At 68.2% G+C, this 56,916-nt stretch carries 49 protein-coding genes, 2 tRNA genes, 1 other RNA gene and 1 pseudogene (1 of these 53 only partly in view); 34 read left to right on the top strand and 19 right to left on the bottom strand.

The window, feature by feature from the left end:
- From VNO22_04880 to VNO22_04865, 4 genes are all read left to right on the top strand, one after another.
- Positions 1-274, top strand: partial view of a glycosyltransferase gene (locus VNO22_04880; protein HXG60680.1) — the 3' end only. Its footprint begins 962 nt before the window's first position; 274 of the gene's 1,236 nt are visible here — the last part of the coding sequence; the start codon falls outside the window, past its left edge; it ends in the stop codon at positions 272-274.
- A complete protein-coding gene (locus VNO22_04875; protein ID HXG60679.1) occupies positions 271-1,137 on the top strand; it encodes an HAD-IIB family hydrolase in 867 nt (288 codons plus the stop codon). Before VNO22_04880 ends, VNO22_04875 begins: the two co-directional genes overlap by 4 nt.
- 30 nt (positions 1,138-1,167) lie before the next feature.
- On the top strand, positions 1,168-2,520 hold the full coding sequence (locus tag VNO22_04870; GenBank protein ID HXG60678.1) for a DUF4832 domain-containing protein: 1,353 nt from the start codon (positions 1,168-1,170) through the stop codon (positions 2,518-2,520).
- A 61-nt stretch (positions 2,521-2,581) separates the two neighbouring features.
- Positions 2,582-3,703: a hypothetical protein gene (locus VNO22_04865; GenBank protein HXG60677.1), complete on the top strand. Its 1,122-nt coding sequence runs from the start codon at positions 2,582-2,584 to the stop codon at positions 3,701-3,703.
- A gap of 7 nt (positions 3,704-3,710) precedes the next feature.
- Here VNO22_04865 and fdhE read toward each other — a convergent pair whose 3' ends face one another.
- The 3 genes from fdhE to fdnG are packed head-to-tail and all read right to left on the bottom strand — an operon-like array spanning position 3,711 to position 8,969.
- Entirely contained in the window at positions 3,711-4,439 is a 729-nt protein-coding gene (gene fdhE, locus VNO22_04860; GenBank protein HXG60676.1) for a formate dehydrogenase accessory protein FdhE, read from the bottom strand.
- Positions 4,440-4,446: 7 nt separating this feature from the next.
- Positions 4,447-5,988 carry a formate dehydrogenase subunit beta gene (gene fdxH / locus VNO22_04855; GenBank protein ID HXG60675.1) on the bottom strand — a complete coding sequence of 514 codons (1,542 nt, stop codon included), beginning with the start codon at positions 5,986-5,988 and terminating at the stop codon, positions 4,447-4,449.
- A complete protein-coding gene (gene fdnG, locus VNO22_04850; protein HXG60674.1) occupies positions 5,985-8,969 on the bottom strand; it encodes a formate dehydrogenase-N subunit alpha in 2,985 nt (994 codons plus the stop codon). Before fdnG ends, fdxH begins: the two co-directional genes overlap by 4 nt.
- A 208-nt stretch (positions 8,970-9,177) precedes the next feature.
- Between fdnG and VNO22_04845 the strand changes: the two genes are divergently transcribed.
- The 4 genes from VNO22_04845 to VNO22_04830 all read left to right on the top strand — a co-directional run bounded on the left by VNO22_04845 (position 9,178) and on the right by VNO22_04830 (position 14,112).
- Positions 9,178-10,593 carry a PQQ-dependent sugar dehydrogenase gene (locus VNO22_04845; GenBank protein ID HXG60673.1) on the top strand — a complete coding sequence of 472 codons (1,416 nt, stop codon included), beginning with the start codon at positions 9,178-9,180 and terminating at the stop codon, positions 10,591-10,593.
- Positions 10,594-10,607: 14 nt separating this feature from the next.
- Positions 10,608-11,375 carry a hypothetical protein gene (locus VNO22_04840; GenBank protein HXG60672.1) on the top strand — a complete coding sequence of 256 codons (768 nt, stop codon included), beginning with the start codon at positions 10,608-10,610 and terminating at the stop codon, positions 11,373-11,375.
- A gap of 141 nt (positions 11,376-11,516) precedes the next feature.
- Positions 11,517-12,677 (top strand): LamG-like jellyroll fold domain-containing protein, encoded by a 1,161-nt coding sequence (locus VNO22_04835; protein HXG60671.1) that lies wholly within the window; start codon positions 11,517-11,519, stop codon positions 12,675-12,677.
- 16 nt (positions 12,678-12,693) lie between these two features.
- Entirely contained in the window at positions 12,694-14,112 is a 1,419-nt protein-coding gene (locus tag VNO22_04830; protein ID HXG60670.1) for a LamG-like jellyroll fold domain-containing protein, read from the top strand.
- Between the two features lie 23 nt (positions 14,113-14,135).
- Here the strand turns inward: VNO22_04830 and VNO22_04825 are convergent.
- Positions 14,136-14,212: transfer RNA gene (locus tag VNO22_04825), tRNA-Arg, on the bottom strand.
- A gap of 166 nt (positions 14,213-14,378) precedes the next feature.
- Between VNO22_04825 and VNO22_04820 the strand changes: the two genes are divergently transcribed.
- From VNO22_04820 to rmuC, 4 genes are all read left to right on the top strand, one after another.
- Positions 14,379-14,600 (top strand): hypothetical protein, encoded by a 222-nt coding sequence (locus VNO22_04820; protein ID HXG60669.1) that lies wholly within the window; start codon positions 14,379-14,381, stop codon positions 14,598-14,600.
- 82 nt (positions 14,601-14,682) lie between these two features.
- Positions 14,683-17,562, top strand: coding sequence for a PD-(D/E)XK nuclease family protein (locus VNO22_04815; GenBank protein HXG60668.1), 2,880 nt, complete (start codon positions 14,683-14,685; stop codon positions 17,560-17,562).
- A 42-nt stretch (positions 17,563-17,604) separates the two neighbouring features.
- The gene (locus VNO22_04810) at positions 17,605-20,451 is read left to right on the top strand and encodes a UvrD-helicase domain-containing protein (protein ID HXG60667.1); all 2,847 of its coding nucleotides are present in this window, start codon (positions 17,605-17,607) and stop codon (positions 20,449-20,451) included.
- A complete protein-coding gene (gene rmuC / locus VNO22_04805) occupies positions 20,448-21,710 on the top strand; it encodes a DNA recombination protein RmuC (protein HXG60666.1) in 1,263 nt (420 codons plus the stop codon). The genes VNO22_04810 and rmuC overlap by 4 nt, the downstream gene beginning before the upstream one ends.
- An 8-nt stretch (positions 21,711-21,718) precedes the next feature.
- Here rmuC and ffs read toward each other — a convergent pair.
- Together ffs and VNO22_04795 are read right to left on the bottom strand one after the other, a co-directional pair.
- An RNA gene (ffs, locus tag VNO22_04800) (signal recognition particle sRNA large type) lies at positions 21,719-21,996 on the bottom strand.
- 50 nt (positions 21,997-22,046) lie between these two features.
- Entirely contained in the window at positions 22,047-23,048 is a 1,002-nt protein-coding gene (locus VNO22_04795; GenBank protein HXG60665.1) for a glycosyltransferase, read from the bottom strand.
- A gap of 71 nt (positions 23,049-23,119) precedes the next feature.
- Between VNO22_04795 and VNO22_04790 the strand changes: the two genes are divergently transcribed.
- The 4 genes and pseudogenes from VNO22_04790 to VNO22_04775 all read left to right on the top strand — a co-directional run bounded on the left by VNO22_04790 (position 23,120) and on the right by VNO22_04775 (position 25,338).
- Positions 23,120-23,497 (top strand): hypothetical protein, encoded by a 378-nt coding sequence (locus tag VNO22_04790; protein ID HXG60664.1) that lies wholly within the window; start codon positions 23,120-23,122, stop codon positions 23,495-23,497.
- An 8-nt stretch (positions 23,498-23,505) separates the two neighbouring features.
- Positions 23,506-23,562, top strand: a pseudogene (locus VNO22_04785) (hypothetical protein).
- Entirely contained in the window at positions 23,558-24,085 is a 528-nt protein-coding gene (locus VNO22_04780; protein ID HXG60663.1) for a hypothetical protein, read from the top strand. The pseudogene VNO22_04785 and the gene VNO22_04780 overlap by 5 nt, the downstream one beginning before the upstream one ends.
- Positions 24,082-25,338 carry a PDZ domain-containing protein gene (locus VNO22_04775; GenBank protein ID HXG60662.1) on the top strand — a complete coding sequence of 419 codons (1,257 nt, stop codon included), beginning with the start codon at positions 24,082-24,084 and terminating at the stop codon, positions 25,336-25,338. Before VNO22_04780 ends, VNO22_04775 begins: the two co-directional genes overlap by 4 nt.
- On the opposite strand, the gene VNO22_04770 is transcribed toward VNO22_04775, so the two are convergent.
- Positions 25,301-26,158 (bottom strand): DNA glycosylase, encoded by an 858-nt coding sequence (locus VNO22_04770; GenBank protein ID HXG60661.1) that lies wholly within the window; start codon positions 26,156-26,158, stop codon positions 25,301-25,303. The genes VNO22_04775 and VNO22_04770 overlap by 38 nt on opposite strands.
- A 97-nt stretch (positions 26,159-26,255) precedes the next feature.
- Between VNO22_04770 and VNO22_04765 the strand changes: the two genes are divergently transcribed.
- The 9 genes from VNO22_04765 to VNO22_04725 all read left to right on the top strand — a co-directional run bounded on the left by VNO22_04765 (position 26,256) and on the right by VNO22_04725 (position 32,803).
- Positions 26,256-27,344, top strand: a complete 1,089-nt coding sequence (locus VNO22_04765) for an AAA family ATPase (protein HXG60660.1) — start codon at positions 26,256-26,258, stop codon at positions 27,342-27,344.
- Positions 27,341-28,027, top strand: a complete 687-nt coding sequence (dapB, locus tag VNO22_04760) for a 4-hydroxy-tetrahydrodipicolinate reductase (protein HXG60659.1) — start codon at positions 27,341-27,343, stop codon at positions 28,025-28,027. The genes VNO22_04765 and dapB overlap by 4 nt, the downstream gene beginning before the upstream one ends.
- Positions 28,028-28,087: 60 nt before the next feature.
- The gene (locus VNO22_04755) at positions 28,088-28,468 is read left to right on the top strand and encodes an HU family DNA-binding protein (protein HXG60658.1); all 381 of its coding nucleotides are present in this window, start codon (positions 28,088-28,090) and stop codon (positions 28,466-28,468) included.
- A complete protein-coding gene (gene sucC / locus VNO22_04750) occupies positions 28,428-29,642 on the top strand; it encodes an ADP-forming succinate--CoA ligase subunit beta (protein ID HXG60657.1) in 1,215 nt (404 codons plus the stop codon). The genes VNO22_04755 and sucC overlap by 41 nt, the downstream gene beginning before the upstream one ends.
- Positions 29,639-30,535, top strand: coding sequence for a succinate--CoA ligase subunit alpha (gene sucD, locus VNO22_04745; GenBank protein HXG60656.1), 897 nt, complete (start codon positions 29,639-29,641; stop codon positions 30,533-30,535). Before sucC ends, sucD begins: the two co-directional genes overlap by 4 nt.
- Positions 30,532-31,353 (top strand): carboxylating nicotinate-nucleotide diphosphorylase, encoded by an 822-nt coding sequence (nadC, locus tag VNO22_04740; protein ID HXG60655.1) that lies wholly within the window; start codon positions 30,532-30,534, stop codon positions 31,351-31,353. The genes sucD and nadC overlap by 4 nt, the downstream gene beginning before the upstream one ends.
- The gene (locus VNO22_04735; GenBank protein ID HXG60654.1) at positions 31,344-32,093 is read left to right on the top strand and encodes a biotin--[acetyl-CoA-carboxylase] ligase; all 750 of its coding nucleotides are present in this window, start codon (positions 31,344-31,346) and stop codon (positions 32,091-32,093) included. The genes nadC and VNO22_04735 overlap by 10 nt, the downstream gene beginning before the upstream one ends.
- Before the next feature lie 64 nt (positions 32,094-32,157).
- A tRNA-Val gene (locus VNO22_04730) sits at positions 32,158-32,230 on the top strand.
- A 138-nt stretch (positions 32,231-32,368) separates the two neighbouring features.
- Positions 32,369-32,803: a hypothetical protein gene (locus VNO22_04725; GenBank protein HXG60653.1), complete on the top strand. Its 435-nt coding sequence runs from the start codon at positions 32,369-32,371 to the stop codon at positions 32,801-32,803.
- A gap of 31 nt (positions 32,804-32,834) precedes the next feature.
- On the opposite strand, the gene VNO22_04720 is transcribed toward VNO22_04725, so the two are convergent.
- The 4 genes from VNO22_04720 to VNO22_04705 are packed head-to-tail and all read right to left on the bottom strand — an operon-like array spanning position 32,835 to position 36,751.
- Complete coding sequence (locus tag VNO22_04720; GenBank protein HXG60652.1) at positions 32,835-33,860, bottom strand: hypothetical protein; 1,026 nt, start codon at positions 33,858-33,860, stop codon at positions 32,835-32,837.
- Positions 33,861-33,869: 9 nt separating this feature from the next.
- A complete protein-coding gene (locus tag VNO22_04715) occupies positions 33,870-34,844 on the bottom strand; it encodes a ThuA domain-containing protein (protein ID HXG60651.1) in 975 nt (324 codons plus the stop codon).
- Positions 34,845-34,904: 60 nt separating this feature from the next.
- Positions 34,905-35,867, bottom strand: a complete 963-nt coding sequence (locus VNO22_04710; GenBank protein HXG60650.1) for a cysteine synthase family protein — start codon at positions 35,865-35,867, stop codon at positions 34,905-34,907.
- Positions 35,864-36,751 (bottom strand): alpha/beta hydrolase, encoded by an 888-nt coding sequence (locus VNO22_04705; protein ID HXG60649.1) that lies wholly within the window; start codon positions 36,749-36,751, stop codon positions 35,864-35,866. Before VNO22_04705 ends, VNO22_04710 begins: the two co-directional genes overlap by 4 nt.
- 118 nt (positions 36,752-36,869) lie before the next feature.
- Between VNO22_04705 and VNO22_04700 the strand changes: the two genes are divergently transcribed.
- Positions 36,870-39,116, top strand: coding sequence for a hypothetical protein (locus tag VNO22_04700; GenBank protein ID HXG60648.1), 2,247 nt, complete (start codon positions 36,870-36,872; stop codon positions 39,114-39,116).
- Here VNO22_04700 and VNO22_04695 read toward each other — a convergent pair.
- Both VNO22_04695 and VNO22_04690 read right to left on the bottom strand, forming a co-directional pair.
- Positions 39,037-41,904, bottom strand: a complete 2,868-nt coding sequence (locus tag VNO22_04695; protein ID HXG60647.1) for a PQQ-dependent sugar dehydrogenase — start codon at positions 41,902-41,904, stop codon at positions 39,037-39,039. The two genes, VNO22_04700 and VNO22_04695, sit on opposite strands and share 80 nt — an antisense overlap.
- A gap of 49 nt (positions 41,905-41,953) precedes the next feature.
- Entirely contained in the window at positions 41,954-43,930 is a 1,977-nt protein-coding gene (locus VNO22_04690; GenBank protein ID HXG60646.1) for an MBL fold metallo-hydrolase, read from the bottom strand.
- Between the two features lie 104 nt (positions 43,931-44,034).
- Here VNO22_04690 and proC point away from each other — a divergent pair, with 104 nt between their 5' ends.
- Positions 44,035-44,850 carry a pyrroline-5-carboxylate reductase gene (gene proC / locus VNO22_04685; protein HXG60645.1) on the top strand — a complete coding sequence of 272 codons (816 nt, stop codon included), beginning with the start codon at positions 44,035-44,037 and terminating at the stop codon, positions 44,848-44,850.
- On the opposite strand, the gene VNO22_04680 is transcribed toward proC, so the two are convergent.
- The gene (locus VNO22_04680) at positions 44,851-45,246 is read right to left on the bottom strand and encodes a hypothetical protein (GenBank protein ID HXG60644.1); all 396 of its coding nucleotides are present in this window, start codon (positions 45,244-45,246) and stop codon (positions 44,851-44,853) included.
- Between the two features lie 277 nt (positions 45,247-45,523).
- Here VNO22_04680 and VNO22_04675 point away from each other — a divergent pair, with 277 nt between their 5' ends.
- The 3 genes from VNO22_04675 to VNO22_04665 all read left to right on the top strand — a co-directional run bounded on the left by VNO22_04675 (position 45,524) and on the right by VNO22_04665 (position 48,811).
- Positions 45,524-47,176, top strand: coding sequence for a hypothetical protein (locus VNO22_04675; protein ID HXG60643.1), 1,653 nt, complete (start codon positions 45,524-45,526; stop codon positions 47,174-47,176).
- Positions 47,177-47,379: 203 nt separating this feature from the next.
- Complete coding sequence (locus VNO22_04670) at positions 47,380-47,997, top strand: hypothetical protein (protein ID HXG60642.1); 618 nt, start codon at positions 47,380-47,382, stop codon at positions 47,995-47,997.
- A gap of 4 nt (positions 47,998-48,001) precedes the next feature.
- Positions 48,002-48,811 carry a CPBP family glutamic-type intramembrane protease gene (locus tag VNO22_04665; GenBank protein HXG60641.1) on the top strand — a complete coding sequence of 270 codons (810 nt, stop codon included), beginning with the start codon at positions 48,002-48,004 and terminating at the stop codon, positions 48,809-48,811.
- Positions 48,812-48,982: 171 nt separating this feature from the next.
- Here VNO22_04665 and VNO22_04660 read toward each other — a convergent pair whose 3' ends face one another.
- Positions 48,983-49,228, bottom strand: a complete 246-nt coding sequence (locus VNO22_04660) for a transcriptional regulator (GenBank protein ID HXG60640.1) — start codon at positions 49,226-49,228, stop codon at positions 48,983-48,985.
- Between the two features lie 65 nt (positions 49,229-49,293).
- Between VNO22_04660 and VNO22_04655 the strand changes: the two genes are divergently transcribed.
- Complete coding sequence (locus VNO22_04655) at positions 49,294-49,812, top strand: hypothetical protein (protein HXG60639.1); 519 nt, start codon at positions 49,294-49,296, stop codon at positions 49,810-49,812.
- Between the two features lie 807 nt (positions 49,813-50,619).
- Here the strand turns inward: VNO22_04655 and VNO22_04650 are convergent.
- A complete protein-coding gene (locus VNO22_04650; protein ID HXG60638.1) occupies positions 50,620-51,246 on the bottom strand; it encodes an ImmA/IrrE family metallo-endopeptidase in 627 nt (208 codons plus the stop codon).
- Positions 51,247-51,275: 29 nt separating this feature from the next.
- Positions 51,276-51,650: a helix-turn-helix transcriptional regulator gene (locus VNO22_04645; GenBank protein HXG60637.1), complete on the bottom strand. Its 375-nt coding sequence runs from the start codon at positions 51,648-51,650 to the stop codon at positions 51,276-51,278.
- Positions 51,651-51,846: 196 nt separating this feature from the next.
- On the opposite strand from VNO22_04645, the gene VNO22_04640 reads away from it, so the two are divergent.
- A complete protein-coding gene (locus VNO22_04640; GenBank protein HXG60636.1) occupies positions 51,847-52,104 on the top strand; it encodes a hypothetical protein in 258 nt (85 codons plus the stop codon).
- 361 nt (positions 52,105-52,465) lie between these two features.
- Positions 52,466-53,941, top strand: a complete 1,476-nt coding sequence (locus tag VNO22_04635; GenBank protein ID HXG60635.1) for a ThiF family adenylyltransferase — start codon at positions 52,466-52,468, stop codon at positions 53,939-53,941.
- An 844-nt stretch (positions 53,942-54,785) separates the two neighbouring features.
- Here the strand turns inward: VNO22_04635 and VNO22_04630 are convergent.
- Complete coding sequence (locus tag VNO22_04630; GenBank protein HXG60634.1) at positions 54,786-55,649, bottom strand: IS3 family transposase; 864 nt, start codon at positions 55,647-55,649, stop codon at positions 54,786-54,788.
- A 29-nt stretch (positions 55,650-55,678) separates the two neighbouring features.
- Complete coding sequence (locus VNO22_04625; protein ID HXG60633.1) at positions 55,679-55,948, bottom strand: transposase; 270 nt, start codon at positions 55,946-55,948, stop codon at positions 55,679-55,681.
- Between VNO22_04625 and VNO22_04620 the strand changes: the two genes are divergently transcribed.
- Positions 55,853-56,794, top strand: a complete 942-nt coding sequence (locus VNO22_04620; GenBank protein HXG60632.1) for a phospholipid carrier-dependent glycosyltransferase — start codon at positions 55,853-55,855, stop codon at positions 56,792-56,794. The genes VNO22_04625 and VNO22_04620 overlap by 96 nt on opposite strands.
- Positions 56,795-56,916 lie beyond the last annotated feature (122 nt).

Genomic DNA, 56,916 nt, shown 5'->3' with positions numbered 1-56,916 from the left:
GATCGCCCGGCAGGAACCGGAACAGTGGAGCTTTCCGCCCGAGCTCTGGGTCCACGTCGTCTACGACTTCGCCACCGCCTTCCAGCGCTGGTCCGGCGACCGCCCGCAGCTCGTCGAGATGCTCGTGCCGCTCTACTTCGGACGCGTGGCGGGATTCGTCCAGGAAACCCGGGACATGACGACCGCCCAGGCCGACCGGCTGGTGGACGAGCAGGCCCGGCTTTTCGAGGAGCTCAAGCCCACGCTTCTGGAGCGCTGGGAGCGCGCGGGATGAGCGCCCGCTGGGTCGTCTTCACGGATCTCGACGCCACCCTTCTGGAGGCGCGCACCTATTCGTTCGAGGCGGCCCGGCCGGCGCTGGCCGAGCTCCGGCGGCGCGGGATCCCCCTCGTGCCGTGCAGCTCCAAAACCGCCGCCGAGATCCTCCATGTCCAGGCGCTTCTCGGATTCCCGGATCCCTTCGTTCCCGAAGACGGCGCGGCCGTCGGGGCGCCCCGCGGGTACTTCGACGAACGGGCGGCCCCCTGGGAGGATCGCGGAACGTACGCGCTGCTGCCCCTGTCCTGCGGCCGGGAACGGATCCTCGAGGCCTTCGCCGAGCTCAAGCGTCGAACCGGCGGAGCGGTCCGAGGCTTCAGCGACATGACCCCCGAGGAGGTGGCCCGCGAAACGAATCTTCCGCTGGAACTGGCGCGGCTGGCCGCCCGGCGCGAATTCGACGAGCCCTTCCGTTTCCTGGCCGACGAGGAGCGGCATGCGGCGGGTCTGGCCGCGTGGGCCGCGTCGCGGGGGCTCCGCATCACCCGGGGCGGGCGCTACTGGCACCTTCACGGCGCCACGGACAAGGGCCGCGCGGTCCGCCTCCTCCGGGAACTCTTCGAGCGCAAGCTCGGGCCGATCCGCACCCTCGGACTCGGAGACAGCCCGAACGATCTCCCGCTTCTTTCGGCCGTGGACGTGCCCGTGGCGGTTCGGAAACCGGACGGGAGCTTCGATTCCGAGCTGGCGGCGCAGGTGCCCGGCTTGCGGCGGGCGGACGGCGCCGGTCCCGAGGGATGGAACCGGGCGGTGCTGGAGGTGCTTGGCGAGGAGAGACGGGGTCCGGTCTCTCGGGATGCGTCGGGGCCGCGGGCTTGAAACCGAGAGGACGGTCCTTAAAATGAGAGCGTGCCGCCCGCCGCGGTATTCTGTCTTGCGGCCGCGATTCTGACGGCCCCCGTTTCCGGCGACGAGATAACCCGCACGTTCGCTCCTTCGGAAGAAGACTTTCCCAATCCCGAGCGGGGCATGATTTACTTCATCGATCTGCTCAAGCCCCGGCCCTGGGAATTCCTGAGAACCCGGGGAATCGCGCTCGCTTATGCGGGGGTGTGTCTGGCGGACTGGCGCGGCGGACCGATTCCGGAGGAGTTTCTGGCGCGGCTCGGGGAAGGGTTCCGGTCGGTCCGGGCCGCCGGAATCAAAGTGGTCCTCCGGTTTTATTACAGCGAGAACCTGGGACGGCCGGACGCGCCGAAGGCGGTCGTTCTGGCCCATCTTTCGCAGCTCAAGCCCGTCCTGGAAACCCACCAGGACGTCATCGCCGTGCTCCAGGCCGGCTTCATCGGCGCCTGGGGCGAATGGCACGGTTCGACCCACGGGCTGGACGCTCCGGAGCACCGGCGGGATATCCTGAAGGCGATCCTGGCGGCGCTGCCGGCGTCGCGTTCGGTCCAGGTCCGCACTCCTCGCTTCAAGCAGGAAAGCGTCGGCGGGCCCCTGACTCCGGGGGAGGCGTTTCAACCCACCCCCCGCGCCCGCGTCGGACACCACAACGACGCCTTCTTTTCCGGCCCCAACGACATGGGGACGTACGAGGAGCCGGTGCGGACCTGGAAGGAATGGCTGGCGCAGGACGCGCGGTTCGTTCCCGTGGGATTCGAGACCACCGACGGGCCGCCGCGCGGAACCGGAGCCGAGTTCGTGACCGAGCTTGAACTTTTGCGCGGATCGTTTCTGCACTGGCGGTATTCGGACGACGTCCGCCGCGCCTGGCGGGAGCAGGGGTATGACGGCGCCGTCCGAAAGCGCCTGGGGTACCGGCTGGTCCTGCGGGAGGCGACCTGGACCGGGAAGGCGCCCCCGGGCGGGGAACTCCGGCTTTCGGCCCGGATCCGCAACGTCGGCTTCGCCGCGCCGTTCAACCGGCGGCCGGTCGAGGCGGTTCTGATCGGCGGAGGAAGCCGCCGGGCGGCCCGGCTGGCTTCGGTCGATCCCCGCCGGTGGGAACCGGGGGCCGAGATCGCGCTGGCGGCGCGCCTGGCGCTGCCGCGGACGCTGGCTCCCGGGGTCTACCGGCTGGCGCTGCGTTTGCCGGACGAGGCGCCCTCCCTGGCCGAACGCGCCGAGTACGCGATCCGGCTGGCCAACGAGGGCGTCTGGGATCCGTCGCACGGAGGGGCCAACGTGCTCGGAGACGTGCGCGTGGAAGGCGAACCTCCCGCCTCGGGGGGATCGGCCGAGTTCGTCGAACGGCGCTGAACCCCGGCCGTAACTCCCGGGCGCCCCGCGGGCTCACTCAGGGGGCGGCCGGCCCCTCGGCATGCGTCCTGTAGACGTTTTCATCCCGGACGGATTTCCCGCGCAGACCTACGTCGCTCCGCAGGGAGGCAAGTTCGAGCGCCAGCTCGACGAGGCGCTCGCGCAGCCCGGCAAGATCGTCTCGATCGTGGGGGCCTCCAAGACCGGAAAGACCACGCTCTGCGAGCGCCGCTTCGGGCGCGACCAGGTCGTGATTCCCGGCGGCCGCATCCGGGGGCCCGAGGATCTCTGGATGCAGGCCTTCGACCAGGCGGGGGGGCGCCTGACGCAGAGCGTGCGCGTCAATCCGATGGAGTACGCGCTTCAGGCGCTCCGGCGGCGCCGTCTGCCGCTGGTGCTGGACGACTTCCACTACGTGGATCGGGAGGTTCAGCGCGAGATCTGCCGCCAGATCAAGCGCGCCGCCTACGAAGGCGTCACGGTCGTGATCCTGAGCCTGCCCCACCGGGAGGACGATCCCGTCCGTTCCAATCCGGATCTGAGCGGTCGCGTCTACTCGATCGACCTCGGGTTCTGGACGGCGCAGGATCTCATGAAGATCGGCCATCTGGGCTTCCCGAAGGTCGGACTGCGGCCGAGCGGCGAAGTGCTCGCCTGGCTCGCGGAGGAAGCGCTGACGTCGCCGCAGATCATGCACACGCTGTGCCTGGAAACGTGCCGCGTTCTGGGAGTTTCGGGAGAGGGGCCGCCGCGGGCGTTCGGGCTTGGAGAGATCGACCGGCGGGCCGTCCTGGATCGGGCGGCGCGCTCCTACGTCAACGACACGGTTCTCGCCAAGCTCCGGCAGGGGCCGCGGCGGCGCGGCCCGGAGCGCAAGGTCTACGGGTTCTCCGACGAGGATCGCGGCGACGTGTACGAAGTGCTGACGCGGGCGATCGCTCTGGACCCGCCGCGGATGAAGTTCGGCTACGAGGAGCTGCGGGAGCGCGCGGCCCGTCTGGTGCAGGGCGAGAAACCCGATCTGCTCGGCGCGCTCAACCAGTGGAACGAGATCTTCGAAAATCCCGAGCACCGCCCCGTGGAGTGGGACGCCGAATCGCGGGAGCTCGACATTCTCGATCCCCACGTCTACTTCTGGATCCGGTACGCGATGCGGCGTCCGCCGGCGACGCGGGCCGCCTGACGCCGGGTCACAGCCCGGCCAGGTTGGGGGCGATCTTCTCGTATCCGCGCTCGCGGGCCGCCAGATCGAGCGGCGTCGATCCGAGCTCGTCCACCAGGGGGTCGGCTCCGGGATTCCGGGAGAGATCGATGGCCTTGAGGTACCGGCGGCACGAGTCGCACGCTTCGATCCGCACCCAGGGGATTTCGTCGGCCGCGTAGCGCGGGAGCCTCTCCGGTCGCTCCTCGCGGCAGCGCGGGCACAGAATCCGCGGAAAGGCCCACTCGCTCGCGCATCGGGAACAAAGCAGCGACCGCCGCAGGGCCCCGGCTTCGGGGTCCTCGCGCAGAACGGCCGCTCCGGGCGGCGCGCCGCAGCAGGGGGATTCTCCGCGGGGTTCGGAGGCCGCCGGAGCGCCGGCGGCGAACGCCTGGCCGAGCGCCGCGCGCAGAAAGTGATAAAGAGGCGAGGCGCAATCCCGGCAGGAACCGTCCCGGGCGTGGGGGCGCGACTCCTCTTCCCGCCAGCGGCCTTCGGGATCGTTCTCCCAGAGCCGCGCCTCGGCCGCGGCCGCCGCGGGCGCGCGCCCGGCCGTCCAGGCGATCAGGCGGCGCAGGGCGACGGCCCGATCCTGCCGCGCGATTTCCCGCTGGAGGGCGGCCAGTTCGCGGTAGAAGCGCAGGAGGTCCGCGGCGAAGGGCCACTCCCGTTCGAGCTCGGCAGCGCGCCGGATCCGGCGGTCCCACACGTCGCTCACCGGAGGGCTATCCCCGGGGAGGTTCCGGAGGGCCGAGCTTCTCCTCGGCCCACGCGGCATGGTGGTGCCGGGCCCAGTCCTCCGTGACCTTCCCCTCGGTCATGGCGCGCAGCGCGCCGCGGGTGACGAAAACGGACATGTGCACGTGGACGACGAGGGAGAGGATCGCCGCGACGGCGCCGGCGGAGTGAATCCCGAGCGACCAAAGCCGCAGGCCGCGGGAAAATTCCTCCGGGAACCAGATCGGCACTCCGCTGGCCAGGAGGACGGCGGCCAGGAAGACCTGCGCCCGGAAAAGGAGCTTTTGTCCCGCGTTGAAGCGTCCGGACGGCGGGACCTTCTCGTCGCGGCCGGCCACGTAGTCGCGGATCTTCCGAAGCCAGGCGACGTCCTGCCCGGTCAGGCGAAGGTCGCGGAACCACAGGGCGAACTGTCCGAGCACCGCCGCGACGAAGACCATTCCCACGATCGGGTGCCACGCGCGCGCGGTCTGGCCGCCGCCCAGAAGGTCGAGCAACCACGCCAGCTTGGGGGTGAAGAGCCCCAGGCCCGTCAGAGCGAGATAGAGAAACGTCGCCGCCACGGTCCAATGGAGCGCGCGCTCGAAGGCGGTGTACCGGACGATTTCGCGGGCCGGCGCCGCCGCGGCCGGGCGCGTGCGGCGGGGTCCGGCCACGAGGTAATGGACCGCCGCCGCGGCCAGCGACGCCCCGAGCGAAAGGCCGCCGAGCCACTTGAGCGGACCCTTCCAGAAGGCGACCTGAGGGTCGATTCGCGGATTCGCCGGAAGGGCTCCATAGAGCTCCGGCCGATCGGCGTGGTGGAGGACGTATACGACGCCCGTGCCGCCCACTCCGGCGGGATCGTAGACGCCCGCGTTCGGAAAGCCCTCGGTCCGGACCTGTTCGGCCCGCCGGGCGGCCCGCCGGAGCATCTCGCGCTTGGTCCCGAACTCCAGGCAGCCCGTGGGGCAGGCTTTCACGCACGCGGGGCCCAGCCCGTGAGCCACGCGGTCGCTGCACATCGTGCACTTGTAGACGCGGCGCGATTCGCCGTCGAATTTCGGGATGTTGAACGGGCATCCGGTCATGCAATACCCGCACCCGATGCAGTGGTCCTGGCGGAAGTCCACGATGCCGTTGGTGTACTGAACGATCGCGCCTTCGGCGGGGCAGGCGATCAGGCACCCCGGCTCGGCGCAGTGCATGCACATGTCCTTGCGCATGAGCATCATGACGCCCGCGTCGCCGGCGGCCTCCGCGGCGGCCGGGAGAAGCGGCCGGCGGTCCCGGTCCACCGCGATTTCGTCGAACCGGATGAGGTTCCAGAAGGCCGGGGTCATGTCCGGCATCGTCTGATAGGAATGGAGGATCCGCTCGCCGTATTCGGGCTCGAGCTTGAGGTCGTTCCACTCCACGCAGGCCACCTCGCACGCCTTGCAGCCGATGCAGGTGGTGGTGTCGATGAGCATGCAGAGCTGCTCGTCCGCGCGCACCGCCGCCCGCGGCTCGGCCGCGGAGATCCGGGCGATCTCGAGGGCGCCGCTCACGGCAGCTTCTCCAGCTTGACGAGGAAGGTCTTGTACTCGGGGGTGAACGAGTTCGGATCCACCACCGACGGAGTCAGGAGGTTGACGAGGGGTCCGCGGTCGCGTCCCTTGTCCGTCCGGCCGGTGAAGCCCCAGTGGATGGGAAGCGCCACCTGCCAGACCGTCTTGCCGGCGACCTTCAGGGGGCGGATCCGGCGGGTCACCAGCGCCCGGCCCTCGACGGATCCGCGGGGGGTCGAGACGCGGACGCGGTCGCCGTTGCGCCACCCGCGCGCGGCGGCCAGTTCTTCGGGGATCTCGACGAAGAACTCGGGCTGAAGGAGCGCCGTCGGGGCCACGTGCTTGGTCCAGTAATGGAAATGCTCCGTGAGCCGGAAGGTCGTGGCCACGAGATCGTACTCGCGGGAGCTTCCAAGCCTGTCGAGGTCGCTCGTGAGGATCGGGGCGACCGGGTTCGTCGTGCGTTTCGGGTGGAGGGGATTATCAACCGGATGTTCGGCCGGCTCGTAATGTTCCGGGAAGGGACCGTCGGCGAAGTCGGGCGCCCAGAGCTTGGCGACTCCCTCCGGAAGCATGATGAAGGCGTCGAGCGTCCCGGGGGGGGCGTCGGGGCGCAGGTCCGGCACGTCGCCGATCCAGCGGGAGCCGTCCCAGACGATGCCCGGCCGCGAGGGATCCCAGGGACGTCCCTGGGCGTCGGCGGAGGCGCGGTTGTAGAGGACGCGGCGGTTCATGGGCCAGTTCCAGGCCCAGCCCTCGTAGCGGCCCAGCCCGGAAGGGTCGCGGGGATCGCGCCGCGCCATGAGATTGCCGGCTTCCGTGAAGCTTCCGCAGTAGAGCCAGTTGCCGCACGCGGTGGTCCCGTCCGCCTTGAGCTCGGCGAATCCCGAAAGCTGCCGGCCCGTCGCCAGGTCCCGTCCGTTGATCTCGCGGGCGATTTCCTCGAGCGAGGGCTCGAAGGGATTCTTGTACGACCAGTCCAGCCCCAGGATCGGATCGGGGAAAGCGCCTCCCTCGGCCGCGTAGAGCTGGCGGAGGCGCAGGAAGATCCGCGCGAGGATTTCCTGGTCGGTCTTGGCCAGCCCCGGCGGGTCGGCCGCCTTGTACTTCCACTGAGCCCAGCGGGAGGAGTTCGTGAACGAGCCGTCCTTTTCCGCGAAGATGGCTGCCGGGAGGAGGAAGACTTCGGTCCGGGGGTTGTCTCCGGCGACCTTCCAGAAGGCGGCGGTTTCCGTTTCGAAGGCCTCGGCCACGACCATCCATTCCAGCTTCGAGAGGGCCGCGAGGATCTTTTCGGAGTTGGGCCCGTTGGCCACGGGGTTCATGCCGAAGACGAGAAACCCACGGATCTGGCCGCGATACATGCGGTCGAAGATGTAGACCCACGAGTAGTTGCCGTCGACTTTGGGGAGCCAGTCGTAGGCCCAGTCGTTTTCCGCCGTGGCGGCCTTGCCGTACAGGGCCTTCATGAGGGAGACGAAGAAGCGGTCGGCGTGGGCCCAGTAGTTCATGGAGGTCGGAGACAGGGCGGGCGGGATCAGGCGACGCAGGTAGTCCGCCGCCGTTCGGTCGTCCGGTTCGGGCATCCGAAGATATCCGGGCAGCGCGTGATAGGCCACGCCGTGGTCGGTGCCGCCCTGGATGTTGGCGTGGCCGCGCAGGGCGTTCACGCCCCCGCCCGGGCGGCCCACGTTGCCGAGCAGGAGCTGCAGGATCGCCGCGGACCGGATGATCTGGACGGCCGTCGAGTGCTGGGTCCAGCCGAGGGCGTACAGGATCGTGCCCACGCGGTCCGGGGTGCCGGTCGACGTGACGATGTCGGCGGCCCTGAGGAAGTCTTCACGGGAGCAGCCGCAGATGTCCGCGACGACTTCGGGCGTGTAGCGCGAGAAGTGGCGCCGCAGATGCTGGAAGACGCAGTCCGGATCGTCGAGCGACGCCGCCCGGCGGGCGAAGCCCTTGTCGTCGAGGCGGTATCTCCAGCGGGAGCGGTCGTAGCGGGTCCCGTCGAAGCCTCCGAAGACGCCTTCCCGGGGGTCGAACTCCGAGCCGGGTTCGAGCAGGAAGAGCGCATTCGTGTGGAGCCGGACGTACTCCTCATGGAAGCGGCGGTTTTCCAGCGCGTGGCGGATGAGGCCGCCCAGGAAGGCGATATCGGTGCCGGAGCGGATCGGGACGAAGGCGTCGCTGACGGCGGCGGTGCGGTTGTAACGCGGGTCCACGCAGACGAGCCGGGCGCCGCGCTTCTTCTTGGCCTCGATCGCCCACTTGAAGCCGCAGGGGTGATTCTCGGCGGGGTTGCCGCCCATGGCCAGGATGACGTCGGCGTTGCGGATGTCGGTCCATCCGTTGGTCATCGCGCCGCGGCCGAACGTGGGGGCGAGACTCGCCACCGTGGGGCCGTGTCAGATCCGCGATTGCTGTTCCAGGTGGACGATGCCGAGGGCGCGGGCGGTTTTCTGGAAGAGCCAGTTGAATTCGTTGGTGTCCGTGCATCCGCCGATCGCGGCGATCGACTCCAGGCGGTGGACGCGCCGGCCGCGCGCGTCCTGGGCCACGAAGGTCGCGTCCCGCGTGGCCTTGATCCGGCGGGCGATGCGGTCGACGGCCTCGTCCCAGGAGATCGGGGTCCACTCCCGCGCCCCGGGGGCGCGATGGAGGGGGCGCACGAGGCGGCGGTCGTTGTCCACGTAGTGTTTGAGGGTGGCGCCTTTGGGGCAGAGCGTGCCCTGGTTGATCGGGTGGTCCGGGTCGCCTTCCACGTGGACGATCTGTCGCTGGGTGTTCTTGCCGTCGCCGCGCGTGTGGACGATGACGCCGCAGGAGACGGAGCAGTAGGGGCAGATCGAGCGGGTTTCGGTCGTGCGGGCGATCTTGAACCGGCGGGCCTCGGCCAGGGCGGGGGAGAGATCGAAGCCGAGGGGCGTGACGAGGGCGCCCGCGGCGGAAACCTTGAGGAACGACCGGCGCGTCACCTCCACGGCAGTCCCAGTGGTACCATGATCGCCCGCGCGTTGCAAGGATCGTCCCTCCTGCGCTTATTACCCGTGGGGACGCGGCCGCGGTAAGTTCGGACCAATTTCTTGACGCCCTTCGCGAGGCGCGGATACCTTGGCGTGCGTTTCGGCTACCGGAACGGCCCGGTTCGGGGAACTACATCACGTAGGGAACTCGGGGGAGGAACGTCTTATGAAGCAGACCGTCGCCTTCGCGGCGAGCGTCGTGGCGTTTCTGGGGGGATGCGCGTCGGGGGCCGCGCCCGCCGCGGCGCCGAAGTCCGCCCCGCGGAAGTCTCTGATGGTCGAGTCCGCCGAGCCGGTCCGGATCGAGGTGGCGCGCCCCGGGGGCAGGCTGCCGGGAGCCAAGTCGGGCGTGAAGGTGGAACTCGTGGAGGTGGCCGGGGGCTTCGTGGATCCCGTTCACGTGGCCAGCCCGCGCGACGGCACGGGCCGGCTGTTCGTGTGCGAGCGTCCCGGCACCATCCGCATCATCGACCGTTCGGGAAAGGTCCTCCCGGAGCCCTTCTATGACAACCGGGCCAACACGTTCTTCCAGTTCCTGGAATGCGGTCTCTACGCCATCGAGTTTCATCCCCGGTTCAAGGAGAACGGCCTCTTCTACGTGAGCTACGCGGATCTCTGGTTCAACGGGGCCACCTTCGTCGTCGAGTACAAGGTCTCCGCCGGCGATCCGAACAAGGCCGACATGACCACCGCCCGTCCCGTGATCCGGATCGATTATCCGTACGTCAACCATCACGGGGGCAAGATCGCCTTCGGGCCGGACGGGTATCTGTACATCGGCGTGGGCGACGGCGGATGGGAGGGGGACGTCCTGGATGTGGGTCCGAATCTCGGCACCTGGCTGGGAAAAATGCTGCGGATCGACGTCCGTCCCACGGGGCATCTGACCTACGGGGTTCCTCAGGACAACCCTTTCGTCAAGGCCGCGCAGCCCAAGCTGATGGTGCTCTTCGGGGTCAGCGAGCTGGAGTTTTCGCGGATCAAACAGCACGCCAAGCCCGAGATCTGGGCCTACGGGCTGCGCAACCCGTGGACGTTCTCGTTCGACCGCAAGACGGGCGATCTTTACATCGCCGACATCGGGCAGAACCACTGGGAGGAGGTGAATTTCCAGCCGGCTTCCTCCAAGGGAGGCGAAGACTACGGGTGGAACCGGATGTGCGGGGTGCATCCGTTTCCGCTGGAGCTGGAGCAGCAGGGGGTGAAGACTCCCGTGGTCGGCGTGCTGCCGGTGGCCGAATACAACCACGCGACGGACGGGATTTGCGTGATCGGGATGGGGGTATATCGGGGCAAGGCGGCCCCGGAGCTCGAGGGGATTTATTTCCTGGGCGACTGGGGGACGGGGAGGCTGTGGGGCCTGGCGCGGGACGAGGCCGGCAAGTGGCACCTCCAGGAGCTGCTGGACACCCGGTTGAATTTCACGGCCGGGGGCGAGGACGAGGAGGGCGAGATTCTGGTGACGAGCGCCCCGAGCCAGTACGGCACATGGAATCCGTATGAGAGCGAACGGGGATCGGTCTGGAGAATCGTGCCCGCCGGCCGGGTGGCCGAGGGCGCCAAGCGAGCCCCTCGGGATTGAGCCGGAGAAGATCCATGACACGATGGGCGGCGATTCTGGCGGCGGGGGTGGGACTCTGCGGGTCGGCGGGCGCGCAGGAGGCGGCTGCTCCGGCGGCGGGCCAGGGGACGGCGACCGTGACCGGCATCGTCAAGTGGAAGGGCCGGAAACCCGAAACGCCGCCTTTGACCCAGGTGCTGGGCCACGCCTTCTGCAAGGAGGCCTGCGGCGGGAAGGCGCCGCCCGACGAGCGCTGGGTATTCGGCAGGAACGGCGCCGACGAGACGCTCCAGAACGTCCTCGTGTACGTCAGCAAGGGACTCGAGGGCCGAACGTTCGATCCCCCGAAGGAGCCGGCGGTTCTCGATCAGGTGGCGTGCGTCTACACGCCCCACGTGGTCGCCGTCATGGCGGGCCAGACGCTCGAGATCCGCAACAGCGACGCAACGCTGCATAACGTGATGTGTTCGCCCCGCAACAACCGGGCGTTCAACGACGGCATGCCGGTCAAGGGGATGAAGCTCCACAAGGTCTTTAAGAGTCCCGAGTTCAAGATCGACCTTCGGTGTTTCCTTCATCCCTGGATGGTGGCGTACGTGCACGTCCTGGAGCATCCGTTCCATGCCGTAACGGGACCGGACGGGACGTTCGCGATCCGGGGGCTTCCTCCCGGGGAGTACGAGATTTCCGTGCTGCACGAGACAAGCACGGTGAAGGCGGAGCCGGCGACGGCGCGGGTCAAGGTCGCGGCGGGCGAGACGCAAACGGTGGAGTTCGTCTACCGGCTGGCCGGAGGGGAATGAGCGTTCTCCCACCCCGGCCGTTCTCATAAGGCATTGCCCTCATCCCGTCCTCCCTCGAATTCACATGGAATCATAATTTCTTACCCGGTTTCCCCGGGATGGAAGAATAAAGAGGAGAATAGAACATCCGGGGGTGCGGGTATGGCGAGACCGGGGAGGGCGGCGCCGTTCTGGCCGGCCATTGTCGCGTCGATGTTGGCGGCCTGGACCGCCGAAGCGCAGCAGGGGCCTGTGGCCTATTGGAAGGGAGACGAGGCGGATCCGCCGCCGGGAAACGTCGCGGACGACTCCGCGGGGACCTATGACGGCGCCTACCAGAACGGCGCCACGACCGTGGGGCCGCTCCCGGGCACACCGGCGGCCTTCGCGTTTCCGAACGGCCGCTGCATGACCTTCGCGGGGGGTGCGCAGCCGGCGGCCCACGTGTCGGTTCCCGACGCGCCGGCCCTCCGTGTGACCGGCGATTTCACGGTCGCCTTCTGGATGCGCAAGACCGGGGACGTGTCGGACTGGGCGCGGATGGTCGGCAAAGGAAACTCCACTCAGCGCAACTTCGGGGTTTGGGAATGGGCCGGGAGCGACGGGCGGATCCTTTTTCAACAATACGATGCGTCCGGTAATGCGATCCTCAATCTGTCGAGCACGCTTCAGACGGGGGCAAACAGCTGGTACCACATCGCCTGTCAGATCCAGGGCGGCACGGCGCGGATGTACATCAACGGAGCGCTTCACGTGACGGGAACGCGGACCGGTACGCCGGGGACCTCGTCCGACCCGCTCACGATCGGCGCGGCGGCGTTTCATCAGGGCTTCCAGGGACAGATCGACGACGTCCGGCTCTATGCGCGCGCGTTGAGCGCCGGCGAGGTCGACGCCCTCTACCGGGGCTATACGGAACCCGCGGCTCCGTCGCTGACGGGCTCGGCGGGGATCATGCGGGTGGATCTGTCGTGGACGCCGGCCCCGGACCCCAATATCCCCGGCTACACGATCCAGCGGGCCCTCGCCTCGGGGGGACCGTGGGCCGATGTGGCGACATCGTACACGTCCAACAGCTACACGGATACCAACGTGAACCCATTGGAGGTCTATTACTACCGGGTCCTGGCGGTCAATGGGCTGGGATCGGCGGTCTCGAACACGGTGGGTCCCCTGCAGGTTCAGCCGTACCCGCCCCGGACCAACGACCACGAAGAAGGTCTTGTCGATGGCCGCTGCGGGTGCGGAACGTCGGGTCCGGCGCCGGCGGGGCCGGCCCTGGCGGCGGCGCTTCTGGGGGTTGCGGTCCTCCGACGGCGATGAGGCGAGCGCACGCGCCATGGGCTTGATCGGAGGCATTCTCGCGGGCTGGGCGGCCGTCGCGGCGGGCTCGTGGGCGACGTCCGTGCGACAGGACCTCGTGGGGTACTGGAGGGGGGACGAGGCGGATCCCCCGCCGGACGGCGTGGCCGCCGACGTGACGGGCGCCCATCCCGGAACGTATCGCAACGGCGCCACGACCGTGGGTCCTCTCCCCGGCACTCGACCGACCTTCAAGTTTCCGAACGACCGGTGCATGACGTTTCCCGGGGGAAACGCGCAGGTTGTTGTTCCCGACGCTCCGGCACTGCGGCTGATCGGTGACTTTACGGTTTCCTTTTGGGTTCGGGCTACGGCGGCGCCTTCCGACTGGGTACGCTTTGTAGGAAAGGGGAACTTGCAACTGCGGCAGTTCGGCGTCTGGTTGGAGCCCGGCACCCGCCGCATCCTCTTCCAACAATACAATGGAGCGGGGGAATCCATCGTCAACCTCCTGAGCTCCGCGCCCATCGGTCTGGATGCCTGGCACCATGTCGCCTGTGCGGTTCGGGGCCAGACGGCCCTGGTCTACGTCAACGGATCCCTCGGCGCCTCCGCGGCAAGGTCTGGAACGCCGGCCGTTTCGGCGGATCCGCTGACGTTCGGATACGGGGGAATGCACGGCGGCTTTCAGGGCCAGCTGGATGACATCCGGCTCTACGGCCGGGCGCTGGAGGGCGAGGAGATCGCCGTCCTGGCGCAGGGCGGCGCGGCGGTCGACGAGGCGGCCGTAGCCCAGATGCGCGCGCGGAAGGTTGAAGCGGCGATGGAGCGTTTCCGGAAACTTCTCCGGGATCCCGCGCCTCCGGTCCGGGCCGCGGCCGTCTCGGAACTGGCGGGAGTTCAGGACGAGAAGACGCTGAAGATGCTGGCTGAGATTCTCATGGGAGGGGATCCGTCGCCGGGGGTGCGCGCGGCGGCGGCCCGGGCGCTGGGGAAGTTCGGGAGGTTCCGCCCGTCGGCGGCGGCGATCCTTCGCGGGGCGATGGGCGGGCCGAACCAGAAAGAACCCGAAGTGCAGGCCGCGGTTCTGGAGGGATGGAGCGCTCTGGGCGACGAGGAGGCGCTTCCCACGATTCACCATCACTTCCGGGCCGATCCCATACGGGTGGCCAAAGCGGCCGTGGCCGCCGCGGGCGCGATGCGTCGCCGAGAATCGATCGAGCCGTTGATCGACCTCGGGGAGGATGTGGAGAAGTGGATCAAGCGGGAGCAGGCCGGACCCTACCGGGACGACCGCGGGGTGGGCGACCGGGCGGCCGCGGCGGCGCGGCTGAACGAGATGCGCGCCGAGATCTTCAGGGCGCTGCAGTCCATCACGCGGGAGAAGTGGACGACCTTCCAGGAATGGAGAATCTGGTGGTCCCGGCGCAAGGCGTCCTACAAAGTGCCCGACTGAAGCCGCGGCGGACGGCGTCGAGGTGGTGTGCCCGGCAGGACTTGAACCTGCAGCCTTCTGGTTCGTAGCCAGACGCTCTATCCAGTTGAGCTACGGGCACGGGTCCGAGGACGGCGGGCTCCGCGGGCCTCGGACGGCCGCGAACGTTCCGTAGTTTATCCTTCCCGGCCGGGTTTTCAAGAGATCTTCCGGGGCGTCCATTTTCTCCTTGATCTCGAAATCCGCCGGAGGCAAAATTTCCGTGTCTTTTGCGGGAGGAGAGGGGCATGAACGCGACCGGGGGATCGGTGGATACGCACGGCGGATCGGCTTCGATCATTTGCCCGTCCTGCGGCGAGGTCTACGACACGCCGGACCGCGTCACGGACGTCCTGCGCAATTCCGGGTTCTGCACGAATCTCACCTGCCTCGAAGACCTCACCCGTCTTCCCTTCGAGGACGTGCTCCTCCAGGCCAAGGAAGGCCGCGCCGACCGGCGGGCCTGCTGAGGGACGCGCGCCGCTTTCTTGACGGCTCCGGCGCGCGACGTATTCTGCCCGGAAGAGACGCCCGTCGCGTACACTTACCCGGATGGACCTCGTCGTCGGCCCCTTCCGCCCGGCGCTCGAGAGCGCCTTCGTCGAGACCTTCCGCCGCCTGCGGCGCCAGGAGCCCCTGGCTCCCCTGGCGGTCGTCGCCCCCTCGCGGCGGCTGGCCGATCGACTCAAACTCCTGGCCCTCGAGGCGGTCCCGGAGGGGTTCGCCGCCGCGCGGTTCTTCAACCTCTTCTCCTTCGCGCGCCGCCTGTACGAGGAATCCGCCCCCGAGGGAGCCCGCGTTCTTCTGGACGATCTGGTCCCCTCCCGCCTCCTGCGCGCGATCCTCCGCCGCCATTTCGCCGGCGAACGCTACCTCTCCCGCGCCCATTCGCCCGGCGCCCTCGTCGGCGCCCTCCACGAACTCAAGGCCGCCGCGGTCGAACCGGATGCGGCCCTCGCCCTGCTGGCCGAAGAGGAACTGGGACTCGAGGAGGCCCCCAAGCTGGCCGAGCTTCTGTCCCTCTACAAGCGCTACTCGGAAGAGCTCCGCCGCCGCAAACTCCATGTGCGCGCCGACGTCATCCGCCGCGCCGCCGAACACGCTCCCGCGTCCGCTTTCCTCGGCTCGCTCCGCCACGTCCTCTACTACGGCTTCTACGAGCTCGACCAGAACCAGATCGATCTCTTCCGCGAGGTCCGCCGGCGCACGGAGGTGACGTGCTTCTTTCCCTGCGAGGACCGGCCGGAGTACGCCTACGCGCGGGAGTTCCTGGACGCCTTCATCGCCCCCCTGGCGCGCGCCCGGCGCGACCTTCCCGCCGACGAGCCCCGGCCTAAGGTCTCGCAGATTTCGGCCTCCGGCGCCCACGACGAAGTCTGGGCGGCGGCCAAGGAAATCCTCCGATGGGCCGACCAGGGAATCCCTTACGATGAAATCGGAGTCGTCGCGCGGACGCTGGAGCCGTACGCGGACCTCGTGGACGCCGTCTTCCGCGAACATCGGATCCCCTACACGTCCAGCGCCCGCCGGCGGCTGGACCGCGATCCGCGCGTCAAGGCGGCCCGCCTGCTTTTTTCGCTCGAGGATTTCGACCGCGCGGACGTCCTGGACCTCCTGCGCTCGCCCTTCTTCCGCCGCCCCGGAGGAGATCCGGATCTCTGGGACCAGGCTTCGCGTCTCATGGGCATCGGCCGCGGGGCGGACGTCTGGCGCCGCCGCCTCGGCGGGGCCGCCGGGAAGGACTACGTGTGCGACCGCGGCGCCCGGGCCGGCAAGCGCCCGTTCGTCCTGCCGCGCTCGGAAGTGGACCTTTTCTGGGAATCCGTCCGGGGACTGCTCGAGGCTCCTCCGCCTCCGACCGGCGGCTGGGCGGATTTCGCCTCGTGGGCGCTCGAGCGCCTGCGCCGCTTCCTGCACCCCGACCCGCGCGTCGAAGCCGCCGTCGAGGGCCTGGCCGCCCTCGAGGGACTGGCGTTCGAGGAGCCTCTCGAGGTTCTCCTCGAACAGCTCGCCCGGCTCGCGGAGCCCGCCGGCGGCGCCGCCGGCGTCCAGGTGCTCGACGCTATGGCCGCCCGCGGCCTCTCCTTTCGCGCTCTGGTCGTCCTGGGACTCAACGAGCGCGTCTTCCCGCGCTTCATTCTCGAGGATCCTTTCTTCAGCGACGCCGTCCGCGCCCGCTTCGAAGCCCGCCTGGGGTGCCGCTTTCCCCGCAAGCTCCGCGGCTACGAGGAGGAGACGCTTCTTTTCTTCCTGCTCCGGCGATCCGCCGACGAAATCGTCCTTTCCTACCAGCGCTCCGACGAACAGGGCCGACTTCAGATCCCCTCGAGCTTCCTTCCCGAAGGTCCGGTCCGCCCCGTGCCCCGCCGGCCCGCCGAGCGCCTCCGGGAGACGCCCTTCGAGCTTCTGACGCCCCGGGAAGCGTCCTTGCGCACGGGCCAGGGCGAGGCGCTGGGCCGGGCGCTGGGCTGGGACGTCACCATGCTCGTGAACGGGCTCTCTTTCCTGCGGGCGATCGAGTCGCGCGGGCCGCTGACGCCCTATGACGGAACGATCGACGCGGGACCGTACTGGAACGCCGTCGCCGCCGCGGGATTCTCCCCCACGGCGCTCGAACGCCTGGCCGATTGCCCGTTCCGTTACTTCGCCTCGCAGATCCTCGATCTCGAGGAGCTCGAAGAGCCGGAGGGGGAGACGGCCCTGACGGCGCTGGACGCGGGGAACCTTTACCACGATATCCTGGAGCGTTATTACCGGGGAGGCGACCTGGCCCGGGCGCTCGAGGAGGGATTCCGGCGCGTGGAGGAGTCCCGCGCGATCCGGTATCCCGTCCTCTGGGAGGTGGAGAAGGAAGCGATCCGGAAGGTGCTCGAGGCCTTCGTCCGGGCGGACGACGTCTCGACGTTCAAGCCGCGGGACTTCGAGACGGAGCTGCGGGGGGAACTTCCCCTGGCCGTGGGCGGGCGCCGCTCGGTGGCCTTCCGCGGTTTCGCCGACCGCCTGGATCTGGACGACCGGGGCGCCTTCCGCGTCGTGGACTACAAGCGCAGCCGGAGCCGCTACTCGGATTCCATCGAGACGGGCGTCTTCAAGAAGGGCCGATACCTTCAGGCGCCTCTTTATTTCGTCATGGCCGCGGAGCGCTTCCCGGGGGCCGACCGGCGCCGCTCGCGGTTCGTGTATTACTTCCTCGAGGAGATGGCGCGCGGAGAGGACGGCGTTCTCGAATTCGACGGCGCCCTCTGGGATCGGCGCGCCGAATTCGAGGCGCTCCTGGCGCGGCTTCTGGATCGCGTGGCGCGCGGGGAGTTTCCCATCCGTGTGGGCTGGCACTGCGGCACCTGTCCGTACGGGACGATGTGCCGCAAGTCGCACCTCCCGACCCGCTGGAGGGCCGAGGAGCACGAGCGCCGGGCGACGCCGGAGGCATAGGGGCGGGATCGGTTCGGGAACTTCGATCGTAGGGAAGGGGGCATGCGTCCCGGGGACCAGGCGGAGCGAGACCGCGTCATCGCATCGACCCGGAATCTCGCCGTCACGGCGGGCGCGGGAACGGGGAAGACCACGCTTCTCGTGGACAAGATCGTCCACAAGGTGGTCGTGGAGGGGTTGCCCCTGGAGAACCTCCTCGCCCTCACGTTCACCGAGAAGGCGGCCACCGAGCTGCGCGAGCGCCTCCGGCGGCGTCTCGGAGAGGAAGGGCGGGCGGCCGCCCTCGACCGCGCGGAGATCGGGACGATCCACAGCTTCTGCGCCCACGTCCTGCGGCGCTTTCCCGTGGAGGCGGGCGTGGCCCCGGACTTCCGGGTGGACGAGGGGGCCGTGTTCCGCGTCCGCTTCGAGCGCGCCTGGCCCCGGTGGCTCGACCGCGAGCTGGGATCGGCCGCGCGCCGGCCGCGCGCGTGGAAGACCGTCCTCTCGAAGGTGGACCTCGAGACGCTGCGCGAGCTGGCCTGGGGGCTTTCGTCTTTCGGCGTGCCGCTCGACGAGCCCGGAGACGGGGCGGCGACCCTGCGGGAATTCGCCCGGGAGGCGGCCCTCGCCGCTCCGGCCCTGGCCGACGCCCTGACCGGAAAGGCGCCGGTCCCGGCCCGGTGCCGCGCCGGGGCGTCGCCTCGCGAAAAGAGCGCGTGGCGCCTGGCGCGGGACATGGCTTCGATCGACGAGGGGCTCGTCGGTCGCGCGACGGCGCTCGTTTCCGAATTCGCCCGCGAGTTCCGGCGCGACTACCTGCGCGCCGGGTACGTGACCTTCGACGCGATGCTCGCGCTGGTTCACGATCTTCTTTCCAATCCCGAGTTCCCGGAGGTTCTGGAGTTCCTGCGGAACCGCTACCGGTTCATTCTCGTGGACGAGTTCCAGGACACGGATCCGCTTCAGGGCGCGATCCTCCAGAAGCTCGCCGAGGGGCCGGACGGGCGGCTGGCTCCCGGCCGCATCCTCGTCGTGGGCGACCCCAAGCAGTCGATCTACAGTTTCCGCGGGGCGGACATCGTGGCCTACCACCGGTTCGTGGACCGCATTCTCGAGGAAGGCGGCGAGCGGGCGGTTCTGCGGACGAATTTCCGGAGCCACGGCAGGATCCTGAGCTTCGTCAACGAGGTGTTCGGCCGGCTCATCGCGTCCCACCGGCAGCTTCAGCCGGCCTATGAGCCCGTGGAGTGCCCGGAGGGACGCCGGCCCGCTTTCCCGGAGCCCACGATCGAGGCGATCCTGATCGAGGACGCGGGGGCGGAAGAGGCCCGCGAGGCGGAGGCCGAGGCGATCGCGGGGTGGATCGCCTCCCGGCGGGACGTGCGCTACCGGGACGTGGCGATTCTCCTGAGGGCGCTGTCGGACGCGAATCTGTATCTCGAGGCGCTTCGCGGCCGGGGGATTCCCTACGTGATCGAGGGCGAGAAGTATTTCTACGGGACGCCGGAAGTGGTCGATTTCGTGAATCTCCTGCGGGCGGTCGCCTATCCGCACGATCGCGTGGCGCTGGCGGCCGTGCTCCGGTCCCCGTACGGCGCGCTTTCCGACCAGGAGCTCTACGAGCGGCGCCGGGAACTGGACTACCGGAGGGCGTCGGATCTGCCGCTGTTCGGATTCCTGAGGCGCTGGAACGAGGAAGCCGGGCGCCGCGGCGTGGCCGAGCTCATCGACCTCATCTTCGAGGAGAGTTACGCGCTCGAGATCGCCCGCGCGGGCTACCACGGCGAGCAGGCCGTGGCCAACCTCCTCAAACTTCGCCGCAAGGCGGCGGATTTCGAGGCGCAGGAAGGCGGCACGCTTCGCGAGTTTCTCGTCCGGGCCGGCCGCGCGATCCGGGAGCTGGAGGAGGAAGGCGAGAGTCCCCTGGCGGACGAGACCCTGGACGCCGTTCGGGTGCTTTCCATTCACCGCGCCAAAGGACTGGAGTTTCCGGTGGTGTTTCTTCCGGACCTTCACCGCGAATTCGGCGGGACGCGCGGGGAGCCCGTGGTGCGCTACGACTGGCCCACGCGGACGCGGGGGATTCGGCTGGGGGCGGTCTGCGACGCGGGCGGGGCGGCTTTGTCCTGGCTGGACCGCGAGCGCCGCCGGGAGGAGCTGCGGCGCATCCTCTACGTGGGCATGACCCGGGCGCGGGAGGTCCTGGTGCTGACGGGAGGGGTGCGGGTCCGGGGGGAGACTTACCTTTCGATGCTGCTGCCCGATCTCGAGCGGCAGGCCCGCGTGACGCGGGTGCCGTACCGGCGGCCGGTCCTGACGGCGCCGCCCGCGCCGGCGGAGCCGGAGCGTCCGGACTTCGAGGGTCTGGCGGCCCGCTGGCGGGCGCGCGAGCGGCGGGCGTCCGTGCCCGAGCGGTTCACGAGTCCCACGCGGCTCGAGGAGACCTCCGAAGGAGAGCCGCGGGCGCCGGCCGAGGAGGCGATCGAGATCGGCCGCGTCTGCCACCGTGTCCTGGAGGCGCTCGATTTTTCGCGCCCCGAGGTGCCCGAGGGCGTTCCGCCCGAGGCGGCCCGGATTCTGGAGCGCTTCTTCCGGAGCGAGGCCTTCCGGGAGCTGGCCTCTTCCGAGATCCTGGCGCGGGAGCTTCCGTTTCTCTTTCCGCGGGGCGGCCAGGTCGTCCAGGGCGTCCTGGACGTGGTCTACCGGAAAAACGGAATTCTCTACGTGGGGGACTACAAGACCGATAAGATGCTCGAACCCGGGGAGTACGAGCTGATCCGGGATCTCTACACGGAAGCGGCGCGGAGGATTTTCCCCGGGACGCGGCCGCGCTTCCGGCTGATCGATCTCCGGAGGGGGCGGATGGTGGAGGTGGAGGCGGCGCGGCCGCCGGGAGGGAGGGCATGATGGAACTCGCGTGGGCGGCGGTCGGGGCGGCGGCGGGAGCGGCCGTGGCGTGGTTCATCCGCAAGGCCCGGGAGGCGGAGCTGCGCGCGGCGGCGGGGGAGGAGCGCGCGCGGCTGGAGGAGCGCCTGGCCGAAAGCGAGCGCCATGGGGCCGAGCAGAAGCGCCTTCTCGAGGAGGCGGAGCGCAAACTCGCCGACGCCTTCCGCGCGATGGCCGGCGAGGCGCTCCGGACGAACAACGAGGCGTTTCTCAAACTCGCCGAGCAGACGTTGAAAGGCTACCTTGCGCAGGCGACCGGGGACATCGAGCTGCGCAAGAAGGCGGTCGAGGATCTCGTCAAACCCATTCAGGAGTCGCTCCGCCGGTACCAGGAAAAGGCCGACACCCTCGAGCGCGAGCGCCAGAAGGCGTACGGGGAGCTGGCGCAGCAGCTTCAGTCCGTGGCGGCGACGCAGGAAAAGCTGCGGCTGGAGACGGGGAACCTCGTCTCGGCGCTCCGGCAGCCCCACGTGCGGGGCCGCTGGGGCGAGATCACACTCCGGCGGGTGGTCGAGCTGGCGGGCCTTTCGGAGCACTGCGATTTCACCGAGCAGGCCGCGGCCGAGGGGGAAGGGGGAACCCTGCGGCCGGATCTCGTGGTGCACCTTCCGAACCGGCGGGAGATCGTCGTGGACGCGAAGGCGGTCCTTTCGGCGTATCTCGAAGCGCTCGAGGCTCCGGCGGAGGAGGCGCGCCAGGCCGCGCTCCGCCGGCACGCGGCCCATCTTCGGGAGCGGGTGCGGGTCCTGTCGGGCAAGCGCTACTGGGAGCTTGTCGCGCAGTCGGCGGAGTTCGTGGTGCTTTTCGTGCCGGGGGAGCCGTTTCTGGCGGCCGCCGTCCAGCAGGCCCCGGACCTCCTCGAGGAGGCTCTGGCCCAGCGGGTGGTCGTGGCCACGCCGACGACGCTCGTGGCGCTCCTGAAGGCGGTGGCCTACGGGTGGCGCCAGGAGCGGCTGGCGAGAAACGCGCAGGAGGTGGCCGATCTCGGGCGCAAGCTCTTCGAGAGCGTGGAGGTCTGGGCGCGGCATCTTTCCAAGCTTCGCGAGGCGGTCTTCAACACGGTGGAGCACTTCAACGCGGCGCAGGCGTCCCTCGAGCGGTACGTTCTTTCGCGCGCGCGGCGGATGAAGGACTTGGGGATCGCCGCGGACAAGGACGTGCCGTCCCTGGCGCCCGTGACGGAAGTGCCCCGGCCGGTGGAGCTCCCGAAGCCGGAATAAAAAAATAGGCGCGCAGCTTCCCTTCGACCGTCCCAACATGGGCCCGCTTCCGGGTCGCCGGCTCCCCGGACGCAACCCGGCGGCACACGAGGGCAATCGGCTACCGTTGCTTCCTTCCGGACCTGGCGGGGTTCACCGCACCCAAGTTGCACCGGACGCCCGGATCGACGCCACGTGCCCGTGCGCTGCACACGCCGGACGGCCTCGGGGAAGCGGTCGACCCCTCTGAAGCGGGTTGAGGCACCCTTTCGGGCGGAGGCACCGCTACTTCCCCGGCCCAGCGCGCCGACCCTACTATAGCGACCGCGATCGGGGGTGACAACGGGAAAAGGAAGCTCAGGCCACGAAAAGATAGTCGCGCCCCTCGACCAGGCGCTCCCGGGCCAGACGCTCGCGGATCGTGTCCCGCGCGCCCCGCGAGCCCACCGCGCCGAGGATCACGCCCGCCCGCCGCGCCAGGCCCTCCTCCACGGAGAGGACCGGAACCCGTCCGCCGGCGATCGTTCGGCCCACCTTGCGCGGGTCGATGTCGATCGCGTACGGGACCTCGATGCCCGAGCGCAGGAGGTCCCGCGCCCAGTGGCGCCCGATGGGGCCCGCGCCCCAGACGACCACGGGGCCCCGGCCCAGGGGATGGCGCTTGAAGTAGTGAAGCTTCGCCTGGTAGAAGGCCTTCTCGGAGTACATGGGGTGCGTCCGCGTCAGGCGCCGGTCGCTGTCCCGCCAGGAGAGGAGCGTGCGGGGCAGCTTTTCGAACCGCGCGCCGCATTCCCGCAGCCGGTGCCAGAGATCGAAATCCTCCGCCCAGCCCGGGTCCCGGTAGCCCCCCGCGCGCTCGAACTTGTCGCGCCGCATGAGGACCGAGGGGTGCGCCAGGGGACTCTCCACGAAGAGATTCGCCGTGATGTCGTCGTGCGAGAGGAGCCGGTTCTGCCAGTCCACGTAGAGGCGCATCCCTTCGCCCGTGCGGCCCAGGACCCGCACCCGCGTGGCCACCACGTCCACCGCCGGCGGCGAGTCCAGGCGGGTGAGCTGAAGCAGCAGACGCCGGGGATGCATGACGTCGTCGGCGTCCATGCGCGCCAGGAGCGGTCCCGCGGCCAGCGTGGCGGCCGACCGCAGCGCCTCCACGTGGCCCACGTGGGCCCCCGTCAGGATCCGGATCCGCCGGTCCCGGCGCGCCGCCTCGTCCAGGATCTCCAGGGACGCGTCGGTCGATCCGTCGTTGACCGCCACGAGCTCCCACTCTTTGAAGCTCTGCGCCAGCACGGATTGCAGGGCCGCTCGGAGGGTCCCGGCGGCGTTATAGACGGGCATCAGGATGGAGATGAGCGGCATGGTCGGAATCCACCGGAAGACGAAAGGCGTCCTCTTGCACCTCTCACGATAAGTATAATGAAAAGAGAGCGATGAAACATCTGCCGATCCTCGCCGGCGTTCTGGCCGGCGGTCTGGGCGCCCTGCCGGATTCCTCGTGGCGGCGCGAGGCGATCGACCCCTCCACTTTCGAACTCGTCCGCTCCAGCGGTCCCCAGCGGGCTTCGTCGCTGAGCCCCGCGGGCGACACCTTCGCCGTCTACGCCGGAAACCGCGTGCGGCTTTTCGACGCGGCCGATCCCGCCCGGGAACGCGTGCTGGCCGCCCACGACGGCAACATCCACGACTCGGGCTGGAGCCGCGACGGGCGCCTCCTGGCCACCAGCGGATACGACGGCACGGTCCGGATCTGGGAGACCGCCACGGGGCGGCTCCTCAACTCCGTCCGCGCCCACGCGGGCTACGCCTGAGCGGTCGCCGTCTCCCCGGACGGGAGATTCGTCGCTACCGGCGGTAGCGCGGACGGCCTGATGAAGATCTTCGAAGTGGCCACCGGCCGCGAGGTCCGCTCGCTGGCCGCCCCCGCCGGCGCCACCTACACGCTCGCCTACGCGGCCGATGGACGCTTCCTTCTGGCCAGTCATGCCGACGAGACCTTCCGCGTGTGGAACATCCAGGACGGCGCCGAGGTCAAGCGCCTGGCGGCCGGATATGTGCATACCGTGGCCGCCTCGCGCGACGGCCGCTGGGTCGCCTTTCCGCTGCCGGAAGGGGGGCTGGCGCTCGTGGAGACCTCCGGCTGGGAGCGCCGCGCCGTTTTGGAGGGGCACCCGGGAGGAACGAGCTACGTGGCGTTTCACCCCCACGGGCGCCATCTGGCTTCCACGGGAGCCGACGGATCGCTGCGCGTGTGGGATCTGACCGGACGCAAGCCTTTCGTGACGCTTGCGGCGCAGGTGGGCAACAACTCCCGCCTGGCCTTCTCGGGGGACGGGCGGCGCCTCGTTGTGGCGGGCACGGACGGGATGATGCGCGTCTTCGCCCGAGGCCGGAAGTGAGACTCGGACCGGCGTGGGTCGCCGCGCTCCTGGCGGCGGCGGATGTCGGGATCCCCCCGCAGCCGCTCAAGCCGTCCGAGGTGGGGCTCCAGCGCACGATCGCTCCTCTCTGGGATCCGTACGGGGCGGAGTTCAGTCCGGACGGACGCCTCCTGGCGGTGGCCTGTGGAACGGAGGTCCGGCTCTACGGCACGCAGGCCTGGAAGGAAGTCGCACGCCTGCGCGGGGCTTCCGAAAATCTCCTGAGCGTGACTTTCTCTCCGGACGGAAAGATGCTGGCGGCCGGAGGGTTCCAGGGAGGGGTCGTTCTCTGGGATCTCGAGGAGGGGCGGGTTCGGCGCACGCTGGCGGGACACCGGGCGTACGTGGCGGCGCTCGCGTTTCATCCGGACGGCCGCCGGCTTCTGACCGCCTCGCACGACGGCACGGCGCGCCTGTGGGACGCGAAGGAAGGGCGGGAGCTGCGCGCCGTGGGATCGGGGGGCGCGGTCTTCGTCGCGGCGGCGTTTTCGCGGGACGGTTCGAGGGCCGCCCTGGCCGGGGCGGGGCTCCGGGTGTTCCGCACCGATCGATGGCGGGAAGAGCCGGGGCCGGCCGTGGCCGAGGAGGGATGGCTGGCGGTGGGCTTCCGGCCGGACGGTCGGCGGGGATGGGTGGCGGGGGACCGGTCCGTTCTGGTCTGGGAGGCGGGGGTGGGCGTTCCCGCGCGGGAGGTGGTTTGCGTTCCGGAGTCGGCGGCGCTGACCGCCGCGCAGCTTTCGCCGGACGGCCGTTTTTGGGCGGCCGGTTCGCAGGACGGGGCGCTTCGTTTTTTCGACGCGGGCGGGGAATCTCCGCCCACGGTGCTGGCGCATCATCAGGGGCCCGTGCGCGCCGTGGCCGTCGATCCGCGGGGCCGTTGCGTGGTGACGATCGGGAGGGATCGCCATATCAAGGTGTGGGGTCGGGTGCCGGCCGGGGTCGCGCGCCTGCGTCCCAAGGGGTTCTGCGGAATCCGGGTGGAGCAGGAGGAGAGCGGTCGCGTGGTGATCGTGGAGGTGATCGCCGGAACGCCGGCCGACGCCGCGGGCCTGCGGCGCGGAGACGTGGTTCGGAAGGTGGCCGGAACCCCGGTGGCGACTCCCACGGATTCGGTCGATCTCATCGGAAGCTTCCTGGAGGGAGAGGAGGTCGAGATCGAGGTGGAGCGCGGAGGGCAGGCGCGGGCGGTTCGGGTCACGCTGGGGCGGCGGCCGGCGGGGCTGGAGAACTGATCCGGCGGCGGGCGCGCGGCCACCACGCGTAGAGGTACTGCTGGGCGTAGCCGGCCAGGGGGCCCCACCGCTCGCGGGCGAAGGCGCGGATCTCGCGGTCCGATGCCGCCCGGTGCCGAAAAAAGAGGGTTCGCATAGCCTGGCGGATGCGGGTATCGACGGGGAAGGCCTCGAGTCGGCCGTACGCGAAGAGGAGCACGCAGTCGGCGACCTTTTCGGCCACCCCCGGAAGTTCTATCAGTCGTTCGCGGGCGGCGTCGTAGGGAAGCCGGTCCAATCCGTCGAGGAATCCGGCGGCCGCGCGGCGCGCCGTCTCCACGAGGTACGGAGCCCGGAATCCGAGTCCCAGGCGTCGGAGCGCGCGTTCGTCGCCGAGGGCGCCGGGCGCCGGGAAGGCGCGGGAGGCGAATCCGTCCAGACGCACGGGGCGTCCCCAGGCGCGGGCGAGCGCCTCGATCGTCCGGGCGATGCGGGGGATATTCGAGCAGATGGAGACGATGAAGGCGGCGGTGCATTCCCAGGGGTCCTGCCGGAGGATGCGCAGGCCGGAAACGGCGTCCAGGGCGGGCCGAAGGGCGGGATCGCGTCCGAGGGTCTGTGCGACGGCGTCTCCGTCGTGGTCGAGAGCGAAGAATCGGCGGGCGAAGGAGGCGGGAGCGCCTTCGATGCGGAGCCGGTCGCCGTCCTGGCGGGCCCGGAGGAGGCGGCCCGCCGTGTGGACGTAATAGGCGCCGCCGCCGGCGGGGGCGAAGCGGAAGAACTGTCCGCTTTCGAGGGTGCGGCCGAGGTCGAAGGCGGGAGCGGGAATCAGCGTCGCCACGCCGGCATTGTCGCGTCCGGCCGGCGGGAGGGCAAGCCGTCGCGGGCGGGTCGCACTTTCTTGTGTTCACCGCTTTTTTGTGGTGTAATCCCGCGGCGTGAAAAACCTCTTCATCACCTCGACGCGCCACAACGAGGGGAAGACCGTTCTGGCGCTCGGCATGGCGGCGGCGTTCGCCCGTCAGGTGCGCGACATCGGATACATCAAGCCGGTCGGCAAGGGGTCCGTGGAGTTCGCCGGCGAGAAGATCGACCATGACGTGGCGCTCATCAAGGAGGCATGCCGGATTCCGGCCTTCGTGCGGGACATGGGGCCGGTCTGCTACGACGGCTTCCCGACCGCGTGGATTTCTCAGGAGGGGCGGGAGGGGGTGCTCGAGAAGATCAAGGCCGGATACGCGCGGGTGGCGGCGAACAAGAATCTGGTGGTCATCGAGGGAACCGGCAACGCGGCGGCGGGGGCGGCGTTCGGGCTTTCGAACGCGTTTCTGGCGAAGCTTCTGAACGCGAAGGTGGTGCTGGTGGCCTCGGGGGGCGTGGGCCAGCCCACCGACGAGGTGATCCTCAACAAGAGTTACTTCGAGCGGGCGGGGGTGGAACTTCTCGGGGTCATCGTCAACAAGGCGTACCCGCACGAGCTGGAGCGGATCGACAAGTGGATGCGCCGGGTGCTGGACCTCATGGGGGTGAAGCTCCTGGGCGTGATTCCTTACGACAACGACCTGGCGCGGGCGACGATGCTGGATCTCCAGGAGCGGTTCCGCGGGAAGGTCCTCAACGCCGAGGGCGAGATGGGCAAGCCGCTCGGCAAGCTCGTGCTCGGGGCGATGAGCGCGGGGACGGCGCTCGACGAGCTTTCGGGGGTGGTGACGCTGCTGTGCCCGGCGGACCGGGAGGACATCCTCGTGGCGGGCCTGTCGGCCATGTTCATCAGCGGCCGGAAGGATTTCACGCTGGCGTCGGTCGTGGTGGCGGGGAGAGGGAAGCTGTCGGACACGGTGCTTCGGATGTTCAAGCGGACGGCGATTCCGGTGGTTCAGGTCGAGACGGACGTCTACACGGTGGCGGCGGAGATTCACGCGGGGAACTTCAAGATCCTGCCCTCGGATCGGGAGAAGATCGCCCGGGCGATCGAGGTGGTGCAGGGGCACGTGCGCCTGGATCAGGCGCTCGAGGGGCTGGCATGAGGATCGCGGTGAACGGCGCCTGCGGGCGGATGGGCCAGACGGTGCTGCGGCTGGCGCGGGAGATGGGGATCGAGGTGGCCGAGGCGATCGACGTGGCGCCGGCGCCGCCGGGCCTGGAGGTTTCGCGGTCGCTCACGAAGAAGGTGGACGCCCTGGTCGATTTCTCGACGCCCGAGGCGTCGCTTGAGCGGCTGGCGGAATGCGTGCGGTCGGGGACGCCCGCGGTGATCGGCACCACGGGCTTCACGGACGCCCAGCGGGCGCGCATCGCCGAGGCCGCGCGCGCGATCCCCGTGGTCCTCTCGTCCAACACGAGCGTGGGGGTGAATCTCCTGTTCAAGCTCGTTCCCGAGGTGGCGCGCGTGCTGGGGAAGGACTACGACATCGACATCGTCGAGACGCATCACCGGTTCAAGAAGGACGCCCCGAGCGGGACCGCCAAGACGCTGGCCGAGCGGATCGAAGCGGCCACGGGCCGGCGGCCGAACGTGCACGCGGTGCGCTCGGGGGACGTCGTGGGGGAGCACCGGGTTCTCTTCGGGTCGATCGGAGACTCGATCGAGATCGTCCACCGGGCGAGCTCGCGGGACATCTTCGCGCGCGGGGCGCTGGAGGCGGCGCGCTGGGTCGCGCGGGCGCGGCCGGGGCTTCACTCGATGCTCGAGGTGCTCGGCTCGGCGTAATCCTTGACGCCCCGCGAGGCGAAGGCTCTAATAGGCCCGTCCCATTTCCACGGAGGCGCCGTGGGCTCGACGTTGACGAAAAACGACATCGTCCGGACCTTGGCCGAGAAGTACGAGCTGGAGATCGCCTCCACGCGCCGCGTCGTTCAGGGGACGCTCGACATGATCGTGGAGTCCCTCGTTCAGGGCAACAAGGTCGAGCTCCGGAACTTCGGCGTCTTCGAGGTCATCGACCGCAAGGGCCGCATCGCCCGGAACCCGCGCTCGCGGCAGGAGGTCTTCATCCCCGAGCGCAAGGTGGTCAAGTTCAAGCCGGGAAAGGTCATGGAGGACCGGATCACCACGCCCAGCATGAAGGGCGGCATCCAGCCGGCCCCGGCGCGCCGGAAAGAGAGCTCCAGTGAATCTCCACGAGTTTCAGGCGAAGGAAATCTTCCGTAGCCACGGCCTGCCGGTCCTTCCGGGGCACGTGGCCGAAACCCCCGAGCAGGCCGCCGACGCCTTCGCGCGCCTCTCGGCCCCGGTGGCCGTGGTCAAGTCCCAGATCCATGCGGGCGGGCGCGGCAAGGGGACGGTCTACGAGAAGGACCTCAAGACCGTGCGCCTCCAGGGGGGCGTCAAGGTTGTCCGTTCCGCCTCCGAGGCGCGCGACATCGCGGCGAAGATCCTGGGATATCCGCTCGTGACCCGCCAGACGGGACCGCAGGGGCGGGTCGTTCGGCGCGTCTACGTCGAAGCTGGCTGCGAAGTGGATCGGGAGCTTTATCTGGGCATCGTGCTCGACCGCCGGGCGGGCCGGCCGGTGCTCATGGCCAGCCGCGAGGGGGGCGTCGAAATCGAGGAGGTGGCCGCGCGCGCGCCCGAGGCGATCCTCAAGGAGCATTTCGACGCGGGCTACGGGCTGCAGGCCTTTCAGGCGCGCAAAGTCGCCTTCGGCCTGGGGCTTTCCGGAGAAGCGTTCAAGCAGTTCGTCCGCATGGCCCCGGCGCTCGGCCGGCTGTACGTGGAGCGCGAGTGCACGCTCGTCGAGATCAACCCGCTCGTCGTCACGCGGCAGGGGCAGGTGCTGGCCCTCGACGCGAAGATGGCGATCGATGACCGGGCGCTGGAGCTCAAGAGGCAGCCGGCGCTGGAGGCGCTCCGGGACGTTTCGGAGGAAGATCCGCTCGAGCACGAGGCTCATCGGCACGGGCTGAACTACGTCTCGATGGACGGGAACATCGGCTGCATGGTCAACGGCGCCGGGCTGGCCATGGCCACGATGGACATCATTCAGCAGGCGGGGGGCGCGCCGGCGAACTTCCTGGACGTGGGCGGGGGCGCCAACAAGGATCAGGTGAAGAAGGCGTTCCAGCTCCTCCTGGCGAATCCTTCCGTCCGCGCCGTCTTCATCAACATCTTCGGCGGGATCCTGCGCTGCGACGTCCTGGCCCAGGGCATCGTGGACGCGGTCAAGGAGGTCGAGGTGAGGGTGCCCGTGATCGTGCGGCTGGAGGGGACCAACGTCGAGGCGGGCCGGGAGATTCTGAAGGCGAGCGGGCTGAAGATCGTGGCCGCGGCGGACATGGCCGACGGGGCGCGCAAGGCGATCGAGGCGGCGGGGCTGCGGCGATGAGCATCCTGGTCGATCGGAACACGCGGGTTCTCGTTCAGGGCCTCACGGGCGAGGCCGGCACCGTCCACGGCAACGGCATGCTGGAGTACGGCACGCAGGTCGTGGCCGGCGTGACGCCCGGGAAGGGCGGCACGACGTGGGAGTCCCGCAAGGGCGTGAAGGTCCCCGTCTTCAACACCGTGGAGGAGGCGGTCCGCAAGACGGGCGCCACGGCGAGCGTCGTGTTCGTTCCCGGGGCGGCGGCGGCCGACGGGGTGATGGAGGCGGCGGCGGCCGGGATCGAGCTGGTCGTCTGCATCACGGAGGGGATCCCGATCGTGGACGAGGTCCGGTTGCGGGCGTTCCTGAAGGACACCCGCACGCGGATGATCGGCCCGAACTGTCCGGGTCTCATCACGCCGGGGCAGACGAAGCTCGGGATCATGCCCGGATACATCCACAAGCCGGGCGACATCGGCGTGGTGTCGCGCTCCGGGACGCTCACGTACGAGGCGGTCTGGCAGCTTTCGGCGCTCGGGCTGGGGCAGTCGACGGCCGTGGGGATCGGCGGGGATCCCGTGCAGGGGACGGACTTCGTGGATGTGCTCAAGCTCTTCAACGAGGATCCGGGGACGCGGGCGGTCGTGCTGATCGGCGAGATCGGGGGATCCATGGAGGAGGAGGCCGCCGAGTGGATCGCCCGGAACATGAAAAAGCCGGTGGTGGCCTTCATCGGGGGGCAGACGGCTCCCCCGGGCAAGCGGATGGGCCACGCGGGGGCGATCATCCAGGGCGGCAAGGGCACGGCGGCGGCCAAGTACGAGGCGCTCCGGGCCGCGGGGGCGACCTGCGTGCAAAGTCCCGCCGACATCGGCCGCACGATGAAGGCCGTGCTGGACGGCAGAGGGAAGTGACCGAGACGCTCCGTTCGCTCGTCCGCCGCGCGCTGGCGGAGGACGGCGCGTTCCGCGACCGCACCGCCCCGATCGTGGGCGGCGCCCGGGGGCGGGGCGTGATTCTGGCGCGGCAGGATCTGGTCCTCTGCGGGCTGGAGCCCGCGGCGGAGGCGTTCCGGCAGCTCGGGGCGCGGATGTCCGCGCGGGCGCGGGACGGCGCGCGCCTGCGCCGCGGGGCGGAGGTCGCCCGCGTGTCGGGGCCCCTGCGGGCCCTCCTTTCGGCGGAGCGCACGGCGCTCAACTTTCTTCAGCGTCTTTCGGGCATCGCCACGCTCACGCGCCGCTTCGTCGAGCGCGCGCGGCCCGTCCGCGTCTACGACACGCGCAAGACCACGCCCGGGCTCCGGGAGCTCGAGAAGTACGCGGTCCGCTGCGGGGGCGGCCACAATCACCGAATGGGACTCCACGACGGCGTCATGATCAAGGACAATCACATCCGCGCGGTGGGGGATCCGGAGGCTCTGCGCGAAAAGGTGTACGGGCTGGCGGTGCGCGGGCTTCCGATCGTGATCGAAGCCCAGTCGCTCGAAGAGGCGCTTCTCTTCGCGACGTTCCCGGTGGACGTCCTGATGTTTGATAACTTCGCGGTGAGCGGATTGCGCCGGGCGGTGAAGCTGGTGCGGGGGATCAAGCCGCGTCTGGAACTGGAGGCGTCCGGCGGGGTGACGCTTTCGAACGTGGCGGCGGTGGCGCGGACGGGGGTGGATCGGGTGAGCGTGGGGGCGCTGACGCATTCGGCGCCGGCGGCGGATCTTTCTCTCGAGCTATGCGGCTGACGCCCGAGGGGATCCGGTCGGGCCTGCGGACGCGGGTGGTCGGACGGCGGATCGTGTGCGTGGACGTCTGCGCGTCCACGAACGATCTGGCCTGGAAGGAGGCGCTGGAGGGGGCGCCCGAGGGGACCGTGGTTTTCGCCGAGGAGCAGACGGCGGGGCGCGGGCGGTTCGGACGCTCGTGGGTGGCGCCGCGCGGGAAGGCGATTCTCTGCTCGATTCTCCTGCGTCCGGAGATCGATCTTGACCGGGTGCCGCTCGTGACGGCGGTCGGGGCGCTGGCGGCGGCGGACGTGGCGGGGAAGGAGGCGCGGATCCGGTTCCCGAACGACGTCATGCTCGGCGGGCGCAAGCTCGCGGGGATTCTGGTCGAGGCGCGGTTCGTCGGAAGCCGGCCGGATCTTTTCGTGCTGGGGATCGGCCTGAACGTGAACGCCCATCCGCCGGGGGTCGGGGCCGCGTCGCTCGGGCCGGGCGTCTCGCGCGAGGCCGCGGCGCGGGCGCTTCTGGAGGCGGTGGAGGACTGGTACGGACGGCTCGGAGGATCGCTCAAGGATTTCCGCAAGGCCTGGCGCGAGCGCTCGTTCATTCTGAGCCGGCGCGTGCGGGTGAAGGAGGCCGGACGGTCCGTCGAGGGGACGGTGGAGGACGTGGATCCGATCGACGGGGTGATTCTGCGGCTGGACACGGGGCATCTGAGGAGCTTCCGCGGCGAGCACGTCGAGCATCTCGAGGTGCTCTGATCGAAGCCCCGCAAAGAGTTTGATTTGGGCGGGGTCGTTCACTACACTGGGAGCGATCGCTCACGGGCGCTTAGCTCAGTTGGTAGAGCGCTTGGATCACACCCAAGAGGTCACAGGTTCGAGTCCTGTAGCGCCCATTTTCGTTCTTCGCCCTTTTTCACGTCGTTCCGCGCGGCTCAGTCCCCGGGCGTTCGAGCGGCGTGATGCCATTTCCGCGGTCGAGAGCAGCACGGATGGGCTGACTTCCTGGAAACGGAGATTTATGAGGAGGTCCGATGAGGCAGACGTTCCTGGGAATCGGCGTGCTGGTGATCCTGGCGGGGTGCGTTCGAGGCGTCAACGCGGTGCTTGTGGCCCGCGAGAAGGGCGAGGGGACCGCGCAGGTGTATCCCGTCGATCTCGAAAAGGCCTGGAACCTTTCGCGGTCCGTCCTGCGATGGGAGCGCGCCGACGCCATCGAGGAACATAAAGAGGGCGGGTACATGCTCACGACGATCGGCGCGAACTACGTGTCCGCGGGCTCCGTGGTCGGCGTCTGGGTGGAATCCGTGGATTCCGGAACCACCAAGGTGACCGTGATCTCGCGGCGTCGCGTGGCGACCGACATGGCCACAGGGATGACGGAATCCCGGTTCCATACTCTCTTTGCGCGCGGCGTCCGGCTCGTACAAGAAGGCAAGCCTTTGCCTCTGACGACGCCGCCGGACTAAGAGCCTCGCGGGGGCGGCCGTTCCTTCCGGACTACGACGGCCGGCTCATATGCTGCCGCAGGCTCGCCAGGGCCGGCTCGACCGCCCGCAGGCGGGGCTGAAGACGGATCTCGATCCCGAGCGCCGCCGCCACCGGCTCCAGCGCGGCAAAGGCGGCCGGCTTGCGGACCCGAAGGGCGCGCGGCCGGGGACTCTTCAGGTTCACCCACTTCAGGAACCGGTCGCGAAAAACGCGGGGCGGGTCGTCCGGCTCCTCCAGGTCCGCCGCCAGGACCTTTCCCGTGTCGTGGTCGGCCAGAATGCAGAGCACGGGCCGGTACGGACGGACCACCGGCCCGGGGCGGATCCATGCCGGGGCCGCCGTGAAATCGGCCTCCCAGGTCGCGGATCGAACGCCGGGGGCCTTCCGAAGAAGTTCGAGATCCTTCTCCGGCACGGGCGGGAGCCGCGGCGGCTCCTCCGTTTCCGAAGGAGGCGCCGTCCAGACGTCCGACCAGTCCGCGCCGGACTCCACCCGCGTCAGAATGCTTTTTCCATCCGGCGCTTCGAAGAGCTTCCGGTTCTTCTCGGCGCGGCGGCAGACGTCCAGCGCCTGTCGGAGCGCCACCGTCAGGCACGACGCTTCCTGCTCCGAAAGATACCACGGATACAGAAGCGGCCGATAGCTGCGAAAGAGGGGCCACGCCCGGGGACCGTGAAAGGAGAGTCCCAGCTCCTTGAGGACTTTGCGATCCCGGGCGTCCAGCGCGGCGCGGTCGTGGAACTCGACATTCAGCGTGTGCAGATAGAGAAGGATATCCGGATCGGTCGGCTGCACCTCCTCCCGCTGCATCCTCCGGTAGAAGCGATAGCCGTTCGCGCCCGGATAAACGAGCATGCCCAGGACTTCCCCCAAGGTCCCGAGCACGCAGCAATAAAGGGTTTCCCCCGTTTCCGGATGCCGGACGGCGAAAAGCTCCCCGTCGGACATCCACCGCCAGGGCGCCAGGTCCCGGAACGCGGCCGCCGCGTCGTAAAGATCGCGCCACTGGTCGAGCGTCGGCTCCGCAGGTTTCATGGGATCTCCCTATCGGTTCGCAGCGAACTTTCGGACGCTCACCCTGTCGGCCGCGGGGAAATCGGGCGGGACGTCGGTCCGCGTGACCCGGCCCGTCGCCGCCCATTCGGTCCCGCGCTGGAAGCAGACGATGAAGCCCACGCACTCCATCGAATAATCCGCGTGACCCATCGGGGTATGGAAGACGCGCCCCTTGCCGTACTCGACCGTCAGGAGCATGGGCTCGTGCCGCCCGGTGCCGCGTTTGGAGGGATCCGACCAGGCGGTCGCCAGGATCTTCATGTTCTCGGCCGGCCCGCGCAGGCGGTCATAGAGCTCGTCCCTGGCGTGCATCCACTTCTCGGGGAGCCCCCGCGTGATCGGGTGGGAGGCGTCGCGGATCACGATCTGGAATTCGTGCTCCGGACCGTGCGCGCCGCCGGGACCGGGGGCGGTGTCCCGCACCTCGCGGCCGGAGGCGTCGAAGTACACGTAGGGCCCCGTCTTCTCGTTGCGGCCGCCCCAGCCGCCGAGTCCGATCATGCGGTTGTATTCCGGCCAGTCGCCGAACGAATTGTTGGCGGCGTGGACGATGACGAGGCCTCCGCCGTTGCGGACGTACGCCTCGAACGCGGCGCGCGTCTCGTCCGGCCAGGGAGCGGCGTTCCAGCCGAAATTGGAGATCACAACCCGGTATTTCGAGAAATCGGGCTTGAAGTTCGGGTCCGCCTTGGGCTGCGGAAGATCCGTCGTTTCCTTCCCCGGCACGGGGTACTGCTTGACGAGATCGCCGCCCTTCCAGGTGAAGGCCGTGCGCTCCACGTCCACCGTGAAGAGCCCCGTCTCCTCAAGATATTTCTTCATCATCGCGGTCGTTTTCGGCCAGGCTCCATGATTGTTCTGCCCGTCGATGATGAGCGCCCGGAGTTTCTCCTGAGGGCCGCCCGCGGCGGAGGCCAGGGGCGAGGCGAGCGCGACCACCATAAGTCCGATCAGCGATCTCATGATCCGACCCTCCAAGCGGCTTTTCAGGATATCATGACGACCCCTGGGGGCGAAGAATCCTTACGGGGCCTCCCAGAGATCCGTGCTCAGGTACTTGAGGCCCGAATCGTTGACGAGAAAAACGATCCCCGGGGGCTCGGGATCCCCCTGCGCCTGCTCCAAAAGGCGCATCGCCGCCGCGAGGTTCGCCCCCGTCGAAAAGCCCCCGAAGATTCCTTCGCGCCGCGCCAGCTCGCGGGCCCACCGCATCGCCTCCTCGTCCGTCACGGCCAGGTAGCCGTCCACGAGCGCCGGGTCCCAGAGCGGCAGCGGGCGCGCGTAGCCGCCGCCCTGGAGCCGGTGGCGGGGATCCGTCACCGGCCGGCCCGCCAGGAAAGGGGCCGAGGCGGGCTCGACCGCGTAGCAGCGCACCGAAGGCTTCCGGCGCTTGAGCGCCCGCGCCACGCCCACGAACGTGCCGCCGGAGCCCGCCAGGTCGCAGAACGCCGTCACCCGCGCTCCGAGGTCCGCCCAGATCTCCTCGCCGGTGCCTTCCTCGTGGGCGCGCACGTTCGAGGGGTTGGCGAACTGATCGGCCCGGAACGCCCCCAGCTCCCGCACGAGCTCCTCCGCCCGCCGCTCCGCCCGCGCCAGGTCCTCGCCGGAGACCCGGCCCGGCGGGGAGCCCGGCGCCTGGGGCACGACCTCCACGCGCGCTCCGAGGGCCTCCATCATCCGCCGGCGCTCCACGGAATTGCCCGCCGACATCACCGCCACGAACCGCAGCCCCCGGAGCGCGCAGACGATGGCCAGCCCCGTTCCCGTGTTTCCGCTCGTCAGCTCGACCACCGTGTCCCCGGGACGCAGCCGGCCCGCCGCCAGCGCGTCCTCCACGATCCGCCGCGCGATCCGGTCCTTCTTGCTGAACCCGGGGCTCAGATACTCGATCTTGGCGAAGAGGGATCCGCGCCGGCCCCGCGTCAGCCGGGCCAGCTCGACCACGGGCGTTCGGCCGATGAGCGAAACCGCGTCGGGATGGATCATCGCTTCTCCAGAAGGCCGCGCGCCTTCATCCAGTCGGCCAAACGGTCGGGCCAGGTGGAGAGCACCGGATCCCTGCCTCCCAGTCCGAACCCGTGCGGGCCGTTTTCGTAGATGTGAAGCTCCGCCGGCACTCCCGCCTTGCGGCAGGCGAGATAGAAGTCGATGCTGTTTTCCGGCGGAACTCCCTTGTCCCCCGTCGTGTGCAGGAGAAAAACGGGCGGCGTTCGGGGCGTCACGCGGTTTTCGGTCGAAAGATCCTCCAGAAGCGCCGGGTCGGTCTCGCGATCCCCCAGGAGGTTCTTCCGGGACCCCCGATGCGCGTGCGGCCCGCGGAGGGTGATCACCGGGTAGACGAGGATCGCGAAATCCGGACGGCAGGAGACGCGCTCCACGGGATCCGGGGCCTCGGGACGTCCGTCCTCGAAGTGCGTGGCGGCGGTGGAGGCGAGATGCCCTCCCGCGGAGAATCCCCAGACGCCGATCCGCGCGGGGTCCACGCCGTATTCTCCGGCCCGGGAGCGGACCCAGCGGATCGCCCGCTGAACGTCCTGGAGCGGCGCCGGATGGCGGTAGCGGGGCGCGATGCGGTATCGAAGAACGAAGGCGCTGACGCCGCGGTCGTTGAGCCACCGGGCCACCTGGTGCCCTTCGTGGTCGAGCGCAAGCATGCCGTAGCCTCCTCCGGGACACACGACGACCGCCGTGCCGCACGCCTTGTCCGGAGGCGCCGCGTAGATCGAAAGAGAAGGGCGATCCGCCTCTTCGCGGCCCACGGCCCCGGGCGCGCCTTCCGGCCAGAGCTCGACGCGGGGTCCCGTGAGAGGAGAGGGAGGGCGTTCCTGCACCGATCCGACCAGAACGATCGCCAGAAGGAGTATTTTCACGGGAGCCTCCATCCTCGATGCGATTCCATGAACGGCTTTCCATTTTCCCCTTCGCCGAAGGATCTGCAAGGATCCGGTGGTCCGCGGCCCGCCGGAACGTACAATCCTCGGGCCGGCCGTGAAGGACAAAAGCCTCGGGGCGTGCCTGGCGCTTTCGCTCGCGCTCACGATTCTCGTGGGCCGGGATGTCCTTTTCGCCGGAAAGACGTTCGTTCCCACGGAATTCCTGACCGCGCGCGAACCCTGGGGCCCGCCGGGCGCGACGGACGCGCATCTCCGAAACCGGCTTCATCAGGACATTGTCGAGTTCAACGCCGTCCACGCCGTGGCGGCGGCGCGGGCGCTTCAGGAAGAAGGGCGCCTTCTCCTCTGGAACAGCGACCTTCTCTGCGGTGTCCCCATCCTGGGGGATCCGCAGGTGGGGACGTTCCATCCGCTCCGGATCCTCTCCTACGCGGCGCTGCCTCCGTTTCTGGCGCTCGACCTCTTCATCCTGCTTCACTTTTTCGCTTCGGGTCCCGCGATGTTCGCGTGGGGGCGCACGCTCGGGGCGTCGGGGGCGGCGAGCCTCCTGGGGGCGGCGGTCTGGATGCTGTGCGGCCAGCAGATGGTGTGGTTCAAGTACGGCGCCGGTCCTGTGGCGGCGTCTCTTCTTCCTCTCCTGGCGGCGTCGCTCCACCGGGGCTTCGAGCGGCGCGCGCCGGGGTGGGTCTTCGCCGCGGGGGCGCTCTGGGCGGCGCTTTTCCTCGGAAGCCACCCGCAGCTCTCCTTCCTGGCGCTTGTCTGGGCGGCGCTCTATGCGATGGCCCGTCTCCCTCAGGTGGGCGTCCGGTGGACGCTCCGCGCGGCGGCGCTTTTCGGGGGGGCGGGCCTGGGGTTCGGAGCGATTCAGCTTCTGCCCTTCCTCGAGAGCCTGGCCGCCTCCCAGAAGACGGCGTACGGCGACGCGTCCGCTTTTCCGCGTCCGTGGCGGACGCCCGGACTGCTTCTGACGCTCCTCTGGCCGCGGGCGTTCGGAAGTCCCCTGGACCGTGCGGATGTGATCCATCCGTGGTTCGGCCTCAGTTTCTTCGAGTTCCAGGGATACATGGGGCTGGCGCCGCTGGTGCTGGCCTTTCACGCGGGCCGACGGGGGCGCTTCGCGGCGGCGGTGGCCCTGGGGACGCTGGCGGCGGCGACGCTTTTCCCCGCCTGGTGGGCTCTCAAGACGCTCATTCCGGGCCTCGAGTTTCTCCGTCCCCATCGTCTTTTTCTTTTCGCCTTCGCGGCGGCGACGCTGGCGGCGCTCGGAGCGGATCGGGCGCTGGCGGGCGGAATCGACCGCCGATGGGGAAGGCTCGTCGTTGCGGGCGCCGCGGGGACGGCGCTCGTGGGGCTGGTCGGCCTGGCGCGCGGAGCGACCTGGATTTCGCTGAGCAACTCCGCCTATCGGGCGCTGGCGGTCGCGGCCGTGGCCTCGGCGGCCGCGTTCGCCGCGGCGCGGCTCGCGCTCCGGCCGGCCTGGAAAGCCGCGGCGCTTCTCGCGGCGATTCTGGCGGATCTTCTCCCGGGCTTCCTGGCCTACAACCCGGCGTTCGAGGGATTGCCGCCGGAGCCGCCGGCGCTCGCGCGTCTTCCCCGGGAGGAGCGATCCATCGTGACGCTGGAGAGCGCCTACCTTCGCCGCGGGTTCCGCAACTATCTCGCCTTGTACGGACGCCCGACGCCCGAAGGGTTTCAAAGCCTCGTTCCCCGGACCTACGCGGAGCTGGCGGAGGCGCTCGGAGGACGCACGGGCGAGGCTTCGGTGGAATTCGATCTGGACGCCCCGAGGGCGCTTCGGCTTCTCGGAGTCCGCGCGGCGCTCACGCCGGGGGGCGAAGTGGCGCTGGATGCCCTGCCGCGGGCGTGGCTCGTGGGGCGCGTCGAAGCGAGGCCCGATCCGGCCGACCGTCTCCGGCGCCTGGCCGATCCGTCGTTCGATCCGGGCCGGGTCGTCCTTCTCGAGGCGCCCCTGGAGGGATTCGAAGAGGGCGAACCCGAAGGATCGGTCGAGCGCGCCGGGCGCCTGGAGTTTCGCGTTCGATGCCTCCGACCGGCGGTCCTTGTGGTGAGCGAGAACCACCACCGCGGATGGGTTTGCCGGGCGAACGGCCGGGAGGTTCCGATCCGCCGCGCCGATCATTCGCTCATGGCGGTCGCGCTTCCGGAGGGAGAGCATGTCGTGAAGTTCTCGTTCGAGCCCGCCGCGGTCGGCGCGGGGGCGGCGTCGGCGCTGGCGGCGGCGATCTTCGGGCTGGCGTCGCTTATCGCAGCGATTCGAGGAAGGAGAGCAGGTCCGCGGCCTCCTGCGCCGTCAGGTGCTGGAGGAGCCCTTCGGGCATGAGGGACTTCGCCTGAGGGGCCACGGCCTCGATTTCGCCGGTCGCCAGGCGGATTTCCTTTTCCACGTCGCGCAGGATGAGCTCGCGCTCGTCGCGCCGCACGACAATCCCGCTGAGGACGTCCCCCCGGCGGGTGCGGAGCGTGACGCCGGCGTACTTCGGGTCCACGGAGCGGGAGGGATCGAGAATCGCCTCGAGGATCCGGGCGCGTCCCAGGCGCGAGCCCACTCCCGAGAGGTCCGGGCCGAGCGTTTCGGGTCCGGGTCCGACGCGGTGGCAGCGGGAGCACTGAAGCGACGGGTTGGCGAAGAGCGAGCGTCCCCGCGCGGGGTCGCCCGAAAGGCCGAGGATCCGCTCGGGGCGAACCGAGGGGCCCAGCCGCTCGCGGCGCCGTTCCGGCGGCTCGAACCGTTCGTAGAGGTCGCGCACGGGGCCGGGCGCGAGCTCCAGCGCCCGGCGGACGGCCTCCCCGCGGACGCCTTCCGGGAGTTCCGAAAGCGTCACGAGCAGGTCGAGCGCTCCGCTCGGGGTCGCCAGAAGGCGCGGGAGGGAGTCCGTCTCGCCGGCCCGGGCCCGTTCCAGCGCCCGGCGCTCTTCGGCGCGGGCGGACTGGGCCGGGGGAGAAACGGGACCGGGCGGCAGCGACGCGATCCACCGGCTCAGGAGCTCGACGCCCGCGGGGTCCACGACCTCGGAGCCCAGGTGAGGCATCCGTCCGTGGCCGAGCTTGGAGACGCGGTAGAGGAGGACGGAGCGGGCGGGATCGCCGCCGGCGACGATGTAGGGATCCGGCAGGTCGAAGGCGCCGAGGACCGGGCGTTCGCCGACGATGCGGCAGTCCTCCAGAGGGATGTCGTGCCGCAGGTCGATGCGCGCCGAGCCGCCGCCGCCGAAGCGATGGCAGGGAGAGCAGTTGACGGCCAGGTAGGAGCGCGCGCGGCTGTCGAGGGGGGCGGCCGGGTCGGCCGGATCGGCCAGGGCTTTGAAGCGGGGAAGCGGCGTTGGCAGGAATCCCCACCGCCGGAAGACCTCGAGCTGGGAGGGTCCGTTTCCGGCCCACGGGAGATCGAGCTGCGCGGGGGTGAAGGAGAGCGCGTAGCCGGGCCAGGGGTTATGGCAGGTGAGGCACGCCGCGCGGGCGGGGACGCGCCAGCGCCGTCCGCCTCCGAGGTCGATTTCCGCGCCCTGGGCCGGGGCCAGCGTCGCGTCCGACTGGGCTTCGTTCCACACGTAGCTGTAGGCGTTCCAGGATTGTCCGTCGAAGTGGAGGATCTGCGTCTCGAGGTTCCGGCCGTCGAGGGCGAGGGTTTTGGCCAGGACGCTGTCGCGGGGCCAGACGCTCTCGCGCGGCCAGGCCTGGTTTTTGTCCACGTGGCGGATGGGGTCGCGGCCGGGGATCGCGATGAAGCGGCGGGCGGCGGCGCCGTCGGCCCAGCGGGGGACGCGGACGGTGTAGGGGACGACGCCGGGGGCGGGCTTCTGGTCCGGCACCGAGGCGAAGAGGCCCGTGGCGCTCAGAAGGCGGGGGAACTCGGCGTTGCGGGCGGAGGCGTCGCGGGGCTCGAGGCGGTAGATGCCCCCGCCTTCGTAGTCGAGCAGGAGGAGTTCGCCGTCGGCCTCTTCGGCGAAGGCGACGATGCGCGCGCCGGTGCGGGCGACTTCGCGGCGTTCGCCGAGGGCGTTTCCGCGGACGGGGTTGGCCCAGACGCGGCGCGTCTCCCAGTCGCCGTAGAAGTACCAGCCGCGGAAGTCGGCCAGGCGCCGCCCGCGGTAGACGAATCCGCCCGTGATGGAGGCGGCCTCGGGGTGGGGCAGGGCGTCGGCCGGGGGGAGGATGGGGGTGGGGCCGCGGGGGGCCGAAGGCAGGCACGGCGAAGGGCCTTCCATGACGGCCCAGCCGTAGTTGCCGCCCCGTTCGGCGCAGATGACGAGTTCCCAGCGTTCCCAGCCCACGTCGCCCACCCAGAGGTGGCCGGTGGAGCGGTCGAAGCTCATGCGCCACGGATTGCGCAGCCCGTAGCACCAGATCTCCGGGCGGGCGCCCGGGACGTTCACAAAGGGGTTGTCCGGCGGAATCGCGTAGGGGCGGCCGCCCTCGGAGCGGCGGACGTCGATGCGGAGGATCGAGGAGAGGAGGTCGCTCACGTTCTGGCCGGTCCGGAGCCGGTCCGGAGGCGACGGATCGGTCGCGTCGCCCGTCGAGATGTAGAGGTACCCGTCGTTTCCGAACTGGAGGTCGCAGCCGTTGTGACCGCCGGCGAGCCAGGTGATGAGGACTTCTTCGCCGGCGGGGTCGAGGCGCGGCGGGTCGGTGTCGGTGACGCGGAAGCGGGAGACGCGCGAGCCTTCGGGGAGAGGGCGGCGGTCCTTCGAGGCCAGGACGTACATGACGTAGCACCGGCGGTTGCGCGCGAAGTCGGGATCGAACGCGAGCGCATAGCTGGAGGCGACCCCTTTGCAGCCCTCCACGCGTTCCAGGCCGCGGATCTCGGCGCGCAGGTCGATGAGGAGGTCGCGTTTCTCGCACGCCGGATCGTTTCGAAAGGTCCAGAGTTTGCCCTCTTCCTCGACGAGGACGTAGCGGGAGTGGTCGGGGAAGGGCACGAGGTGGACGGGCCGGCGGAAGGAGAGGTGGGGGAAGACGCGCACCGCCTGAAGGGGCGGAGGCGGCTCGGGAGATCCCGTGAGGCGCGAGGAAGTCCACGGGATCCGCTCGGGGACGGCGGGCGGCTCCTGGGCCCCGAGCGGAAGGGCCAGGAGGGCGGCGGTCAGGAAAACCGTTCGCGACACGGCGGGGCCCATGATAGATCGGCCCTCCGGCGGGGTCCAGGATCGTGCGTCAGGGGCGGATCTCGACGATGACATCGAACCATGGGCCGTACCGGCGGCCGTCGAGGGTCACGTCGAAGGCCACGAGGCGGACGCCGGGGGAGGCCTCGGGAGAGGCGTGCACGCGGAGGGGGAAGGGGCGGCGCGATTCGGCCGCAAGTTCCCCTTCGAGGACGCGGGGTTCCGTGAAAAGTTCCGGCGGTGCGTGAGGAACGATGCGGTGCCGCTGCGGGCGGGTTCGGAAGTTGCGCACATGAAGCGCGATTTCGGCGGATCCTCCGGGGCGGAGCCGCACCCGGTAGGGTTCCGCCCGGACCCAAAACGGGTCGTAGGCGTACCGGTAGTCGTCGCCGGCGAGCGTTTCGCGGAAGGCGTCGCGCAGGGCGTAGGCCCATCGGCGATATCGTTCGATGAGGGCGGTGGGGCGATCCATGACGTAGGAGTGCCCTCCCACGAGGAGATCCGGCTTCACGCGGCGGAGGTATTCGGCGCCGAGAATGTAGCCTTCTTCGAGGACCGAGCTGTTGCGGGCGACGACCGCTTCGTGTCCGGTGTGGTCGGGGTTGTCCGGATCGCCGAAGATGTTGTCTCCCGTGAAGACCACGGTTTTCCCGTCGATGACGCCCCGGAGCGCGAGGGCGAACTCGGTCTGGCCGGGCATCCAGTCGATCGTGAACCGGAAGCCCTCCCACTCGAAGCTTTCGCCGTCGCGGAAGAGTCGGTCGAAAGAGACGCGTTCGATCGGCTGTCCGTCGAGTTTGTGCCCATAGGCCTGGATGGGCGCGGCGTAGTCGAAGTGTTCGGGGCGCTCGCAGACGGGGCCCATTCGGTCCAGGGCCCAAATCCGGGCGCCGTATTTCTTGCGGAGATAGGGCGCCTGGAGGAAGTGATCGCCGTGCATGTGGGAAACGATGACGGCGTCGATCGCCTTCAGGCCGAGCGTCCCGCGCATCCCCTCGAGCGTGCGGTCGAGGAGAGCTTCGTCGAGAAGGCCGCAGTCGGAAAGGAGGGCGCGGCCCTGGTCGGAGAGGATGACGTTGAAGTTGGGAAAGAAGTTGGGTCCTCGGAGTTTGTAGAGATGGGGAAGCGTCCGCCAGAGGTGGGGGACGGCCGCGGGGCGGGAGACGCGATCCTGGTGGACGGCGGAAAACGTGTGGACGTCGTAGCCGCGGACGAGGAGTCGCTCGAGGCGCCGCAGCTTCTTCTGGAACTCCACGAGCTGGGAGGCGGGCTCGGGGACGGGGGGCCCGTGGGAGGGCAGGAGCCACGCGGGCTGGAATCCCTCCAGGAGCGCGGCCGATCCCGCCAGGGCGTGGAGGCCGGCGGCGAAGCCGTAGTCCCATTCGGAGTCGAACCAGGTGTGCAGGCGGGCGCCCTCGAGCATGACGTCGCCGGAGAAGGCCAGCCAGCGGCCGTTTTCGCGGAGGAGGTACGACAGAGCGCCGGGGCTGTTGCCGCGGGTTTCCAGGCACCAGAATTCGCGGCCGCGCCAGGAGAAGGTATCCATGCGCCGCAGGCCGCGGTCGAGGGGGATGGGCTCGACCGGGGGGCGGACGTAGCTGGAGCCGTGGACGGTGTACCGGTCGCCGAGGCGCACGTTCATGCGGCGGAACGTGGCGGGCTGTTCGAAGAGCTCGCGTTCGGCTTCGGGGCCCGCGAGGCGTGCGCCCCGACCGCGCAGGCGGGGGGCGCCCTGGACCTGTTCGCGATGGTGGTGGGTGAAAAGGACCCATTCCACGTTTCGGACGCCGATCTCGCCGAGGCGGTCGAGAACGCTTCCGTCTCCGAGATCGATGAGGAGGGCGTTTTCGCCGTCCCGAAGGATCCAGACGTTGCAGGTGTCGGTCCAAAGGAAGAGATTGGGGAGGAGGACGGGATCGGGCTGGTGAAAGCCGGGGGGCGCGGCGGGCGCCGGCGCGGGCGAAGGGGAGGGGCACCCGGCCAGGAGGACGGCGACGGCTCCGGCGGCCAGCGGCTTCGCGTTCATGGGGGGCTGATTATTATACTGCGGGTCCGGCGCGGCGTTCTCCGGCCTTCCCGGGGCGGGGGGGTTGTGCTACGATTTGGCGCTCGCCAATACCGGAGGGCAGGATGCTCGGCAGGAAGAAGATCGCGGTGCTCGGGATGGGGAAGCTGGGGGAGACGCTCGTCAAGGCTCTGCTCGAGGCGAAGGTCGTGTCGCCGTCGCAGGTCGTGGCGACGGCCAAGCATCGGGAGACGTGCGAGCGAAAGGGGAAGCTCCACGGGATCCGGATGACCACGGACAACGCGGCGGCGGCGCGCGAGGCAGACGTGATCATCCTTTCGGTGAAGCCGCAGGCGATGAAGGAGGTGCTGGGGGCGATCCGCAAGGCGGTGGGGCGCCGGCAGGTGGTGATTTCGACCGCGGCGAGCGTGACGACGGCCTTCATCGAGCGGGGGCTGGGCGACGGGGTGCCGGTGATCCGGACGATGCCGAACACGCCGTGTCTGGTGCGGGCGGGGATGACGGGGATCTGCGCGGGGCGGCACGCGAAGCGGGAGCATCTGGCGCTGGCGGAGGAGATTTTTTCGGCCCTCGGGCGGGTGCTGGTGCTGGACGAGAAGTACATGGACGCGGTGACGGGGCTTTCGGCGAGCGGTCCGGCGTTCATGTACGTGGCGCTGGAGTCGCTGGCGGAGGGCGGCGTGGCGGCAGGGCTGCCGCGGGAGATCGCCACGGAGCTGGCGGCGCAGACCATGCTGGGGGCGGCGCGAATGGTGCTGGAGACCCGGGAGCATCCGGCCAAGCTCAAGGACGTGGTGACGACGCCGGCGGGCTGCACGATCGACGGGCTGCTGGAGCTCGAGGCGGGGGGCCTGCGGGTGACGCTGATCAAGACGGTGGTGCGGGCGGCCCGGCGGGCCGGGGAACTCGTCAACGGCTGATCAGGCCGCGAAGATCTTCAGCCACGCCTCGCGGGCGGCCTGGGCGCGTTCGGCGTCGCCGGCCCTTTCATAGCAGTCGCGGGCGAAGAGGAACTTGCCGGCCTGGAAGGCGCGGTCGCCGGCGGCTTTCCATTCCTCGGGGCTGACCAGATCCGGGACCAGGCGGGTGACGCCGTGGAGGAGGAAGGCGTCGCCCTTTTCGACGGCGAGCCGTTTGACGCGGGCAAGCCGTTCGGGATCGCGGGAGCGCTCGTAGAACATCATGGCCTGGGGAAACTTGCCGGCTTCGAAGAAAAGGTCGCCGTAGCGGTTGGCCTCTTCGGGGGTGAGGTCGGGTTTCGCGGTCAGCTCGCGGACTTTTTCCTCGGAGGGAAGCTCCCGGACGGCGTCGGCCATGGGGGGCATTATACGGGGGCCCGATGGTTTGTCCACGATGTCGCGCGAAGATGCGGTGCGAGCGTCACCGGCCGCACAAGCAGGAGAAGTGGCGGTGTCCGGCCTGCGGGCGCGTGCGGTTCCGGCGCCAGCGCCGACGGTATCCTGCGCCCTGACGTTCCGCGGTTTCCCTGTCAGGAATCGGCGATCTCCGAATATCGTCCTAGAGAAGTCTTCAGGAGGGTTCATCGATCGCGATCGCCGGCGGATTCGGGCGGCGATGAGGAGACGGGATCGCATGAGGCAGGTCGGAATCGGATGTTTGGTTTTCGGGGCGGCGGTCGCCTTTGCGGCCCCGCAGGCCGGTCAGGAGGTCCGCCGGAAGGGGCGCTTCGAGGGATATACGGAGCGGGCGAGCCGCGGCCCCAAGATGAAGCCGGTCGCCGCCACCTATCTGGGCGGCCCCTCCGATGAAGAATTCTTCGCCGTCCGGGTTCTTGGGGACGGCACGATCGTCGCCTTCGGGAACGCGTGGGGTCCTTCGTTTCCGGTTCCGGCCGTCGTGTGGGGGCGGGGAGAACACAGGGGATTGAAGGCTTTCGGGACGGATTCCCGGGGCCGCCCGTTCCTGCGTCCCGAGAATCCCGACATCGCCGGCATGGTGGCGCTCTACGCCCCGGATGCCTCGCACCTGCGGAAGGTGTTTCGATTCGACTGGGGGGTGGCGAGTTTGAGCGCGGCGACGGTGAGTTCCGACGGCCGCGCCTTTCTTCTGGCCGGGCGGGCGACGGCCGCCTTCCGCGCCGTTCCGCCGACCGTTCGGACGGTCCCCCCGGCGTCCGAGCCGCCCGGAAAGAACGCGTCACGGACGACGGGGCCTTATGAGTACGAAGGGGTGTCCTGTCCGGGGGACGTTTTCATCTGCCGGATGTCCCTTGAAGGGAAGGCCGAGTGGGCCTGGGTTTTCGAGGGAGCGGGGCGTCCGCCGGAAGAAATCTGGACGGATCGCGAGGGCTTCGTGTACGCGGACGTGCGGGGGTTGATTCAGGTGGCTCCCGGCGGATCCTCCTGGAAGCGTCTTTCCGAAATGGCCGGCGGAGGGCAGGCCCGTTGGTTGGCGGTGGATCCGGATGACGGATCGGCCTATTTCGGGGGCGACCGGAACACGCACACCGGCAAGGAGCCCTGGAGGCAGCCGTATCTTTACAAGTTCGATCGGGAAGGACGCAGGGTGTGGAAGCTCTGGGAATGGGCGCCCCGGAGTCTCCGGGACGGTGTGACCCCAGGATTGCAGGGTCTTGTGGCGGACTCGTCGGTTCGGGCGCTCGACCGGGGACCGGACGGGGATCTTTATGTCGGCGGGTGGTCCGACGGCGGGAACAGCGTTTTTGCGCGTCAGCCGACGGACGCGGCGCGCGGCGTGCCGCCGGCCCCGTGGAGCATGGACGGCTCCGGAATGAAGGGCGCCAATTCGCTGGCGCACATCGTCCGCATCGACGGTTCGTCGCTCGAGGCGAAGTCGCACGTTCTTTGGGTCGCCTATTTTCCGGCTGATTTCAGCGACGCCCGCAAGGCGGGGTCTCCGAACGGGGCCCGGATCCGGCAGATCCAGGTTTGTCCGGACGGGGCGGTGGCGGTGGCGGGTTCGGCGGCTTCGGTCCTGGTGCAGACGCCGGGGGCCTTCTACCGTTATCCCGGCGGCGGGCGGGGGTACGGCGGGGAATGCGTCGTCGTTTATGACGCCGGGTTCGAGAATCTCCTTTTCTCGAGTTACCTGCCCGGATACGAGAATGCGCGCCTCTGGCCGACGGGGCGGGGGATCGTCGTCGTGGGCCGCACGAAGGGGCGCGACGATGAGCCGGAGGCCACTCCCACGCCGGTGCTCAATGCGATTCAGAAGGAGCCCGGGGGAGGGCGCGACGCCCATCTTCTTCTTCTTGAGAAGCCGTAAGGGAGGGGGGAATCGGCCGGCAGGGTGGGACGCCGTGGACGGGAGCCTCCGTCCCCCCGTGCCTCGGGGCGCGGAGCGCCATCGCCCCCGAAGAGCTCCCGATCTCCTGGGCAAGCGCCCCGGGTTCGCTTCGCTCGTCCGGGGGTGGGGACGTGCGACGATTTTCCGACCCGTTGGGGTTCCGTCGGGATAGAATTCCGGTCATGAACTGTCCGGAATGCGGTTCGGCGGTCGCCGAGGGTGAGAACTTCTGCGCCCGGTGCGGCCACAGGGTCGGAACGTCGCCGGAGGAGCTCGAGGAGGCCGCCGTTCGGGCGCAGGCTCTTCGAGAAGGGGGCCGACAGCTTGAAGCGGCGCGGAAGGGGCGCCGCTATATTCTGGCGGTGGCCATCCTGACGCTGGTGAGCGGCGTCGTCATCTACATGGTCCAGAAGTCTCAGGTGGAGGCCCAGATCCGCAATGCCGAGGCCGCCATGGCGGGGATCGATCCCGAAGAGCGCGACCGGGTGATGAAAGAGCGCATCGGCATGACGTGGGCGGAGGCCGTGGAATACGACCGGCGCATGGTTGTGGCGAATCTGGTCGTGAACCTCGTGTTGACGGCCGTCTACTTCGGCCTCTGGATATGGGCCCGGCGGAACGCTTTCGCGGCCGCGCTGAGCGCGCTTCTGATTTTCCTGACCGTGGTGGTCGTGAGCGCGATCGTGGAGCCCAAGACCCTCTACCAAGGAATCCTCATCAAGATCATCGTCGTCGGGGGTCTGCTGACGGCCGTCTCGGCCGGGTATCGCGCGCGCCGGATTTCCGGCGAGCTTGCCTGAGTCGATGGACGCGTCGGATCCCGAACCCGGCCCGCCGCCGGTTGCTTGCGCCGCCTGTGCGCATCCGCTGAAGCCCGGAGGGCTGTTCTGCGCCCACTGCGGGCATCGCACGGGGGATCCGCCGCCCCGGGTCGAGGACACGCTCCTCGAGCGCCTGCGGAGAGCGGAGGTCGAGTGGCGGGAGATCCGGACCGTTATCGTTTTCTACGCGGTTCTCCTGGGCGTGCAGGCCGTGACGGCTCTGGTGGCGCGGTTGGGGGGGACGGAGGGAAGGGCGCTTCTGGCGGGCGACGTCCTCATGGGGGCGGCCACGGCCGCCGCGGCGCGCCGCCACCGAAGGGCGCTGGAAGGGCTCTTCAGCGCTCCGGGATTCGGCCTGCGGGGATACTTGGCGCTCGTGCCGGTCGGAGCGGTGGTCTTCGCCTTCGTCTGCGGCTTCGTTTCCGGGATGCAGGCGCTGTTCGGATTGCCGGCGGCGGACAGGATGCTGTCGCTCCAGGAGGAGGGCTTCGTCTGGGTCTTTCTTTTGATCTGTGTCGTTCCTCCTGTCCTCGAGGAGGTGGCCTTCCGCGGTGTGGTCTATGGGGTGCTGGAGAGGTATGTGGGGAAGGGGGAGGCGCTGGTCCTCTCGTCGGTGGGCTTCGCGATTCTGCACCTCTCGGTGCTTTCGCTTTTCACGCACGTGCCGCTCGGGCTGTACTTCGGATGGCTGCGGCAGCGGTCGGGGAGCCTCTATCCGCCGATGTTCGCCCATTTCGTGCACAACGGCCTCGCGGTGGCGAACGTGTACTTGGGATTTTTCCCCTCTCCGTGACGGGGGCGTCCTTGGGGCGGGGTTCGGGGACGTGGGGCTTACCCTGCGTGGCCGCTTGAACCGGCCCGCGGGGGCCGCAGGGGCACCGTGAACCGTGATCTCAGCGAAGGATCTCCCGCGGCCTGTCGAACGCCTCCTCGGAGGGAGACCGCCGCGCTCCCATGATTTTCTTCAGCGGACGGATATGGCGGACGAGCGCCTGCCGCCCCCCGGGTTGATCTTGAACGTGGTGCGGAGCATGCGTCCGACGAAGTCCTTGACGACGGCGAGAGAGCCGTCATCCTCGAGCTTCCGGGCGTGGACGCTCAGGTCGCCCTGGGCGAACCCGAGAGCGTCTTTGAGCTCCAGGAATTCCGCCTTTCCGAGAGACCCCCGCGCGGAGAGGATCGCCGGCCGCGCTCCGCGCCGCCCGGCCATGACGCCGGGAACGAGATCCGAGCCATCTGCCGGAAGATCGTCCGGAAGCGCCCGGCGGGGTCGGGATGGTGGGCCTTCGGCTACTCCCGACGAAACAACCTCCCCTGTCGGAGGGCCGTCCCCTCCGGGACATCACGCCCTACTATAGCCGGTCGGTCGACCGGCGCAAGGAGTTCGTCGTCGGGCCCAAACCCGGTGTCCTCAAGGGGTTGGGCAGCATCGACAAGAAGGTCTGGAAGCAGTACCAGACCGTCCTCAAGCGCCAGAAGACCCCCCTGGAACGGGCCGAGTTCTACGCCCGGGAGATGAAGGAGCGCCGGATGCGTAGTTTCCGGGGCCTTTCTCTCCTCCTCGGGGAGCCGGTCAACCGGGTGGGGCGATACATCAAGCTCCTGGAGCTGCCTGAGCCGATCAAGGCTTTCCTTCGGCAGCACCACGAGCCGCAGTACCTCCGGTACTTCACGGAGCGCCAGCTCCAGGAACTCGTCCGCTTCGGCGACGGTCGTGCCGCTTGGCGGCGATTCCAGACGATGGTCAGCGAAGCCGAGAAGGACACTGGCATCTGGCGGAACAACGGTCAGTAGCTCAACGAGGGTCTGGCCCCGGCGCAGGTGCCGGGGCCGGGCCGCTCGCCCGTCTTGCCCGCAGGATGGACGAATGGCCCGAACGCCACCCTCCACCAAACCCATCCCCCAGCCCCGTTGCCGCACCCGATAATCCGGCTTGCCATCGTGACCTCGGACCACCCGCGAACGTGTTCGCGAGCCAAGGGTACGGTGGCGAAGGCTCCGGTGACGGAAGCGCGTGGTGCCCGCCGCGTCGGTCGTCGGCGCGGCGCGTTAGTGTTGGCGCTCCGTCAACACTGACGCGCCGCGCCCCGGCCGCTGGAGGCCGTAAAACGCGATAAACCGCCTGTTACGGCAATCCGTGCAGATTGACGAGACCGAGAAAGCTATTCCTGTCGTACTCTGGAGGGCCGTCTCGACCGGTCCGCGGAGCCCCTTTCCCTTGCAGTACCTGCGGTCGCGATGACCGCGCGCGGCGGACACGCGCGGCTGCCCTCGGGCGGCCAAAGCCCTGCCCGACTCCTTGTCGGGGTGGTAGGCTCCTCCTGGGCAAGCACCCCGGCCTTGCTCGGCGAACCCCTTCGGGGAGGGATGCCACTCGTGCCGGGTGGCATGCGGTTGGCGAAATCGGCACGGTGCCGCCCCGCGTCGCGGGGGCGCGGAGTTCCTCCGGGAGCCACGCTCTATCGACGGCACGAACCTCGCTCACCTCCGATTGTCCGACGCTGTCGCAAGCCACCTCCACCCGTCACGAGTTCCAAACGGCAAGTTCAGTGTTGACAGTCCCTTCTAAAGGAGGGGCGGGGGGCTGGTCCGATCTCCTTGCTACTTCCTCGCGCCTGGAATTTGGCGATCCAGCCCGTCTTTGACGAGGCGCTTGGAGATGACTTCGCGAGATACCTGGAACACATCGGCAAGACAGTCCTCGACAAAGTATTGGGTGACCTCTGCATCCTTCAGTAGAGCCCCGCCCTTTCGCTTCACAGTCGCCACGCACTTCTCGAATTCTGGGCCAAGAGCGGCCGATGGAACGAGTACCAAGCCACCAAAGGCGTAGGCTTGGTACTCCAGCCAGCCTCTATCTTCCTCCGGAATGTTCTTGTAGAACCGTTTCCATTCTGCCACGGTGCGGAATTTGGCGAGTTCGAAGATCTTCTGGTGCAGGATGATGTGGCCCAACTCATGCGCCAGCGTAAACCGATAGCGGGTGGGCCGGCTGGAGTAGACGAATTCGTCGACGCAGATGCACTTCAGATCCGAGGTCGTAAACCCGTCAATGTCGATCGATTTGAGCAGTCCCGGCATCGGAAAGATATCGAGCTTTAATTTGAGGTCGATGATCTCTTCAATGGGGATAGGGATGGAGCCTGAAGGGTGGTGCTGGCGCAGGAAGTTATTGGCTTCCCGCGCGATTGCGTTGTAGGACAGCACCGGTACGGGGAGTTTCCCCATACCCCTCCCTCTCTCCGCCAAATGGCGCGTTACGGATCCTGAAGCATCTTGACGAGCTTGTCAAGCTGCTTGGGCGTAGCCCGCTTCCCAGCCATGGTGCGGAATAGGACCGGAAGTCGCTTCACCAACTCCTCTTTCGCCATTACATGGTCCGGGATTCGGCCCTGTTCCACGAAGGCGAAATCGAAGAAGTCGCGCCATTGGGTGCTGCCCTTCTTCAGTTGAAGTGCCGCGGCATATTCCTCGAGCTTCTCGCGCGATTGCGGAGGCGGCAGTAGACCCCTTTCCAGCTTGCTCAGATTCCCCGGGTCCAGGCCGTGCTTCTCGCAAAATTCCCGCAGGGTGATGCCCAAGGCAATTCGGCATTCCTTGAAGAAGGCCCCAAACTTACCAGTTTTTGCCATAGGCTAGTCCTCTATCCCGATAACGTTGGGGAGAAGTGTTGTATTCAAGATACTACACTGAGCCGACAAAAAGGCAAGCGTTATTCGAAAAAATAGCGCCAATCGGCACTTCCGGGCGTTGTAGAAAAAATACAACGGCTCCTTGACAGGCCTCCAGGTGTTGTTGTAGAATTACAACAGTATGGAGGATTCGAATATGTCCAGTGCGAACGAGAAGGGGCAGGGGGTCGTGTTCGACTACACGGTGGACGGTGAGCCGCAGGAGACTTCATCCCACCAGTTGACGCCTCGCCAAATCGTCAAGAACGCCGGACTCGACCCTGAGCAGAGGTATCTCATCGAGATTCGGGGCAAAGATCAGACCTCCTACAAAGACAAGATGGACGAGCCCATTCAAATCCACGAGAAGCAGAAATTCATTACGGCCTTCATCGGTCCTGTACCGGTGTCCTAGTGGAAGGCCGGGAGCAGTTCGAGACAGAGCTCCGTCTCCTTGGGTACAAGCCCGAGGAAAGGCGCGATGCGCGTACTGTCTTTCGCTATATCGTGATGGCCGGCCGGTTTATCGGGACGGAGATCTTTCTCGGCTTCGTGGCGCCTCCCGAATTCCCAAGGATTCCGCCGAGCGGGCCACATCTTTCACCTTGCCTTTTTCCGCTTAACCCCAGCGCGGATTCCCACCCGGGTCGGGTGGCCGCAAGTGATTTTGGTTCCGATTGGCAGTATCTGAGCCGACCGTACACCAACTGGGGCAAAGACGGTCGGACTGTAAAGGCGTACCTTGCGTTTATCAATCACCTCTTTGCGACGATGTGATGAGGTATAGCACGGCGTTGACGGAAGCGGTGCACGAGGCCGCCATCGCCCATTTGGCGCGGTCAGACGGCCAGGAGGATCTCTGCTTCGGAATTTGGTACCCCAGCCGCGGTAAGCGGCGCATTACAGCTCTTCTTCATTCAGTCGTTCTTCCTGAGGAAGGTGATAGGTCCGTACATGGGAATGCCGAATTCCATCCGGGATTTTTCGAAAGGGCACTTTCCGCGGCGCTGAAGGCGGGTGGGGGTCTTGCGTTCATGCATAGTCATCCCTGGCAGGGTTGGCAAAATATGAGCCGCCCTGATGTGGAAGCCGAAAAGGGGATGGCACCGGCGGTTCTTTCGGCCACGGGACTCCCCCTGCTTGGGCTTACCCTCGGCGCGCTCGATGGTGCCTGGAGTGCGCGCTTCTGGAATCGCACCGGGCGGCGAACCTATATCCATAGTTGGTGTGAGAGCGTTCGGGTCATTGGCGACAGACTTGCTATCACACTCGCCGAACATCTGCTTCCAACGCCGAAGTTCGGGCAGCAGCTCGATAGGACAATTTCTGCTTGGGGCCCGGCAACCCAGGGAATCATTAGCCGCATCCGTGTAGGTATCGTGGGGTTGGGGAGTGTGGGAAGCATTATCGCTGAAACATTGGCACGCTCCGGAATTAGCAGGATCGAGTTGATCGACTTCGAGTCCATTGAGCGGTTCAACCTCGACCGCACGCTGCACGCATATCCGATGGACGCCGAGGCTCATCGCTCTAAAGTTTCGATTTCGGCGGAAGCGATCCGAAAGAGCGCAGTTATTGAAGAGTTCGAGGCGAATGAGCACGAACTGAGCGTTTGCGAGGACGATGGTTACAGGATCGCTCTCGACTGCGACGTTCTTTTCAGCTGTGTCGATCGGCCTTGGCCGCGAAGCGTCCTAAACTTCATCGCGTACGCGCATCTGATCCCAGTGGTAGATGGGGGGATTTATGTCTCCCGAAAACCGAGCGGGAGGATGCGCGGGGCGGATTGGAAGGCTCACATCGCCACAGTCGGCAGGCGCTGTTTAGAGTGTCTCGCGCAGTACGATGCAGGCCTGGTGCAGGCCGAACGCGAGGGACATTTTGAGGATCCGACGTACATCCAATCGCTTCCGAGCGACCATCCGGTGAAAAGCCGACAGAACGTCTTCGCCTTTAGCGTTGCAACCGCGTCTCTAGAGATTCTGCAGTTTCTATCGTTGGTCGTCGCCCCGAGCGGAATAGGAAATCCCGGTGGCCAGAATTATCACTTCGTTACTGGCCATGTTGATCTTGATCACGGCAGTTGTCGATCCGACTGTGCTCTTGGCCAACTGGTAGGTCTGGGCGAGGCCGGAGGGCATCCGGGGACGGTCATTTGCCATACGGCGGCGGAGAAGGCACGCCGCGGCCGAAATCAGCAGCATTCGCGCAACGGCAAACGTGCGAGGCGAAAGGAGAAGCCTATGGGCTGAGCTCCCTCGTCGTCGGCCAAGCGAATGGAATTCCAGCCGTAACGATTGAAAGGGTGATCTTATGGCGAAGGCATATGCTCGATGTGAGGCGTGTCGGTTGGTGTACGACGTAACAGCCACAGGTACGGTGAAGGGCCTCGGCGTCGTTGTGGCGATTCTTTTCGGTATCCGACTGTCCAATCCACTCGTGGCTCTGGGCTTGAGCGCAATTAGTCTCCTCTGGGGAAACGAGATTGAGCAATTCGTCAAAGCCCGTTGCCCGAACTGTAACGTTGCCCTTAAGTTAATTGGCGACACTTACGGATAGAAATCCGCGGAAGGTGATTACGATCATCCATATGAGGGGATGGGCAGTACTCCGCAGGGCCGTCTCAATCGGTTGGCGGAGCCCTTTCCTTGCTGTACCTGCCGTCGCGACGACCGGGCGCGGTGGACACGCGCGATCGCCTGACGGCGACCGAAGCCCCGCCCGATCTCCCTGATCGGTATGTTAAGCTGCTCCTGGGCAAGCTTCCCGGGCTTGCTCGGCGAACCCCTTCGGGGACGCACGCCACCCGTGCCGGGTGGAGTGAGGTGGTTCGAATCGGCACGGTGCCGCCCCGCGTAGCGGGGGCGCGGTCGTGCTTCGAGATCCGCGTTCGATCGAAGGCATGGACCTCGCTCAGCTCCGATAACCCGAAGTTGATAGGTGCCCTAAAGCATGCTAGATTCCTGGTAGGGAGACTCATTTTCCCGGGAACCTGCCGCAGGCCTTGGGCGCGCTTGTAGGGGCCAGGTGCTCCCCATTTTTAGGGCCAGCGGATATCTCAGTCTTCCGACCGGCTAAACGTAGTCCCGCTCCTTTTTAAACCAATAGTTTTTCCTCTTCGCGCGCCCTCACCCTAGGCGAGCGAAGCGAGCCCGGGGCGCGCGAAGAGGAAAACTCCTTCTCCCACTTCGCCCGGAACTCTTTCGGAGTCCGGTACCCCAGGCTCGAATGAGGACGTTCGCCATTGTACCCGCGCCGCCAACGGGCGATCACGACCTTCGCCTCTTCCAACGTCTCCAACACTTCCAAATTCAAACACTCTTGGCGCAGCTTGTCGTTGAAACTCTCCCCGAACGCGTTCTGCCACGGGCTCGCCGGATCGATGTAGTGGGTCTTCGTCCCCTGCTGGGCAAGCCACGACTGCACCGCCTCGGCGATGAACTCCGGGCCGTTGTCCGATCGAAGAAACTCCGGCGCCCCGTATCTTCGGAAGGCCTCCCGAAGGACCTCGATCACGACCGCCGCCGGCATCCTTCGCTCGACGCGGATCGCGATCGACTCGCGTGTGAACTCGTCCACCACGGTCAGGATCTTGAGCATCCTTCCGTCGGCAGTCTGGTCCTGCATGAAGTCGTACGTAAAGACGTGCCGCGGATAAAGGGCTTTCAGCGGCACCTGGCCGCCTCTGCGAACCCTTTTCCGCGACGGCCTTCTCGATAGCACCAAGCCCAGCTTCTTCCCGAGGCGATACACGCGCTTCTCGTTCACCTTCATCCCCGCGCGCCTCAACAGCGTCCACACACGTCGATAGCCGTACCGCTTGTGCTTCCGGGCGATCGCCCGGATCTTGCGCACGAGGTTCCGGTCTTCCTCTTCGTCGCACACGTAGTCATAAACCGATCGGGCGATCTCGGCCACGGCGCAGCTCTGCCGCTCGGAAAGCCCTTGCTCGATCAGCATCCGCACGGCCTCCCGCCTGTGCCGTGGCGTCACGAGTTTTTTCGGAGCACCTCCCGGATCGCGTCGATCTCCAGGTCCCGGTTGGCCAGGAGCTGCTTGAGCCGCGTGTTCTCCTTCTCCAGCTCCTTCAGCCGACGCGCTTCCGAGATCGTCAGGCCCTGGTATTTCCGCCGCCACCTGTAGTACGTGAACTCCGAGATCGCGTGCTTCCGGCAGATCTCCACGATCGGCATCTGCCCCGTCTCGGCTTCCTTCAGGATCCGGACGATCTGCTCCTCACTGAACCGCTTCTGCTTCATCGATCCTCCTCTGCCGGTCGGAGGATCTTAACACTGAGATTTCACGTGGCCCTAATTTTGGGGAGCAGGCCCCTGGGGCATGGACATCTTGTGACGACGGACGTCCCTCTGGCTGCAATGACGCTCCTGGCGATCGCAGGTTTCTGGAGGCTTTCCGAAACGCCATCGTTTAGCCGGGCGGCCGCGGCCGGAGCGGTGCTGGGAGGTGCGCTCGCCGTCAAGTATAGCGCCGTCCTTATTATTCCGGCCATGGCCTGGTTCTTGGTGATTCGTTGGGCTCAGGGCCGGAAGACGAAGCCGGGCGAATCACTGCCTCTTCATCTCCGAACCTGGGCTCGCTGGATGGGGTACTTGGCCACCGTCGCAGCGTGCGTGTTCTTGGTCATCTGGGCCTCGTACGGATTTCGCTACAAGGCTGCGGCGAGAGGCGACTTTGAGTTCTCATGGGATTCTAAAGGCACAGAAGGGTCGCTCGTCGGCGGGATTCTTAGCGCCGCGCGCAAGTACCGGGTTCTTCCGGAATCGTATCTGTACGGCTTTGGCTACATGTTCGAAAACGCGCAGGGTAGGGCTGCATATGCCCTTGGCCGGCATTCCTCTACGGGTTGGTGGTGGTACTTTCCGTTCGCCTATCTCGTAAAGACGCCCGTTTCGGCGGTTATGTTAACTGGGCTTGGCCTCTGGCATGCGATCCGTCCAACTCACTACAGTTTGCGCAAGCTGCACTTTCTTGTTATTCCGGTCATCGTCTACGGCGTTGTAGCGTGCGGCTCAAACATTAATATTGGTCTGCGTCACTTGTTGCCGATCATCCCGATCATGATGGTTCTAAGCAGAACTGATTAATTTCTTGCGCACCGAATCGTGATGATGAGGCTTGAGCATTTGTCTGAGGCCCTTACCCGTGCGCATGCGGGAGAGCAGCTTCGCCGCCTCATCCACAAAGTCGTCGGCCTTGCGGGTCAACA

This window comes from Planctomycetota bacterium, from assembly GCA_035574235.1.
GTDB lineage: Bacteria > Planctomycetota > MHYJ01 > MHYJ01 > JACPRB01 > DATLZA01.
This window is presented reverse-complemented; position numbering and strand designations above follow the sequence as displayed.

Excerpts from the sequence above, each read along its gene's own strand:
- VNO22_04875 (HXG60679.1), top strand. The coding sequence starts at position 271 with ATGAGCGCCCGCTGGGTCGTCTTCACGGATCTCGACGCCACCCTTCTG.
- VNO22_04865 (HXG60677.1), top strand. The coding sequence starts at position 2,582 with ATGCGTCCTGTAGACGTTTTCATCCCGGACGGATTTCCCGCGCAGACC.
- VNO22_04845 (HXG60673.1), top strand. The coding sequence starts at position 9,178 with ATGAAGCAGACCGTCGCCTTCGCGGCGAGCGTCGTGGCGTTTCTGGGG.
- VNO22_04840 (HXG60672.1), top strand. The coding sequence starts at position 10,608 with ATGACACGATGGGCGGCGATTCTGGCGGCGGGGGTGGGACTCTGCGGG.
- VNO22_04835 (HXG60671.1), top strand. The coding sequence starts at position 11,517 with ATGGCGAGACCGGGGAGGGCGGCGCCGTTCTGGCCGGCCATTGTCGCG.
- VNO22_04830 (HXG60670.1), top strand. The coding sequence starts at position 12,694 with ATGGGCTTGATCGGAGGCATTCTCGCGGGCTGGGCGGCCGTCGCGGCG.
- VNO22_04820 (HXG60669.1), top strand. The coding sequence starts at position 14,379 with ATGAACGCGACCGGGGGATCGGTGGATACGCACGGCGGATCGGCTTCG.
- VNO22_04815 (HXG60668.1), top strand. The coding sequence starts at position 14,683 with ATGGACCTCGTCGTCGGCCCCTTCCGCCCGGCGCTCGAGAGCGCCTTC.
- VNO22_04810 (HXG60667.1), top strand. The coding sequence starts at position 17,605 with ATGCGTCCCGGGGACCAGGCGGAGCGAGACCGCGTCATCGCATCGACC.
- rmuC (HXG60666.1), top strand. The coding sequence starts at position 20,448 with ATGATGGAACTCGCGTGGGCGGCGGTCGGGGCGGCGGCGGGAGCGGCC.
- VNO22_04795 (HXG60665.1), bottom strand. The coding sequence starts at position 23,048 with ATGCCGCTCATCTCCATCCTGATGCCCGTCTATAACGCCGCCGGGACC.
- VNO22_04790 (HXG60664.1), top strand. The coding sequence starts at position 23,120 with ATGAAACATCTGCCGATCCTCGCCGGCGTTCTGGCCGGCGGTCTGGGC.
- VNO22_04780 (HXG60663.1), top strand. The coding sequence starts at position 23,558 with ATGAAGATCTTCGAAGTGGCCACCGGCCGCGAGGTCCGCTCGCTGGCC.
- dapB (HXG60659.1), top strand. The coding sequence starts at position 27,341 with ATGAGGATCGCGGTGAACGGCGCCTGCGGGCGGATGGGCCAGACGGTG.
- sucD (HXG60656.1), top strand. The coding sequence starts at position 29,639 with ATGAGCATCCTGGTCGATCGGAACACGCGGGTTCTCGTTCAGGGCCTC.
- VNO22_04735 (HXG60654.1), top strand. The coding sequence starts at position 31,344 with ATGCGGCTGACGCCCGAGGGGATCCGGTCGGGCCTGCGGACGCGGGTG.
- VNO22_04725 (HXG60653.1), top strand. The coding sequence starts at position 32,369 with ATGAGGCAGACGTTCCTGGGAATCGGCGTGCTGGTGATCCTGGCGGGG.
- VNO22_04720 (HXG60652.1), bottom strand. The coding sequence starts at position 33,860 with ATGAAACCTGCGGAGCCGACGCTCGACCAGTGGCGCGATCTTTACGAC.
- VNO22_04715 (HXG60651.1), bottom strand. The coding sequence starts at position 34,844 with ATGAGATCGCTGATCGGACTTATGGTGGTCGCGCTCGCCTCGCCCCTG.
- VNO22_04710 (HXG60650.1), bottom strand. The coding sequence starts at position 35,867 with ATGATCCATCCCGACGCGGTTTCGCTCATCGGCCGAACGCCCGTGGTC.
- VNO22_04690 (HXG60646.1), bottom strand. The coding sequence starts at position 43,930 with ATGAACGCGAAGCCGCTGGCCGCCGGAGCCGTCGCCGTCCTCCTGGCC.
- proC (HXG60645.1), top strand. The coding sequence starts at position 44,035 with ATGCTCGGCAGGAAGAAGATCGCGGTGCTCGGGATGGGGAAGCTGGGG.
- VNO22_04680 (HXG60644.1), bottom strand. The coding sequence starts at position 45,246 with ATGGCCGACGCCGTCCGGGAGCTTCCCTCCGAGGAAAAAGTCCGCGAG.
- VNO22_04675 (HXG60643.1), top strand. The coding sequence starts at position 45,524 with ATGAGGCAGGTCGGAATCGGATGTTTGGTTTTCGGGGCGGCGGTCGCC.
- VNO22_04670 (HXG60642.1), top strand. The coding sequence starts at position 47,380 with ATGAACTGTCCGGAATGCGGTTCGGCGGTCGCCGAGGGTGAGAACTTC.
- VNO22_04665 (HXG60641.1), top strand. The coding sequence starts at position 48,002 with ATGGACGCGTCGGATCCCGAACCCGGCCCGCCGCCGGTTGCTTGCGCC.
- VNO22_04660 (HXG60640.1), bottom strand. The coding sequence starts at position 49,228 with ATGGCCGGGCGGCGCGGAGCGCGGCCGGCGATCCTCTCCGCGCGGGGG.
- VNO22_04655 (HXG60639.1), top strand. The coding sequence starts at position 49,294 with ATGGTGGGCCTTCGGCTACTCCCGACGAAACAACCTCCCCTGTCGGAG.
- VNO22_04650 (HXG60638.1), bottom strand. The coding sequence starts at position 51,246 with ATGGGGAAACTCCCCGTACCGGTGCTGTCCTACAACGCAATCGCGCGG.
- VNO22_04645 (HXG60637.1), bottom strand. The coding sequence starts at position 51,650 with ATGGCAAAAACTGGTAAGTTTGGGGCCTTCTTCAAGGAATGCCGAATT.
- VNO22_04640 (HXG60636.1), top strand. The coding sequence starts at position 51,847 with ATGTCCAGTGCGAACGAGAAGGGGCAGGGGGTCGTGTTCGACTACACG.
- VNO22_04635 (HXG60635.1), top strand. The coding sequence starts at position 52,466 with ATGAGGTATAGCACGGCGTTGACGGAAGCGGTGCACGAGGCCGCCATC.
- VNO22_04630 (HXG60634.1), bottom strand. The coding sequence starts at position 55,649 with ATGCTGATCGAGCAAGGGCTTTCCGAGCGGCAGAGCTGCGCCGTGGCC.
- VNO22_04625 (HXG60633.1), bottom strand. The coding sequence starts at position 55,948 with ATGAAGCAGAAGCGGTTCAGTGAGGAGCAGATCGTCCGGATCCTGAAG.